This window comes from Bradyrhizobium sp. SZCCHNR2028 (assembly GCF_032380995.1).
Lineage (GTDB): Bacteria > Pseudomonadota > Alphaproteobacteria > Rhizobiales > Xanthobacteraceae > Bradyrhizobium.
In genome coordinates this window covers 1-56033 of record NZ_JAUHJF010000008.1, presented here as the reverse complement: position 1 = coordinate 56033, position 56033 = coordinate 1, and the positions used below count along the sequence as shown (strand labels likewise).

Genomic DNA, 56033 nt, shown 5'->3' with positions numbered 1-56033 from the left:
AGTTGCTGCGGGCGCTGGCGTGATCCGGATTGAGCCGCAGCGCCGCGGCGAAATCGGCCAGCGCCTTCGGACGGTCGCCCTTCTTGCGATGCAGTTCGCCGCGCGCATTGAAGATGCTGGCGAGCGTCGGGTTGAGCTGCAAGGTAACGCCGTAATCGGCGATGGCGCGATCGATCTCACCCCTGGTGATGAAGATCGAGGCGCGCGCGATCAGCGCGTTGATGCGATCGGCCCTCGCGGCCTTGGGATTGTCGATCACGGCGCCGCATTCGGTGAGCACCTTGTCGCCATCGCGCGCCTCCGAGGCCGCCATACAGGCACCGGCATCCACCGCCGGCTCCTTGCCGGGCTCGGCCGCGCCGACCGCATGGGCCTGGGTCGAGACCAGCCATCCGAGCGTGACAAGCGCAGCGAGGCGCAGCATCCCATCCCGGCGATCGGCTGCAGCCCATGAGGAGACGGATGCGGTCAAGGCAGATGGCTCTCTCAGGTCGTGGGCGATCCGGCACGGCGCGCGGGGCGTAACCGCCGCCGCGGCGACTTCAACTATACAGCGGCAGCCGCGGTGCGACAGTCCTTTCCTGCAGAAGGCGCCCCTTGCGAACGGGCGCTCACGAGCTGATTGCGGCCCGACAAAAATGCGTGTGGTCGTGCCGCGCATTCCCCTCGCGATGTTGTGGATGCGCGCCCCCGGCGATGCCCTCGGTCGCCATTTGAACCTGTTGCGATCCCCGCAGACACAACCGCATGACTATTCTGACCGACAATTCGCGCGCACGCGGCGTCGTTGCGTCCCCTGCGCGCTATTTCTATTTCAACATGGCTCTGGCCTGCATGGCCATTGCGATCATCGGCTTCGCACCGACCTACTGGCTGCCACTGGCCCGCGGCTCATTCTCCGGCGCGCCCGTGATTCATTTCCACGGCTTCCTGTTCTTCACCTGGACTCTGTATTTCGCGCTGCAGAGCTGGCTTGCCGCATCCGGACGCACGGCGCGGCACCGCTCGCTCGGCATCTTCGGCGTATCGCTCGCCACGGCGATGACGATCTTTGGCTTCCTCGTTGCCATCGAGGCGATGAAGCGCTCCGCGGCAATGGGGCAGGTCAATGAGGGCATCGCCTTTGCCATCGTGCCGCTCAGCGGCATCGCCTTCTTTGCCGTGGTCTTTACGCTCGCGGTTGTCCATCTGCGCCGGCCGGAAACGCACAAGCGGCTGATGCTGCTCGCCGGCATCTCGCTGCTCGACGCCGCCGTGGCGCGCTGGTTCCTGACATTCCTGGCGCCGTCCGGCCCGCTCGGCCCGCCGCCGGTGTTCGTAACGATCCCGCCGGCCTTCGTCGCCTACCTGCTGCTCGTCGTCGCCATCATCCACGACCGCCGCACGTTCGGACGTGTCCACCCGGTCTACGTCTATGGCGGGCTGGCGCTGATCGCCGTGAAGCTCCTGAACTGGCCGATCAGCGTGACCTCGGCATGGCATGCATTCGCGGGCGGCATGCTGGCGATGGCGCAATAGCCCTCAACAAGACAAAGCCGTTCCACACCACCGTCATTGCGAGGAGCCGAAGGCGACGAAGCAATCCAGAGCTCCCGAGAGACTCCGGACTGCTTCCGCCCTCGCTCTTCGAGCTACGGCGGACACGTCGCTTCGCTCGCAATGACGAGAGCGGCGAGACCTAACTCCTGCAGGTCAACCCGCCATCGACCACGAGCATGGTGCCGGTGACATAGCGCGACTCGTCGGAGGCGAGGAACACCGCAGCATTGGCGACGTCGAAGGCATCGCCCATATGCCCCATCGGCACCTGCGCATCGCGCTTCTTCCACATCTCCTCGACATCGCCCTTGGCGTAGCTCGCAGCCAGCCCAGCGGAGTGCTCGACCATCGGCGTCTTCATCAGCCCGGGCAGGATCGCATTGACGCGGACGTGCTTCGGCGCGAACTCGACCGCGGTCGTGCGCGTCATCTGGTTCATCGCCGCCTTGCTGGCGCCGTAGCTGACATAGGAGATGCCGACCTGGCGGATGGAGGCTACCGAGGAGATGTTGATGATGGAGCCGCCGCCCTGCGCGATCATCACCGGAATGACGTGCTTCATGGCAAGATAGGCGCTCTTCAGGTTGACCGCGAACACGCGGTCCCATTCCGCTTCATCGACCTCGACCACGCTGCCCATCTCCGCAATGCCGACATTGTTGTCGAGCACGTCGATGCGGCCATAGGCGGCAACGCAAGCCTTCACCATCGCCTCGACCTCGACGGCCTTCGAGACGTCGGCGGTGAACGCCTCGGCCTGCCCGCCTTCGCCTGAAATGATCGAGGCGGTCTCCGCGGCGGCGTCCTTGTTGCGGTCGACGCAGAAAACCTTGGCGCCGTGCCGGGCAAAGGTCACGGCCGTGGCCTTGCCATTGCCCCAGCCCGGTCCGATCGAGCCGGCACCCACAACCAGCGCCACCTTGCCCTCGAGACGATCCATCGCGTGCTCCCGTCGTTCGTTATTCGCTACAGGCGCTCATCGTGATGGTCGCGGCGCCGATGTCATGGCCGAAAATGTCCGACAGCGTCCGGCATTGCCCGTCCGCACAGATGCGCCACTCCCCAGCCGCGCCGGAATTGGCGAGCACGATCCGCGACAGCGGCCCCCGCTGGGTCTGCCACTGGAACCAGCCGTCGACCAGCCGCGCCTCCGGCGGCGGCTCCATGCCCGCGCCCGAGCCCTTGACGCGCGCCTGCACCAGTTCGAGACCATCGGCCGTGACGCGCCAATCCTCCTGCCACGCGGTCTTCTCGACCGAGTGGGTCCAAGCCAAAGTGAAGCCGGCGAGCGTCAGCGCCTTCACCACACCCGATGACGCGAGGCAGAGGCTCAAGCGGAGGCCGCCACGGCAGCCGGCGGCCGCTGCCGCCACTGCCACGCCACGATCACCACCGCCAGGGCAAATCCCAGCACGTCACTGTAGGGAAATTCGCCGAGCAGGCAGACCGACGCGACAAACGCCAGCAGGCGCTCGACCAGGGTCATGCGCACGTACAGGAAGCCGATCGCCACCATGCCGAACAGGCCGATCGAGATCAGCGCCTTGACGGAGGCATACGCCACTGCGCCGATGAAGCCGAGCTGCGCCTCCATCGGGTCGCCGGCCTGCAGCATCAATGCCGGCGAGTAGACGAAGATGAAGGGAATGACGTAGCCGGCGAGCGCGATCCGCATCGCCTCCCAACCGATCTTGTCCGGATTCTCCTTGGCGATCGGCGCCGCCGCCAGCGCGGCCAGCGCGACCGGTGGCGAGAGGTCCGCCATGATGCCGTAGTAGAACGCGAACATGTGGCTCGCGATCAACGGCACGCCGAGCTTGGCGAGCGCAGGTGCCGCCAGCGCTGCGGTGATGATGTAGGTCGGGATGGTCGGAATGCCGGTGCCGAGCAGGATCGACAGCAGCATGGTCATGATCAGCGCCGCGAACAGGCTGGTCTTGCCGAGGCCGATCACCCAGCTGCCGAAGATCGAGCCGACGCCGGTCTGCGTCATCATGCCGATGATGACGCCGACGATGGCGCAGGCCATGCCGACGGTCAGCGCCGACTTCGCGCTCTCGGCGAGCGAGTCGCGGCAGGCGTGCAAGGTCCCCATGCCGCCGCGCACGAAGCCGGTGATGACGATGAGCGCGACGACGACGGAAGCGACGGGCACGATCTGCAGGCCGTTGCGCGACAGCGCGCCGACGACGAGCGCCAGCCCGATCCAGAACACGTAACGCAGCACCTGGTTGGAGAAGCCCATGGTGATCGAGGTGCCCAGGATCAGCGCCACCGTCAGCGCGAGTCCCATCGAGCCCGCATACAGCGGCGTGAAGCCCTCGAACAACATGTAGACCAGCGCGGCGAGCGGCAGCACGAGATACCAGCGCGCCACCAGCGCCTTCCAGGCGCTCGGGATCTCCGACGGCTTCATGCCGGTCAGGCCGTGCTTGCCGGCCTCCAGATGCACCATCCAGAACGCCGAGGCGAAATAGAGGATGGCCGGGATCACGGCCGCCTTGACGATGACCGAGTAGTCGACTCCCAGCGTCTCGGCCATGATGAAGGCGACCGCGCCCATGACAGGCGGCATGATCTGGCCGCCCATCGACGCGGTGGCCTCGACGCCGGCCGCAAAGGCGCGGCGGTAGCCGAACCGGATCATCAGCGGAATCGTGAACTGGCCGACGGTCACCACGTTGGCAACGCCCGAGCCCGAGATCGTGCCCATCATGCCGGAGGCGAACACCGCGACCTTGGCCGGACCGCCGCGGGTGCGACCGAACAGGCCGAGCGAGACGTCGGTGAACAGCTGGATCATGCCGGCATGCTCGAGGAACGAGCCGAACAGGATGAACAGGAAGATGTAGGTCGCCGAGACGTAGATCGGCACGCCGTAGAAGCCCTCGGTGCCGAAGGAGAGGTGTGTAATCACCTGATCGAAATCATAGCCGCGATGGTTGAGCGGCGCCGGCAGATACTGGCCGAAGAACCAGTACAGCAGGCAGGCGCCGCACATCAGCGGCAGCGCGAGCCCCATCAGCCGGCGCGTGCCCTCGAAGATCAGTACCGCCAGCAGGGTTCCGACCACGAGATCGGTGCGCGTCGGATCGCCGTCGCGCGCGATCAGATCCGCATAGAAGATCCACTGATAGAGGCCGCAGAGGAAGCCGATGGCGCCGATGGTCCAGCCGGCGATGCGCCCGGCGTCGGTCTTGGCGGTGAAGTTGCCGATCAGGCCGAAGGTCAGCAGCAGCAGGAAGCCGACATGGACGCCGCGCACGACCTGGCTCGGCAGATAGTTGAAGGCGGCGACGTAGAGCTGGAATATCGCAAAGGCGAGCCCGATGCCGTAGGCGAGATAGCCCCAGCGGCCGGGGCCGAAGCCTTCCGGAAAGCCGTGCTCGAAATTGTCGAACTCGACCTTGACCGGCGTTTCCATGTTCACGGCTTCAATCGTCATGATCCCCCCAACGCGCCCATCAGGCGCTGCTGACCATGGCCGCAATCACCTGAACGACAAGACTGCGCGGAGGGCTTCCCGCGCAGCCGGTTGCGAATGATCCGGCCTGCAAGGAAGGCCGGGCGAGCAGCTCCTTATTTCAGGATGCCCTTTTCCTTGTAGTAGCGGATCGCGCCCGGATGCAGCGGCACCGGGCTGTCCTGCGCCGCTGTCTCCAGCTTGATCTCCTTGCCGGCGGCATGCGCATTGGCGAGCTCCGGCAGCGAATCGAAGATCAGCTTGGTCATCTGATAGGCGAGATCGTCTGATACCGCCGAGCTGGTGACGAGATAATTGATCACAGCCGCGGTCGGCACGTCCTTGTCCTGACCGGTATAGGTGTTGGCCGGGATGATCGCCGCCACGAACGGCGCACCGATCTTGTCGACGACCTCCTTCGGCACCGACACCACCGTGATCGGCGACGAGGTCGACAGATCCTTCAACGAAGCGACGCCGAGGCCAGCCGACTGCAAGGTGGCGCCGAGCTGCCGGTTCTTCATCAGGTCGACGGATTCGGCGAAGGGCAGATACTCCACCTTGCCGAGATCCTTGTAGCTCATGCCGGCGGCGGCGAGGATCGCGCGCGAGTTGAGCTCGGTGCCGGACTTCGGCGCGCCGACCGACAGGCTCTTGCCCTTGAGATCCGCCAGCGTCTTGATGCCGGACTCGGCCGTCGCGACGATCTGGATGTAGTTCGGATAGATCGCGCCGATCGTGCGCAGCTTGTCCAGCTTGGACTTGAAGCCGGCCTCCTCCTCGCCGTTCCAGGCGGCTTTCAGGGAGTCGCCGAGCGCGAAGGCGAGCTCGCCGCGTCCTTGCTGCAGCAGGATCAGGTTCTCGACGGAGGCCTTGGTCGCCTGCACCTGGGTTTTCACATTGGGGATCTTGTCGCCGTAGATCTTCCCGATCGCGACACCGAGCGGATAATAGACGCCCGACGTGCCGCCGGTGAGCACGTTGATGAAGCTCTGCGCCTGCGCCGCTGGCGCCGCGAGCAGGCAGGCGGCTGCCAGAATGAAACCGGTTGCAGTGCCAGAGATTCTCGAAAAACGCATGGATCCTCCCATTGATTTTGCCGCAAATTGGACGGCTGTGGGCGCGGGGTCAACCCATCCGAAAGACTGGCGCACCAGCCTCTCCCGCTCCCACGGCGCGAGGCCGGAACCGATGCGCCCCGCGTTCAATCTTACATTGACAGTAGCACCAGCTTGAACCGCAGGTGCAGCCCAGAGCGGCGGGCCGCCTCGCTCGCAAGGCCGCCGGTCATTGGAACGTCATGTCGAGGCACTTGGAGATGTCCGAGCCGAGCCCGGACGAGATCGTCATGCAGCCGCGCACCTTCTGCTGGGTCGTATCCGCCACCCAGATCGAATAGCCGCCATTGCCGAAGAAGGAGTTGGTGTTCGCCGGCTCGGTCTCGGTGGCGTCGAACTCGTATTTGGAATCGGTGTCGAACACGCGCGGCTTCCTGGTGCAGCCGCCGTCGGTCTGGACGTTGATGACCTCCTTGTTGTCCCGGGTCAGCGACAGTGAGACCTGGCAGCGGAAATATTCCGAGGTCTTCACGTTGAAGAGGTAGGCGTAGGACTTGCAGACGGCCGTATTGAGCTTGCCGGCGGAGAGACCGCGGCTGCAGGCGATGCGTTGGTTGTTGGACAGCTTGAAGTCGTCGGCCCGGGCGGACGCCAACGTCACCAGCGACAACGCCGCAACCCAACCGATCTTCGTGACGAGGCTCATCCGAATCATCCCCAAAGTGTTTTCTTGGCCTATGTTTCTAAACCACGCTGCAGGATAATCGCGAGATCGGCGAATTTAAAAATCCGCCAACGATCACCGCGCTGCGACGGGGCGACGTTGACGCTGCCTCGGCGTTCGTGATTTGTTCGAGACGACATCGATTGGAGGAGGACATGAAGAGCCCGGTTCTGAAAGCCCTTATCGCCCTCGGTGCGCTGGGCGCACTGACCAGCGCGGCGCCCGCGGCACCGCCGGAGCCGTGGGAGCTGAAGCCCGACATGGGCTACGCCTATGGCAAGGATGGCAAGACGCTCGCCTACAAGATGGGCACCAAGAACGCCGACATGCTGCTCAAAGGCGCCAAGAAGGTGCCGAAGGGCACGCTGTTCTTCGTCGGCCAGAACGGTCAGCTCTACATGCGGACGGCCCCCTATCTCGACGGCGACGGCAGCTTCTCGTTCGGCGCGGATGAGTGAAGGCGAGCGAGCACAGCCTCAGAACGCCGCCGCCAGCTCCTTGGCGCCGGGCAGGCCGCTGAGCGAGTCCATCCTGGCATCCGTCACCGCCAGCAGCTTTGCCACGGTGTTGTGGCGAACGGCGACCGGATTGCGCTCATAGCCGCCGCGCTGGAAGAAGTTGGCGGTCGGAACCTGATCGCGCATCTCGAGCGGCATCGTCACCATGTCGAAGCCGGTGCCGTCCCCGGTGAGATTCATCATCTCGAGCTCTGCGGCCGAAAGCGGCCGGGTGTAGCCCTTGGCGCGCGCGAACAGCACCGAGGTCAAGAGCTTGTGGGTCTGCAGCATCGGCCCGACGTCGATGTCGAGCACCATCGCATGCATGGCCCACCCCTGCGGCGTATTGCCGATCTTCTCATGCGCCGACCAGTCGTCCGGCACGGAGCGCGCAATCGCGACCATCTTCTTCAGGACCGCGAGCTTGTGCTCCATCGCGCCCCGCGCCGGGCCGGACGTCTGCGCCACGCGTTCGCCGAGCAGGCGGATGAACAGCGGGCCCTGCTCGGCCAGCAGCTCGACACTGTTGGTGGTCAAGAGCTGATTGTAGCCGATCGCCGTCGAGATCGCGCGGTTGCCCTTGAAGCCCGATTGCGAGTCATGCTTGCCGTTGCCGCCGGTCTCGAAGGCATAGACCCGCACCGCCTGCTCGCGCGTCAGCCCCGACGCCGCGGCGAAGCGCGCATAGGCGCGCTTGAAATCGATGTCGTCGGTGGGGCGCTGCGGCGACCATTGGAAATGCTCCTGTGCCGCCTTCACGAGGTCGGCGACCACGGGGATGTACTTGCGCTCGCGCGGCTCGCCCTCAGGTTCCGGCTCGGGGTTCACCGGCCGCTTCGGCCCCGTGTAGACCGGCGGCTGCTCCAACACATAGTCGTCGAGCCCGATCGGCTGGCGGTCGCGGCGCTTGGCATTGCGCGCACGGCGCTTGTCGGCGATCGCCTTCCAATAGGCGCCCGCCTCCTGGTCAAACTCCGCCCGCGCCTGCTGATATTCGGCGAGTTTGCGCCGATACTCCGCAATCGCAGCCGGCGATGCCATCTGTGCCAAAGCTTCGCGCGGCGCGACCGGTGAGCCGGGTTCCGCGGCCAGCAAAGGCGGCGCGCCGGAAACGGCGCAGGCGAGAATCAGGGCAAGGGTGCGAATCGGCTGATGCAGCATGCCGCCCTTGTAGCCGAAACGGCGGCTACTTCCAGGCGAACACCGGCTGCTCCAGCTCGTGCACCCGGGTGTCGCGGCCGGACAGGACCTCGCGGAACTGATGGATCAGCGCTGCGGTGGGCGCGTGAATGAGACCCTCGCGGGCGTGAAAACGGATGACGCGCCGCGCGCTCTCGGGGATCGCGGTGAAATCGAACGCGTCATCCGCCGTGATCGCGTCGAGGCCGATCCGGTGCACCGAGGCGACCTCGTCCGGATTCGGCCGCAGCGTGCGGCCATTGGCCGCCCATACGACGACGGGGGTAATCAGATAGCCCGACCGTGTCGGATAGTCGTCGAGCAGGCCCAGCACCGCATCCGGCGCCAGGATCAGCCCGAGCTCTTCCGCGAGCTCGCGCAGGGCGGCCTCGACCGTCGTTTCGCCGGCGTCGCAGCGTCCGCCCGGCAGCGCCCATTGCCCGCCATGGCTGCGCAGCCCGGCAGCGCGCAGAGTGAGCAGCAGCGCCGTGTCGCCGGTCTCGTGGTGCGGGGCCAGCGCGATCACCACCGCCGCGCGCTTCAGCGAGGCCGCCGCCACAGTCGCCTCCAGCCGCACGAAGCCCGCGCAGCAGCTTGCGATTTTCCGCCTCGTGGCATCGTCGAACGGCATCGGCATGCAGCTTGACTACACCAGGCCGGCGACAGATGAAACGACCTCCAGGCCGGCTCGGGCCACAACGGGAAGGGTCTTCAGCGATGACGAAATCGGCCGCGGCCAGGATGACGTCCGACGGCTGGGAGATCGTCGACACCTCCGGTTTCCTGCATCTGATCGGCCCGCTGTGGCAGCGGGTCGTCGGCGGTGTCCACGAGTACGCCATCGTCACCGAGGACAAGCACCACAACCGCCGCGGCCTGGTTCAGGGCGGCGTGATCATGACGCTCGCCGACCGCAGTTGCGGCATGACGGCCCGCTACGCCGCGGGCAAGGAGCACATGGCGACGATCCAGTTCGACACGCATTTCGTCGAGTCCGGCAAGATCGGCGAGACCCTGGTGTCGCGGCCGCATGTGGTGCGGATCACCCGCAGCCTGGTGTTCATCACCACGGAGGTCATGGCCGGACATCGCGTGATCGCGATGGCCTCGGGCGTGTTCAAGATTCTGAAGAGCGAGTGAGCCGTGCTCTCGCCTCTCCGTCATTGCGAGGAGCGTCGCGACGAAGCGATCCAGAGTCCCGACCCGGCCCTGGATTGCGTCGCTGCGCTCGCAATGACGCGCTGAGAGAGTTATCGTATCCCCTTCGCCCGCGGTGGTGACGGTTTGAAATGAGGCAAGAATGCAATATCGCCAGCTCGGCCGTTCCGGCCTGAAGGTGTCGCCGATCTGCCTGGGCACGATGATGTTCGGCGGTCCCACCGACGAGCCGACATCCGCCCGCATCATCGCCAAGGCGCGCGACGCTGGCATCAACTTCATCGACACCGCCGATGCCTACAACAAGGGCGTCTCGGAAGAGGTGGTCGGCCGCGCCATCGCGCGCGAGCGCGACCGCTGGATCGTCGCGACCAAGCTCGCCAATCCGATGGGCGACGATCCCAACCGCGCCGGCCTGTCGCGGCGCTGGGTGCTGCAGGCCGCGGACGAAAGCCTGCGGCGGCTCGGCACCGGTCACATCGACATCTACTACCTGCACAAGGAGGATCACGCGACGCCGCTGGAGGAAACCGTGCGCGCGATCGGCGATCTCATGCGTGCCGGCAAGATCCGCTATTTCGGCGTCTCCAACTACCGCGCCTGGCGGCTCGCCGAGATCTGCAATCTCTGCGACGCCATCGGCATCGACCGCCCCGTCGTCAGCCAGCCGTACTACAATGCGATGAACCGGATGCCCGAGGTCGAGCACCTGCCGGCCTGCGGCTATTACGGCCTCGGCGTCGTGCCCTACAGCCCGCTGGCGCGCGGCGTGCTCACCGGAAAATACAGCCCCGATGCGCCGCCGGACACGGACACCCGCGCCGGCCGCAACGATACGCGAATGATGCAGACCGAGTGGCGGCCCGAATCGTTGAAGCTGGCGCAGGAGATCAAGCGTCACGCCGAGACGAAGGGCTTCACGCCGGGACAGTTCGCCGTGTCCTGGGTGCTCAACTCCGCCTTCATCAGCTCCGTGATCGCGGGTCCGCGCACCGAAGCGCAATGGGACGACTACATCCGCGCGCTCGACTATCCCTTCGCCGCCGACGACGAGGCGCTGATCGACCGGCTGGTCGTGACCGGTCACGCCTCGACGCCCGGCTACAACGATCCGGCCTATCCGATCGAGGGCCGCAGGCCGCGGGTGGGCTGAGATGGAGGAGGATCGCTACGGCCTGCCACTGTCGACCGCCTCCACTGACGCGGCCGCAGCCTATCGCGAGGGCATGGATCTGCTGCTCGCATTCTGGCCCGGGGCCACTGACGCGTTCGAGCGGGCGATCATGCTCGATCCGGAGTTCGCGCTGGCGCACGCGGCGCGTGCTCGCATCCACGCGATCTACATGCAGCGCGAGGCGGCGCTGCAGACCATCGCACGGGCCCGCGACCTCGCTGCCAAGCGCGGCACCCCGCGCGAGCAGAGCCATGTCGCGACCCTGGTGCTCGCCATCGAGGGACGCGGCACTGACGCGCTGACATCGACCCTGGCGCATCTGGCGAACTGGCCGCGGGACGCCATGATCATGGCGCTCCCGCTCGGCGCTTTCGGCCTGCTCGCCTTCTCCGGCCGCGCCGATCACGATGCCGCCCGCCGCGACCTCTGCGACCGCTTCGCCGCTGATTATGGCGAGGACTGGTGGTTCATGTCCAACCATGGCTGGGCCCTGACCGAGGCCGGCGAGTTGGCGAAGGGCCGCGTCGTCACCGAGCGCAGCTTCGCGCTGCGCCGGCACAACGCCTATGCCGTGCATGCGCTGCTGCATGCGATGTTCGAGGACGGCGCGGTGGACGAGGCCGATGCGCTCGTCGCGGGGTGGATCGGCGACTATGACCGCACGGGAATGCTGCATGGCCATATCTGCTGGCACCAGGCGCTCGGCGCGCTGGACCGGGGCGATGCCGACAAGGCGCTGGCGGTCTATACCGACGTGCTGGTGCCGACGATGGACTCGGCGCCGCCGCTCAACACCCTGTCCGACTGCGCCTCGCTGCTGTGGCGGCTGATGGCTGACGAGCAACCGGTGCCGCCCAACGCATGGGCCGACACGGCGGCCTATGCGAGCACGCGCTTCACGGGTTCGACCCTCGCCTTCGCCGAGATGCATCTGGTGATGATCGCGGCAGCGACGCATGACAGCGCCGCGCTCAAGGGACGCCTTGCCGCGATCGAGCGGCGGCAGGCCGAGGGCAGACTGCCGGCCGGGCGCATCGTGCCGCACATGTTGCGGGCGCTGCGTGCGTTCGCCGATGACAATTGGCGCGGATGCGCGCGCGAGCTTGCGCCCGCCATCGGCGATCTCCCCCGCATCGGCGGCAGCCACGCGCAGCGCGAGGTGATCGAGGACACCTACATCCTGGCGCTGATCCGCAGCGGCGCGCTGGCCCAGGCACGCGACCTGCTCGATGCCCGCCTGCACCGCCGCCCCTCCGCGCGCGACACGCGCTGGCGGGCGCTGACGGTTTGACGGACGTTATCCCTCCGTCTCCAATCCCGTCGGCATCGGCACGTTCTCGGGCTGCAGCTTGAGACCCGCCGCGAGCGCGACGGTCTCCAGCAGCGCCGCAAAGTCCTTCTCCAGATAGCCAGCGGGATCCGGTTGCAGCGAGGCGGCGCCGACATGGGCCTGCAATGCCTCGCGCGTCGCGGCTGTCACCGGCATCGCGACGTCGAGCTGGCGCGCTGCCGACAGGCCGAGATCGAGATCCTTGCGCAGCAGCGGCGGCGTGAAGGTCGTGGTCCAGTCGAGATTGACCAGCGCGTTGCTCTTGTACCTGGTGAAGGTCGACCCCATGACGCTGGCGTTCATGAAGTTCAGGAAGGCATGGCGCGGCACGCCGGCCTTCTGCGCCAGGATGGTGATCTCGGCCAGGTTCTGGATCACGACGCCGAGGAACACGTTGTGCGCGATCTTGCAGATGCGCGCGAGCTCGCCCTCGCCGACATAGGACACGCCGGAGACGGCGATCTTCGCCAGATAGGGTGCGATGACCTCGAATGCGGCCTTGGGGCCGGAGACGACCGACGACAGCTTGCCGGCCTTGACGCATTTGCCGTTGCCGGACACCGGCGCCCGCACGAACTCACAGCCCAGTCGAACGAGCTTGGCGGCGATCGCCTCCGACTGCTCGATGCCGATCGAGGAGCAGTCCACCAGGATCCGGGGACGCGATCCAGAACCGGCGGCCACCAGGCCGTTGTCGCCGAAATAGACCTGCTCGAGATCCTTGCCCGTCGACACCATCGTGAACACGATGTCGCACGCGGCGAGATCGCGGGGACGATCGACGATGACGCCCCCTTTCGCCGCCAGCGGCTCGGCCTTGGCGCGGGTGCGATTGAAGATCGACACCTTGTGGCCGGCCTTGAGCAGGCGCTCAGCCATCGGATAGCCCATGCGCCCCATGCCGATCCAGCCGAGCGAATGCGTCGTGGTCATTGTCGTCTCCTCGTCCTACTTATCACGGATGCCGTCATTGCGAGGAGCGAAGCGACGAAGCAATCCAGAGTCACGGCTGCCGCCCTGGATTGCTTCGCTTCGCTCGCAATGACGAAAACACGAAGACCACTCTCCTGGTCGCACCGTCCGTTCGCTTAGTAGCGGTTGGCGATCGGCAATTCCTCGGCCGGGAACAGCGTGATCACCTGACAGCCCTTGTCGGTGACCACCACCTCCTCCTCGATACGCGCAGCCGAGAAGCCGTCGGTCGCCGGACAGTAGGTCTCAAGCGCGAACACCATGCCGGTCTTGATCTCCATCGGATTGTCCAGCGAGACCAGCCGCGAGATGATCGGGCGCTCATGCAGAGCGAGCCCGAGGCCGTGGCCGAACTGCAAGCCGAAGGCCGCCATCTCCGAGGGAAAGCCGAACTCCTCGGCCTTAGGCCAGACCTTGGCCACGGTGTCGGTCGAGACGCCCGGCTTGATCAGCGCGATCGCATTGTCGAGCCATTCGCGGCACTGCTTGTAGGCGTCGTGCTGCGCCGGCGTGGCGCGGCCGACGTTGAAAGTGCGGTAGTAGCAGGTCCGGTAGCCCTGATAAGACTGCAGGATGTCGAAGAACGCCTGGTCGCCCGGACGCAGGATGCGGTCGGTGAAATTGTGCGGATGCGGATTGCAGCGCTCACCGGAGATGGCATTGATCGCCTCGACGTCGTCGGAGCCCATCTCGTAGAGCATCTTGTTGGCGAGCGCGACGATGTCGTTCTCACGCACGCCCGGCTTCAGGTGCTCGTAGATCGAATGATAGACGCCGTCGACCATGGCCGCGGCCTGGTTGAGCAGCATGATCTCGTCGATGTTCTTGATCTCGCGCGCGTCCAGCATGACCTGCTGGCCATCGACCACCTTCATGCCGGCCTTCTGCAGCTCGAAGAACATCGCCGTTTCCGCAAGGTCGACGCCGACAGGCATGTCGGCAACGCCTGCGGCGCGCAAAAGACTCATGACCTCCTCGGCATGCGCCTTCATCAGCCCGACGGCCGGCGGCACGGTGCCGCGCATCCCGAGCATGCCGGCGCGGCAATTCTCCGGCGCCAGCCAATCACAGAACAGACGATGGTGGACGGCCGCCGAGCCGAAATCCCACACGATCGGCTCGCCGTCGCCGGCCAGCAGCGCGAAACGGCACAGCTTGTCGCGCTCCCATTCGCCGATCTTGGTGCCAGACACGTAGCGAATGTTGTTGACGTCGAACAGCAGCAGCGCACCATAGCCCGACGCCTTCAGCGCCGCGCGCGCCCGCGCCAGCCGGTAGCGCCGCAACCTGTCGAAATCGACGCGGCGCTCGAAATCCACCGAGACATGGCCATGCGACGGAATCGCCCGCCCCCAGCGCCAATGCGGATCGAGATGCTCCGGGCTGACCAGATGCGGCTTCAGCGCGCTCGCTGTCATGTGGACGTTTCCCATTGTTCTATTGCAATCGATTGCAAAGCCGAATTTATTGCATACACGCAAAGCGTGTCAAGGTATAGCATGATCAAAACGTCGTTGCGCGGCGACATCAGAGGCTGGGAATGAAACGGACATTGCGACCGGCAGCAGGCCTGCATGCGTCGTCCTCGCGCCCGACGATCAAGGACGTCGCCGCCCGTTGCGGTGTGCATCCCTCGACGGTCTCGCGCGCGCTCAGCCCGGCGATGAAGCACCTCGTCGCTGCCGATGTCGCGGACAAGATCCAGGCCGCAGCCAACGCGCTCGGCTACCGGCTGAACATGGCCGCCAAGGGCCTGCGCACCGGACGCAGCGGCCTGATCGGCGTGCTCGCGCCGGATATCGCCGACCCCGGCTTTCCGCCGATGCTGTCCGGCATCGCCGATCATCTCCACGCGCAGGGCTATGCGACGATCGTGGCCGACGCCGGCACAGAGGGGTCGGAGCGGGATCTCGTCGACCGGCTGATCGCGCGCGGCGTCGACGGTCTGGTACTGGCGACGGTGAGTTTGCGTGACGACGTCGTGAAGCACTGCCTGGATGCAGCGCTGCCGGTGGTGCTTGTCAATCGCGTCGACGCCGCCGGACTCCTGCCCTCGGCAGCAAGCGACGACGCCGCCGGCATGCGTCTCGCCGTCCAGCATCTCGTCGCGCTCGGCCACCGGCGCATCGGTCACGTCGCGGGCCCGCAGCACATCTCGACCGGCGCACGCCGCCGCGCCGGCTTCGAGGCCAGCATCAGGGCTGCGGGACTGTCGGCCCGCCATACGCCGGTCGAAGCCGTCGAAACTTATACGCGTGCGGCGGGTCGCGAGGCTGCGCTGCGCCTGCTCGCGCGGCGGACGCGCCCAACCGCAATCGTCGCCGCCAATGATCTGCTGGCGCTCGGCGTCTATGACGCGCTCGCCGCGCGCGGCCTGACCTGCCCCGGTGATATCTCCGTGGTCGGCCACAACGACATGCCGTTCGTCGACATGGTCGCGCCGCCGCTGACCACGGTGCGGATCGCCCAGCGCGACATGGGGGAAGCCGCGGCGCGGCTGCTGCTCGACCGCCTTGCCGGGCGCGAGGCAGCGACCGACCACATCGTCCTGGCGCCGGAGCTCATCATCCGCGGCTCGACGGTCGCATACGAGCACTGACAGGTCCGCGAGGCATCGCTACACTGCGCGGCAAAGCAACAACGGGAGGATACGCCGATGACGGAGATGGTCGGCCTGGAGGTGCTCGTCGCATCCATCGCACCGGGGCAATCGATCGCGATCCCGGTCGACCGTGCCGGCGTCTCGATGGCGGCGACGGCAGCGATGATCGAGGCCGGCCTCACCGGGCTGCATCTCGTCTGCGTGCCGATATCGGGCCTCCAGGCTGATCTGCTGATCGGCGCCGGCGTGGCCGCGGTGGTGGAAACCAGCGCCGTCTCGCTCGGCGAGGCCGGCGGCGCACCGCGCTTCGTCGCGGCCGTGCGCGACGGCAGCATCCGCCTGCGCGATGCCACCTGCCCTGCGATCCATGCCGGCCTGCTGGCCGGGCAGAAGGGCGTGCCGTTCATGCCGATCGCCGGCATCATCGGCAGCGATCTGCTGCAGGTCCGCCCCGATTGGAAGGTGATCGACAGTCCGGTCGGCGAGCCCGGCAAGGTGGTCGTGGTGCCGGCGATCACGCCCGACGTGGCGCTGTTTCATGCCCCCGAGGCCGACCGCTTCGGCAATGTCCGCATCGGCCGCTACCGTGAGCTGGCGACGATGGCCTATGCGGCGAAGCGCACGCTGGTCACCGTCGAGCGTATCGTCGATCGCGATTTGATGGCGACCGAGGACTCCGCCGCCGGCGTGCTGCCGACGCTCTATGTCGATGCGATCGCAGTCGCCGAGAACGGGGCCTGGCCGCTGCCGCTGTGGGACGAGTACGAGACCGATGGCGCCGAGCTGGCGCACTACGCCGCGATGGCGCGCACCGACGAGGGCTTTCGCAGCTATCTCTCCGCCTTCCTGACCCGCTGCAAGGAGGTGGCATGACCATGCACGACGAGCGCGCACGCAAAGAACTGCTGATCACCGTCATCGCCGACCTGCTCGATGGCATCCGCCATGTCGCCGTCGGCGCCTCGTCGCCGATCCCGGCGGCCGGCGCGATGCTGCTGCGCGCACGCAACGCGCAACAGGGCAAGCCGCCTGTCCGCATCTCGATCCTCGGCTCGAGCCGGCACAATTTCTTCACCAATGGCGGCGTCGAGCTGTTCGACTGCGCCGCGCAGGGCCGCGTCGACGCGTTCTTTCTCGGCGGCGGCCAGATCGACGGCGCCGGGAACATCAACCTGGTCGGCACCGGCGACTATCCGCGGATGGATGTGCGCTGGCCGGGCTCGTTCGGCTCGGCCTATCTCTACCATCTCATTCCGCGGGTGATCCTGTTTCGCGAGGAGCATTCGCCGCGCGTGCTGGTGCCGAAGGTGGATTTCGTCAGCGCCGCTGCGACCACGCCCGAGGTGAAGCGCCGCGGCGGACCGCATGCGCTGCTGACCAATCTGGCGCTGTTCGATTTCGACCGCGATCGCGGCGGCTTCCGGCTGCGCTCGGTGCACCCGGGCTACTCCGCCGACGACATGCGCGATCGTACCGGATTCGATTATGCGGTGCCGGAGATCGTGCCGCCGACGCCCGCGCCGGACCGGGCGACGGTCGAGCTGATCCGCGGCCGGATCCTCGACGAGCTCGCCGAATGCTATCCCGAATTCGCGCGCGCGATGGCTGCAGCGGCTTAGCTAGCGATCCAGGCCACGCCTGTCCAGGCTGGTGCCGACGCCAAAATTGGATCGCCAATTGGATGCATAGGCCACCGCACGCCGCGGGGCGGGCATTTTGAACTCGGCAAATCCGCCAAAGGCTTAAATGGACGAACGAAGTAAGAAAACTCAGAAGGGCCCATCGCCATTCCGCTGAGCTATGCTGCGACCGGAACGGTTTGCCGCCGCTGGTCGCGGCGGGTCTGGCGCACACACCGTCCACGATGCCCGGGGGGCCAAAGCCGCCAGTCGACTCGGTCGGCATCATGCGATGCCGCACCTGTGAAACCGGCGCACGGGCAAGCCGCGCGCCCGTCTTCAGCGTTGATCAGTTTCACTGTTGATCAGTGACGTGCCGCCGCAGCACCGGCATAGACACCGGCAATGAAGGCCGCCGCCGCTCCGGCAACGGGCACCAGCGCCGGAACGAACTTCGCGCCTGCCGCAGTATCGATGATCTGCTGCAGCGTATTGCCGTCCTTGGCCTGGGCGCACTCCTGGTAGATGCGCGTTGCGGCTGCTTCGATCTCGGCGAAGGTCGCCGTGCAGATCACCTTGTCGATGCCCTGATACGATACAGGTCCGGCTTTGCGGTCGTGAAGGTATTGATGCGTGAGTTGCAGGCCACCGCCGACGATCGCTCCTGCGGCTGCAGCGCCGAGCGCCAGCACGGCGGGCGCGATCTTCGGCCCGAATTCCTTCGCGCCCGCTGCTCCTGCTTCCGCGAACGCCAAAGCCGGCATGTGCAGCCAGGACACGGGAATGTTCGCCAACGCGGCTCTGACGTCTTCATTTGCATTCATGGGATACTCTCCTCGGTTGGGTTTGATTGGACCAGACGACTTTCGCCAGCGCCTTCCCGCGGCCGTAGGCACCGAAGAACGACTCCGCTCAACCTGCGGAGGCGCCCTTCGGTCCGGCGGGCGCCGCGATACGGCGCAGTATTTGTTCGATCTCGTTGTGGTGCTGCATGACGCGTTGCACGACCCGCACGTGATCATCGGCACTGTTCGTTGCGTCCGCGCCTGCGCGGCAATGCGGGCATTCCGGCTCTCCCTGATAGAAGAAGTGCTTGCAGGACTCGCAGAGCAGCAGCTGGTCCAGCCTCGCCGCAGCGTCAGGCGCGAGATCCTGGAACTCGTCGCTCGCGTACACTTCCTGGCCGTATCGGCCGCCGTGGGCGTCCTCGATCATGATGTCGAAGCAGCCATGGTCGAACGGCTGTCGTCCCGATGGCCTCGTCCGCTGCACGATCACCTCGCGCCAGCCGCGTTCGGCCAGCCGCAATACCCGGTAGTGGCAGAACGGATTGTTGCCAGGCCGTCCCGACAGCACGTGCGCGGTCCAACTGCACCCGGCGCGGCAAATCGGACCATAGTAGCACTTGGCGCAGAACCCCCAGCGGCGCCCGCGGCTCTCGTCGAGATCGCGCATGAAACGCAGTTCGGCGCTGTCGTTCCAGATGTCGGTAAATGATCGATCGCGGATATTGCCGCCGACATAGGCGGCCGTGGGGAGCGACGGGCAGCCCTTGATGGCGCCGTCAGCCTCGATTCCCAGGCCAGCCCGTCCGGCCTGGCAGCCGCCGTAGTATTCGAATCGTCCGGAGGTACTGCGCCAAGCCGCTTCGTATGGACCAAAATACCCGATGTTGTTACCGGGCATAAGCTGCAGGCCGCGATCGAGGCCCTCTTCGAACAGTGCAAACAGCTCCGGCATCAGCGCAGCGAGATCGAAGGGCTGCAGCAGCAAGGATGGAGCATCGGCCGCATTGCCCATGGGCACGGTGAGCTGAATCTGCCAGGCGGAGGCCCCGGCGTCGATGATCGTATCGAAAATGTCGCGCAGGCCCCCCAGGGTAAGACGATTGACCTGCGAGTTGGCGGTCGCCATCAGCCCATGCTTTCGCGCGTTCCGGAGCGCGGCCACCGCTTGGCCGTGGCTGCCCTTGATACCGCGGAGCCGATCATGTGTAGCGGCCGGGCCGTCGATGGAAACGCCGACGGTCTTGAGTCCGGCGCGCGCGGCTGCTTCGATCTTCGTTTCCGTGAGTGCCCGGGCGCCGGTCTGCAGGCCGCAGACAATGCCGTTACGAGTGATCTCCTCGACGAGGACTAGCCAATCGGGGCGGAGGTAAGCTTCGCCGCCGATCAGAACGATCTCCTTGGTGCCAGCGCGCGCAAGTTCGCCAATCAGAGCGATGCATTCCGCGGTGGTCAGCTCGTCATTGCGAGGTGCGCCGGCCCGGGACCCGCAATGGCTGCACTTCAGGTTGCAGAGAAGCGTGATCTCCCAGACCACATAGCGCGGTTGAGCGGTAGGCAAGCCGCCGGAAGGGATTGATCGGACCGGCATCTCGGTATCGGCGTGGGGTACACGAGAGAACATGAAATTTGCCGCGACATCGTTGACGATTGGTATCGTAAAATACTAACCTTAGATTGTATAGAGGACGAGGGAGGCGAATTTGGCGAAGGAAGGCGTTCCAGGCGGAGTGGTGCCTCTGTACGGCCTTGCGATCGGCAATGCGCTCGCAAGTGGCGGTATCACTCTGGATGAGTTGGTCACATTGCGCTCGCACGCGAAGGCAATCGTCGACGCTCAAGGCGATCTGGTTTCTGCGGTGAACGCGCTCGACGAGGAAATCGTCAAGCGCGGCGGACAGGCGGCCGCCAAGGGCGCGGCGCCTGCCGAGGTCGTGCCATCCGAACGCTTCACCGTGCAGATCACCGGCCTTCCGATCGAGCCACAGGCGAGACAGAGCATCGAGCAGGCCGTCAATAATGCGGTGAAGGCTGCCATTGCCGCTCACGATAGCGGCGGCGACCTGAAGATCACGGCGTTGTCTCAAATCCAATCGTTCGGGGGAACGCACGGCGGCGCCACTGCGGGTCTGATCGCCACGATCGATCTTCAGTCAGCGCCTTGAAGGTTTGGAGGGGGACATCATGACCGAGAAGAGTACAGCTGGCGGAATCGCATCCTTCGCCGGTGGAGCAATCATGGTCTATGGCGTTGCCATTGGCAACGCGTTGGCGGCGGCCGTCAAAGGGCCCGCATCCATCGACGATCTGGTGTCGTTGCGCGACCATGCGCGCCAGATCGTCGGCGTCCAGGGTGATCTTGTCGCTGCGCTGGCCGCTTTGGACGCTGAGATTGCGAAGCGTGGAGGCGCCAAGGCGGCGCCGGCGCCGGAGATGGAGCGCTTCGTCGCTCAGATCGATGGCGCTCCGCTCTCCGACCAGTTGAAGTCTGAGATCGAGCAAGCCATTCAGAAGGCGGTGACGGCCGAAATCGCAAAGCTCGATACGCGCGGCGACATGGTTGCGACGCCGCTGTCGCAGATCAAGGCGTTCGGAGCGGGACCTGGCTCCCAAATTTACGGAGCTGTCTATCGACCGAAGCTGGATAATCCCTGAGTGCGGTCGAATGCCCGGCACACGTTCGGATCACGGCGATGTCCAGACCAAGCAAGCCGGGCGAGGCGAGAGCGAATCGAGAGGCGTTCAGGCGATGTCCGATGCAGCATCCGTGAAGCCGAAGTCGGTGCCGATGTGCCCGAGTTCGCGCTGCGCCGACGGCAACACGCTGCTCGGCATCGTCAATGCCGAGGGCCGGATCGATTTCATTCCCGAGCGCTTCGAGGTCGACGCCGCCTTCGTCGCAATCGCCCGGCAGGGACGTCCGCCGGAACAGCGCTTTCGCTTCTCGTCGCCGTGCCTCGCGCGCGGCTGCGGGAAGTGGGATGGCAAGCGCTGTGGCGTCGCCAAGATCCTGAACGAGCACGGGCTGGAGCTCTTGCCGAATGAGCGCACCGTGGCGCTGCCGCGGTGTTCGATCCGCGCGAACTGCCGTTGGCACGGCGACTATGGCGATGCGATCTGCGCGATCTGCGCCTGGGTGGTTACGGAAAGCGGCAATCGGCTCGAACCGCCGGCTTGATGTTTGCGAGCCGAGACATCAGGGGGACAGAAATGGCCAAGGGCATTTCGCTGCATATCGGTCTCAATCGGCTGGACCCGAAGCACTATGCTGGGTGGGACGGCAAGCTGAACGCCTGTGAGAATGATGCGCGCGCGATGGAGGCGATTGCGAAGACGGCGGGCTATCGGACCGGCATTCTGCTCAGCGAGCAGGCCACGCGCGGCGCCGTGACTGACATGCTGACGATGGCCGCCCGCGACTTGAACAGCGGAGACATTCTGCTGCTCACCTATTCGGGCCACGGCAGTCAGGTTCAGGACCTCGACGGTGACGAGATCGACGCACTCGATGAGACCTGGTGCCTCTATGACGGACAGATGATCGATGATGAACTCTATCGCGTGTACGGCGCGATCGCCGATGGCGTTCGCGTTCTGATTCTCTCCGATTCCTGCCATAGCGGCACTGTGGCCAAGGTGAGCTACTACGAGATGGCGCAGGCCGCCGGCTTCGCCGGGAATTTGGATATCGCCGTGGCCGGCAGGGCCGCGACGAAAGGGATCAGCTATGCGCCCAAGTTCTTGCCGCAGGATATCGCCCTCCGTACTTATGAGCAGAACCGCGCATTTTATGAAGCCATCGGCCGGGCCGCGAAGGGCGGGCCGGGTGCGGAGTCGAGCGATGTCGCCAAGGCCAGCATCCGTCTGATCTCGGGCTGCCAGGACAATCAGGTGTCATTCGATGGCGCCATCAACAGCGTCTTCACCGCGGCGCTGCTGCTGGTCTGGGCGAACGGTCAATTCAAGGGCAATTACAACGATTTCCACCTTCAGATTCAGCGCAAGATGCTGCCGACGCAATCGCCGAACCATTACAGGATCGGCAAGGAAGATCGTGAGTACGACAGCCAGCGCCCGTTCACGATCTAGCTAGATCACTGCAATAATACGCGCGTGATCACCTGCCCCGCATGCGCCTTCTGGTGCGCCCCCTGCCACCAGGTCAGCGCGCCGTTGACGATGACGGCCTCGATGCCGGCGGCCGGCACGCAGGGGTCATCATAGGTCGCGCTGTCACGCACGCTGGCCGCATCGAAGATCGTGATGTCGGCGTGGTTGCCGATCGCGATCGTGCCGCGTCCCTTGATGCCGAAATTCTGCGCGGTCAGCCCGCTCATCTTCCAGACCGCGGTTTCCAGCGAGAACAGCTCGAGCTCGCGGCAGTAATAGCCGAGCACGCGCGGGAACGTGCCCCAGAGCCGCGGATGCGGACGCTCGCCGAACGGCAGGCCGTCGGAGCCGATCATGGTCGGCTCGAAGGCGAGGATGGTCTGCACGTCGGCCTCATCCATCGCGAAGTAGATCGCCGACGCCGGCTGCAGCCGCTTTGCCGCTTCGAGCCGGTCGACGCCCCAGCCCGCGGCGATGTCGGCGAGATCGCGACCCGCCACTTCGGGATGCGGCCCGGAGGCCGCGACGACGACCCTGACCTGCAGCTTGGCCGGATCGGTGTGCAGCATGGTCGACGAGGCGTTGTAGGGGTAGCAGTCCAGCGCGACGCATTGGCAGCTCATCGCCTTCGTGATCAGCGGCAGCGTCTCCTTGGTGCGGCCGAAATTGGCGGGGCCCACCACCTTGTGATGCGAGATCACCACCTGGACGTCGAGCGTCTTGCCGATGGCAAAGCTCTCCTCCAGCGACTTGATCACGTCGTTCGCCTCGTTGCGCATGTGCGTCGCGTAGACGCCGCCGCTGCCGGTGAGCGGCCGGCAGACCTCGATGATCTCCTCGGTCGGCGCCGCCTCCGCCGGCGGATAGAACGTCCCGGTCGAGACGCCGATGGCGCCGGCGTCGAGCGCCTCCTGCACATGAGCCCGCATCTCGGCGATCTCCGCGTCGGTCGCGGCCCGGCCGAGGTCGCTCACGACCGAGGCGCGCAGCGCGGTGTGGCCGACCATCGGCGCAACGTTGACGGCGGCCGGTGCCGCGCGCAGTGCAGCCACGTAGTCCGCAAACGAGGCGTACTCTGCGACCCGGCCGTCGCCGGGCGACAGCAGGCCGAGCGGCATCGGCCGCGGCGAGCCCGGCTTCAGCGGCGCGATGCTGACGCCGCAATTGCCGGTCACGACGGAGGTCACGCCCTGCGAGACTTTGCAGATCATGTCGGGATCGACCAGCACCGCGCTGTCGTCATGGGTGTGGGAGTCGATGAAGCCCGGCGCAACGATGCGGCCGGTGGCGTCGATGACGCGTGCAGCCTTGCGGCCACCAAGCTCGCCGATGGCGACGATGCGACCGTCCTTGATGCCGACATCGGCCTCGAAACGTGGCGCGCGCGTGCCGTCGATGACGGTGCCGCCGCGGATGATCAGGTCGAAGGAGTCGGAGGAAGGCTGGGTATCGGTCATGAGGTCTCGCGCAGGGATATTGATCGGAGCTGGCGGGACTATCCGCTGCACGCCTCTGGGCGTCCAGCGGGATCGGCATGAGGTGCGCGCTGGGCTGGGCTGCAAGCCTCGCGACCGCTGGCACTGCGTCAACAAGGAGCGCGATGTCACCGTCATTCCGGGGCAATCGTCAATGCGCAGCCGCGAAGCGGCAACACGTTGACGATTAAAACCGGAATCCCGAGATTTCAGGAACGGACGCAAGACAACATCGAGATTCCGGGTTCAAGGCCTGCGGCCTTGCCCCGGAATGACGGTGGTCGTAACGTCGTCAGTCCTTCAAGCCGCCGGCCGCCGCTGCGCGACGATCTGCCGGTAGAGTTCGGCATAACGGCCGGCGCGATGCCGCCACGACACGTCGGTCAGCATCGCATTGAGCTGCATGCGGGTCCAGTTCGCGGCGTTGCTGCGCGAGGCGTAGAAGGCCGCAGCGGCGCGGCGCAGGGTCTGATCGAGCGCCTCCGCCGTCACGGAGGCGCACTTGAACCCCGTTGCGGCGACGCCGGCCTCGGTCTCGTCGATGACGGTGTCGGCGAGGCCGCCCACGGCGGTGACGATCGGCAGCGCGCCATAGCGCAGGGCGCAGAGCTGCGTCAGGCCGCACGGCTCGAACCGCGACGGCACGACCAGCGCGTCGCAGCCGGCCTGAATGAGATGCGCCAGGCTCTCGTCATAGCCGATGACGACGCCGATCTGTCCTGGATGGTGCGCGGCGGCTGCGCGGAATGCGTCGCGCAGTTCGGCCTCGCCGTCGCCAAGCAGGGCCAGCTGAATCCCGCTACCGGTCAAGGTCGGCAGGCAGGATAGCAGCAGGTCCAATCCCTTCTGCGACGTCAGCCGGCTGACGACACCGAGCAGGAACGTCTCCGGCGCGACCTGCAGGCCCATGCGCGTCTGCAGCGCCGCCTTGTTCGGTGCCCGCGCCTCGATCCGCTCGATGCCGAAATGCGATGGGATGGCCGAATCGCTGCCGGGATCCCACACCGCCGTATCGATGCCGTTGAGGATGCCGACGAGGTCGGACGCGCGCTGGCGCAGCAGGCCGCCGAGGCCCATGCCCTGCTCGTCGCTCTGGATCTCCCGGGCGTAGGTCGGCGACACCGTCGTGATCTTGTCGGCGAATTGCAGTCCCGCCTTGAGGAAGCTGATGTCGCCGTAATATTCGAGGCCGTAGATCGAGAAGGATTCCGGCGGCAGGCCGAGCGGCGGCAGGAAGTGACGCGGAAAGCGGCCCTGGAAGGCGAGATTATGCACGGTCATGACCGTGCCCGGATGCGGCCGGTGGCTGTAGAGCAGATAGGCCGGCACGAGCCCGGCCTGCCAGTCGTGGCCGTGGACGATGTCGGGCACGAAGGCCGGCACCGCGCCGAGGCCGATATAGGACGCCGCTCGCGCCAGCGCCGCGAAGCGGAACGCATTGTCCGGCCAGTCCTTGCCGTCGGGTCCCAGATACGGGTTGCCCTCGCGGTCATAGAGATGCGGCGCATCGAGCACGAACAGATCGAGCGCACCATGACTGCCGCCGAGCAGCCGGGCATTGCCGCCGAAGAAGTTCGGCAGCGAGCTGATCTCGCTGGCCTGCTCCAGCGCGGTCATGACTGCGGGGTAACCCGGGATCAGCGTGCGGACCTCGACGTCCTCCGCCATCAGCGCCCACGGCAAGGCGCCGACGACATCGGCGAGCCCGCCCGTCTTGACGATGGGATAGACCTCGGAGGCAACCGACAGAACGCGCAGTGGCGTCATGAATTGAGCCCATCGATCATCGGCTGGGTAATCAAGGTCACGCCGTTCTCCGTTGTCCTGAACCGCTTGGCGTCGAACTCCGGATCCTCGCCGACCACGAGCCCCTCCGGAATCTGCACGCCGCGATCGACCACCACGTTGGTGAGGCGCGCATGGCGCGCGACGTTGACGTAGGGTAGCAGCACCGCGTTCTGCAGCTTGGCATAGGAATGCAGATGAGCGCCGGTAAACAGCAGCGAGCGCTGCACCTGGGCACCGGAGACGATGCAGCCCCCGGACACCAACGAGCACGTCGCCTCGCCGCGACGGCCATCCGTGTCATGGACGAACTTGGCCGGCGGCGTGATCTCCGAATAGGTCCAGAGCGGCCAGGAGCGATCGTAGAGATCGAGCTCGGGCACGACGTCCGTCAGATCCAGATTGGCCGCCCAATAGGCGTCCACCGTTCCAACGTCGCGCCAGTAGCTGCCCTGATCGTGGGCGGCGCGGACACAGGAGCGCGAGAACTGGTGCGCCACGGCGCGGCCGTTCCTGACGATGTAGGGAATGATGTCGCGGCCGAAATCATGGTTGGAATTCGGGTCCGCGGCGTCGCGCTTCAGCTCCTCGAACAGGAATTTGGCGTCGAACACGTAGATGCCCATGCTCGCGAGCGACCTGTCGGGCTTGCCCGGCATCGGCGGCGGATCGGCCGGCTTCTCGATGAAGTCGCGGATCGTGTCGTCCTCATTGATGTGCATGACGCCGAAGCCTGAGGATTCCTCGCGCGGCATCTCCAGGCAGCCGACGGTGACGTCGGCGCGCTGGTCGACATGCTGCTGCAGCATCAGCTCGTAGTCCATCTTGTAGATGTGATCGCCGGCCAGCACGACGATGTATTTCGTGTTGTAGGTCTCGAGGATGTCGATGTTCTGGTACACGGCGTCGGCCGTTCCGACGTACCACATCGTCTCCGAAACGCGCTGGCTGGCGGGCAGGATGTCGAAGCTCTCGTTGCGCTCGGGACGGAAGAAGTTCCAGCCCATCTGCAGATGCCGGATCAGGCTGTGCGCCTTGTACTGCGTCGCCACCGCGATGCGACGGATGCCGGAGTTCACGGCGTTCGACAGCGCGAAATCGATGATGCGCGACTTGCCGCCGAAATAGACGGCGGGCTTGGCGCGCCGGTCGGTCAGCTCAAGCAGCCGGCTGCCGCGTCCGCCGGCCAACACGAAGGCCAGCGCGTGACGAGACAGCGGCTCGGTCCGTGCGGCGGGTGCCATGGTTCTCCTCCCTGCAACTCGTTGTCGCGTCAAGAATTCCGCGGCCCGGACAGGGGCGTCTCGCGATCGCGCTCCGTCTCCCGGTACTCACATATGACGAGGGAACAGCCAACCAGTTCCCAATGACGAGTGCAATGGGGTGCTTCAGCCCAGGCGATCCCAGGTTGCAGCCATGTCGTCCCAGCGCGGCGGGTCAGCGCCCTCGCGGGTGCAGGTGACGGCCGCACACGCCCCGGCAAAGGCGAGCACCTTGCGCAATTCGGTCTGGCTCAATCCCCTCAGGGCCTCCCGGCCGATGCGGCCGAGCTTGCGCAGCGCGAACAAGAGCCCCGCCTGGAATGTGTCGCCGGCCCCGATCGTATCGACCACCTCGACCTGGGGGACCGCGACTTCGACCGCGCCGGCTTGCGCATGCCAGCCGAGCGCCCCCTTGGGACCCCGCGTGACGACGACCAGGCTGGTGCCGCGCGCCAGCAGCGCGTCGGCCCGCGCAGCGTAATCGTCGTGGCCATGCAGATAGTCGAAATCGACATCCGACATCTTGATCAGGTCGGCGCTTGCGGCAAACCCATCCATGTCAGCGCGATAGCCGGCCTTATCAGTCACCAGATTCGGACGGCAGTTCGGGTCGAAGGAGATCGTCACCGCGCCCTGCGTGGCGGCGATCAGCGCACGGGTCTGCGCGGCGCCGAGATCGTGGATCAGCGTGGTCGAGCCGACATGGATGGCATCAATGTCGGCAAAGGGGATGCTGCCCGGCCGGAACGTCCATTTCCGCGCGGCGGTCTCGGCGTCGTAGAAGGCATACTGCGCCTCGCTGCCGACATGGCGCACGAAAGCGAGCGTGGTCTGGTCAGGGCTGCGCGTCGCGTAGCCGAGGTCGACGTTCGAGCCTTGCGCATGCGCCGCGATCATGGTGCCGAACAGGTCGGTCGAGATGCCGCCGACGAAGCCCGTGGGCGCACCGAGCCGCGCCACGCCGACGGCGACGTTCAGGCACGAGCCGCCGACCACCGGCCGCAAGGCATCGCGGCCGTCGGCCGATCTGGCCGGAACGAAATCGATCAGCGCATCGCCGCAGCTCAGGATCATGGTCATGCCTCCCAGTCGACCCCATGCATCACGGAACGGCTCTCGCGATCAAGCGTCCGCAGCAGGCCGTGGATGCGGCGCTTGCGGCGATGGAAGGCCGCGATGTCCGGATCGGTCGGATCGCTGAGGCGGCCGAGCGAGGACATCGACGCCATCGTTTCGCCGATTGAGCGAAAGCCGCCGCTCGCCACCGCGCCGAGCATGGCCGCGCCGAGCAGCACGGGCTCCTGGGTGCCGGGCAAGGCCACCGTCAACCCCGTCGTGTCCGCCATGATCTGGCGCACCAGCGGACTGCGCGAGGCGCCGCCGGCCATGACCAGCGTCCGGCTGCTGACGCCGTTGGCGGCGAAGGCGTCGATCACGTCGGCCAAGCCATAGGCGAGCCCGCACAACCCGGCCACGAACAGCCGCTCCATCGCTGAGATATCGGTATCGAGATCGAGGCCGGCGATGACGGCGCGCGAGTCGGGATCGGCATAGGGCGAACGGTTGCCGAGAAACTCAGGGAGGATGTGGAGATCCCGCGCCAGCAGCGCAGCGGCGCCGGCATTCGGCACTCGCGCCATGATCCGCTTCTCCAGAAAGCTGATGACGTCGAGCCCTTCGGCACGCGCGGCGGCCGTGGCCTCGGCAAACGCCGGGTGCGAGCGCAGCAGGTGATCGATCGCAGCCCCCGCAGCGGACTGGCCACCCTCGTTGAGCCAGAACTCCGGCACCATGCCCTGATAGTACGGTCCCCATACGCCGGGCACGAAGGACGGAGCGCGCGTCGTCGCCATGATGCAGGCCGAGGTCCCCATGATATAGGCGAGGCGCTCGCAAACATCGACCTCGCCGCGCTCAGCCGCGCGGCCGCCGATCGCGCCGATGCCGCCGGCGTGGGCATCAATCAGCGCCGCGCCGACCGGTGTGCCTGCAACCAGTCCGAGTTCTTCGGCCGCGTCCTGCGACAGCCCACGGCCGAGCGGCGTGCCAGGCGCAACGATCTCGGTGCCGATCCGCGCGAAATCTTCTGCGACGAAATCCTCCAGCCCGATGCGGCGAAAGTAGGCCGCGCTCCAGCGCGTCTCATGCGCGAGATAATTCCATTTGCAGGTGACGGTGCACATCGAGCGCGCCAAAGAGCCTGACGCACGCCAGGTCAGGAAGTCGGCGAGATCGAAGAAATGGCCTGCCGCATCGAAACTCTTGCGCAGGTGCCGCTTCAGCCACAGCAGCTTCGGCATCTCCATTTCCGGGGAGATCGAGCCGCCGACATAGCGCAGCACCTCGTCTCTGGTCGCATTGATGTCGCGCGCCTCCATCAGCGCGCGATGATCCATCCAGACGATGACGTTGCGGGCGGACTCGCCGGAGCTGCTGACGGTGACGGGAGCACCCGATGGGTCCAGCGCCACCAGCGAGCAGGTAGCGTCGAAGCCGATGCCCTTGATCAGCTCCGGCGCGACAGCCGCTTCCGCCAGCGCGGCTTTGACCGAGGCGCAGCAGGCACGCCAGATGTCGTCAGACGACTGCTCGACGACGTCGCCGGCCTCATGCCAGGTCTGGATCGGATGCCGCGCCGCGGCAAGCAGGCGGCCGTTACAGTCGAAAATCCCGGCGCGCGTGCTGGTTGTGCCGACATCGACACCGATGAACGCCTGCCGCATGTTTCGCTCCCGTCAAATTTTGACGCGAGCTTACCAGCAAGTGTAGCCGCCATCGACAACGACGACGCTGCCGGTCATCAAACTTGCCGCTTCCGAGGCCAGGAACAGGACGACCGACGCGATCTCCTCGACCTGCCCCATGCGGCCCATCGGGGTTCCGCCGATCCAGGCGTCGTACATGCGCGGATTGCTCTTCACGAAGGCGTTCAGCGGCGTCTCGATATAGGTCGGCGCGACCGCGTTGACCCGGATGCCGCGCGCGCCCCATTCGGCCGCCAGCGACTTGGTCAGATGATGCACTGCGGCCTTGGAGGCGTTGTAGAAGCACTGCTCCTGCGGCTTGTTGACGATGAAGCCGGACATCGAGCCGATGTTGACGATCGTGCCGCTGTTGGCCGCCAGCATGTGCTTGCCGAAGGCGCGGCAGCACCAGAAGGTGCCGTTGAGGTTGACGTCGAGCACGTTGAGCCAGTGCTCGTCGGTGACGATCTCGGCCGGCGTCTCGCTGCGCGCGATGCCGGCGTTGTTGACGAGGATGTCGAGGCCGCCGTAGCGCGCGACCAGATCGTCGGCCACCTCGTTGACTTGAGCCGAGTTGGTGACGTCCATCAGCGCGGTCTCGGTGTCATAGCCCTTGGCCTTCATCGCCGCCTGCCCGTCCGCCGCCGCCTTGGCGTCGCGATCGGCGATCACGACATGCGCGCCCGCCTCCGCCAGCGCCTCGACGCAGGCGAGGCCGATGCCCTGCCCGCCGCCGGTGACCAACGCGGTCTTGCCGTTCAGCTTGAATTTTTCGAGATACATCGTCGTCGTCCGTTGTTGTCGTTGACGCCCGGAGGGGACGTCACCTCTCATGCGAAGATCGAATTGCCATTGGCATCGAAGCGATAGATGCGGTTCGGCTCCGGCCGCAGCGTCACCGCATCGCCGGCGCTGAGGCGCTTTTCGCCGACGACGCGCACCGTGAGCGTGCCGAGCGCGCCGGCATCGACATAGAGAAAGGTGTCGCTGCCGAGGTGCTCGGCGATCACGACCTTGCCCTGCCAACCGTGCCCGTCATCGACGACAGCGACATGCTCGGGCCGCACGCCGATCGTGGTCGCATGGTGTTTGTCCGCTTCCGCGCCGGTGATCAGGTTCATCTTCGGCGAGCCGATGAAGCCGGCGACGAACAGGTTGGCCGGTCGCTGGTACAGCTCGATCGGCGAGCCGTACTGCTCGATGCGGCCGGCATTGAGCACCACGATCTTGTCGGCCATGGTCATGGCCTCGACCTGGTCATGCGTGACGTAGATCGCCGTGGTGCCGAGCTGCTTCTGCAGCCGCGTCACCTCGAGCCGCATCTGCACCCGCAGCGCGGCATCGAGATTGGACAGCGGCTCGTCGAACAGGAACGCTTTGGGCTCGCGCACGATGGCGCGGCCGATCGCGACGCGCTGGCGCTGGCCGCCCGAGAGCTCGCGCGGCTTGCGGTCGAGATAGGGCGTGAGGTTCAGGGTCGCCGCGGCGGCCTCGACCTTCTGATTGATCTCGGCCTTGGGCAGCCCGGCCATCTTCAGGCCGAAGGCGATGTTGCCGCGCACGCTCATATGCGGATAGAGCGCGTAGGACTGGAACACCATCGACAGGCCGCGCTTGGCCGGCGGAACGAAGACGACGTTGTTGCCGTCGATCAGGATGCGGCCGCCGGAGACGTCCTCCAGCCCCGCGATCAGCCGCAGCAACGTGGTCTTGCCGCAGCCGGAGGGCCCGACGAACACGACGAACGCGCCGTCGGGAATATCGAGATCGGCACCCTTGATGATGTGGACCGGCCCGAACGATTTCTGCACACCTTCCAGCGTGATCCGTCCCATGTGATCCAGCCCTTTCGTTACTTCACTGCGCCGAAGGTCAGCCCGCGCACGAGCTGCTTCTGGCTGAACCAGCCGATGATCAGGATCGGCGCGATCGCGAGCGTGGACGCCGCCGACAGCCGCGCCCAGAACAGGCCTTCCGGGCTCGAATAGGAGGCGATGAAGGTGGTCAGCGGCGCCGCATTCAGGGTCGACAGGTTCAAGGTCCAGAACGCCTCGTTCCAGGCGAGGATGAGATTGAGCAGCAGCGTCGAGGCGAGGCCTGGGATCGCCATCGGCGTCAGCACGTAGATCAGCTCGCGCCCGATCGTGGCGCCGTCCATCCGCGCGGCTTCAAGGATGTCCTTCGGGATCTCCTTGAAATAGGTGAACAGCATCCAGATCACGATCGGCAGATTGCCGAGGCAGAGGATGAAGACCAGCCCGGTGCGGGTGTCGAGCAGACCGAAGTTCTTGTAGATCAGGTAGATCGGCACGAGCACTCCGACCGGCGGCATCATCTTGGTCGAGAGCATCCAGAGCAGGATGTCCTTGGTGCGCCTGGTCGGCGAGAACGCCATCGACCACGCGGCGGGAATGGCGATCAGCATCGCAATCAGGGTCGAGCCGCCGGCGATGATCAGCGAGTTCAGCGCGTGATGCAGATAGTCGCTGCGCTCCTGCACGGTGGCGTAGTTCTCGGTGGTCCAGTGGAAGAACAGGAACGACGGCGGCGTCGCGAACGCCTCCAGCTCGGTCTTGAAGCTCGCCAGCACCATCCACAGGATCGGGAAGAAGATCACGATCCCGGCGAGCCATGCGGCTACGGTCGAGATCACGACATGACGTCCGGTGACCTTGCGCGCCATGGTCAGACCTCCAGATTGCGGCCGACGATGCGGACCAGGAAGAAGGCGACGATGTTGGCGATGACGACCGCGACGAGGCCTCCCGCCGAGGCGGTGCCGACATCGAACTGGATCAGCGCCTGCGAATAGACCAGGAAGGCGATGTTGGTGGTCTGCAGCCCCGGCCCGCCGCCCGTCGTGACGAAGATCTCCGCGAACACGGTCAGCAGGAAGATGGTCTCGATCAGGATCACCACCGTGATCGGGCGCGCCAGATGCGGCACGGTCAGGTAGATGAAGCGCGACAGCGCGCTGGCGCCATCCATCTCGGCGGCCTCCTTCTGCTCCTCGTCGAGCGACTGCAGCGCGGTCAGGAGGATCAGGGTCGCGAACGGCAGCCATTGCCAGGCGACGATGAAGATGACCGCGAGCAGCGGCACATCGGTGAACCAGTCGATCGGCGTCATGCCGAGCGAGGTCGCGATCCAGGCGAACAGGCCGGACACCGGATGCATCAGCAGGTTCTTCCACACCAGCGCGCTCACCGTCGGCATTACGAAGAACGGCGCGATCACCATCAGCCGGATGATGTTGCGGCCGATCACGGGCTGGTCGAGCAGCAGCGCCAGCGGAATGCCGAGGCCGATCGTCAGCAGCAGCACCGAGCCGACCAGCACCAGCGTGTTCTGCAGCGAGGCGAGGAAGGCCGGGTCGGTGAGGAAGTACTCGAAATTCTCCAGGCCGACGAAGCGCTCGGAGCCGGGGTCGAGCAGGCTGTAATGCAGGGTCGAGAAGTAGACCGTCAGCGCCAGCGGCACGATCATCCAGATGAACAGCAGGATGACCGCGGGCGACAGCAGCGCGCGGGCCAGGATTTGCGTCTGTCTGGTGGCCATGACCGCCGTTCCTTGTTCGCTCGACAGATATTGCCGTCATTGCGAGCGAAGCGAAGCAATCCAGAACACGGGCGGGACTCTGGATTGCTTCGTCGCCTTCGGCTCCTCGCAATGACGAGCTGATGGCTAGCCGTAGGGTGGGCAAAGGCGCGGAGCGCCGTGCCCACCGTCTTCACGGTTCGCGGCCCGACGGTGGGCACGCTTCGCTTTGCCCACCCTACGGGTCTCGCATGTCGCGTTCGAGCAGAGAAAAAATGCGGCCATCCCTGTGGGGAGGGATGGCCGCCAGTGATCAGCTCGGGAGGAGTTTTGGCTTCGAGCTGATGGACGTGGCGCGCCTATTTGATGTAGCCGGCGCGCTTCATCTCGCGTTCGGTGGACGATTGCGCCGCCGCCAGCGCCGCATCGACGGTCATCGAGCCGGCGAGTGCCGCCGAGAACTGCTGTCCCACCGCGGTGCCGATGCCCTGGAATTCCGGAATGGCGGCGTATTGCACGCCGACATACGGCACCGGCTTCACCGTCGGCTTGTTCGGATCGGCGGCATCGATCGAGGCCAGGGTCAGCTTGGCGAACGGGGCGACCTTCAGATACTCCTCGTTCTTGTAGAGCGAGGTGCGCGTGCCCGGCGGCACGTTGGCCCAGCCGTCCTTGGAGGCGACGAGCTTGAGATAGTCCTTGCTGGTCGCCCAGGCGATGAACTTCTCGGCCGCCTCGACCTTCTGCGAGCCGGCGGGCACCGCGAGGCTCCACGCCCACAGCCAGTTGGCGTTCTTGCCGAGACCGGTGTTCGGCGCCAGCGCGAAGCCGACCTTGTCGGCGACCTTCGATTCCTTCGGGTTGGTCACGAACGAGGCCGCCACGGTGGCATCGATCCACATCGCGCATTTGCCGGAGTTGAACAGCGCCAGGTTCTCGTTGAAGCCGTTCGAGCTGGCGCCGGGAGGGCCGGCCTCCTTCATCAGCTCGACATAGGTCGACAGCGTCTTCTTCCATTCCGGCGTGTTGAACTGCGGCTGCCATTTCTCGTCGAACCAGCGCGCGCCGAACGAGTTCGACATCGCGGTCAGGAACGCCATGTTCTCGCCCCAGCCGGCCTTGCCGCGCAGGCAGATGCCGAACACGCCGCCCTGCTTGTCGGTGAGCTTCTTGGCGGCATCGATGACGAAGTCCCAGGTCGGGCTCTCCGGCATCTTCAGCCCGGCCTTGTCGAACAGGTCGGTGCGGTACATCACCATCGAGCTCTCGCCGTAGAACGGCGCGGCGTAGAGCTTGCCGTCGACGGAGACCGCATCCTTGATCTTGGGCAGGATGTCGTTCGCGTCGTACTCGGCGCCGAGCTTGTCGAGCGGCACCAGCCAGTTCTTCTTGGCCCAGATCGGCACCTCGTAGGTGCCGATGGTGAGGATGTCGAACTGGCCGCCCTTGGTAGCGATGTCGGTGGTGACGCGCTGGCGCAGCACGTTCTCCTCCAGCGTCACCCATTTCACGGAGATGTCGGGATTGGCCTTGGTGAATTCGCTGGTGAGGCCCTGCATCCGGATCATGTCACCGTTGTTGACGGTGGCGATGGTCAGGCTGGTCTCGGCCATGACGGGCGCGGTCAGGAGCGCAGCGCCTGCCAGCGCGCAAAGCATGCTCGTCCGAGTGAAGATGGTCTTCACGGTGTCCTCCCTTAATCCCGCGATGCGTGAACATATGCTCACGGGCTGAGCTGATGTTCACAACACCGGTCAGACTTTGTCAAGCATGCGTCGGCGCCCACAGGTTGTGCGGCGCGGCAAGAAAATGACCTTGGATTGAAAGAGCCGCGCCGTTGCCGCAGAGGTCAGCGGCGCAGGCCTAAGGCTGTCACGCCAGGACGGCGCGCGCCGTGGCCTCGTCGGTGATCAGGCCGTTGATCAGCCGCCCCTTGAGCGCAGCGCGGATCGCCGGGACCTTCGCCGGACCGAGCGCCGCCGCGATGGTCATGGCGCGCGCCGGCACCTCGGGTGGAATGCTGGTGAGCCTGCGGTTGGTGCCGCCGGCGATCACCTTGCCCTTGGCGTCATAGGCCCAGCCGGTGATCTCGCCGATGGCGCCGAGCCGCATCATCTCGGTGAGCTCGTCGCGGGTGACGAAGCCGTCGACATGCATCTGCGCCTTCTGGTCCATCTGGCCGATGCCGACCAGCTTGAGGTCGGCCTTGTCGGCGACCGCCTTGACCTTGGCGATGGCATCGAGCCGGACCATGCGGTCGCGCTCGTCCTCGGTGCCCATCAGGAACGGCAGCGGCATCGGGTAGTGCCGGGCGCCGGTGCGATCGGCGAGCCGGCCGACGGTGTCGAAGAAGCTCGCAGAGCCGTCGGCCAGGATGTTGCCGACCAGCGAGACGATCTGGTGCTCGGGGCGGTCGATCGGCGTGACGCGCTCGACCGCGGCCCGCACCGCCCGCCCCGTTCCGAGCGCGATGATGACCGGCGTCTCGGCCCGCAACGTCGTCTCCAGCAGGTTGGCGCAGCGTTCGGCGATTCCTGCAGACCCGGTGGGCGCAGCCGGGTCGGTCGGCACCACCTCGCAATGCACCAGCGCAAACCGCTCCTTGAGCTGGGCGGCGAGCGCCATGCAGGAGGCGATGGGGTGCTCGAGCCGGAAGGTGATCAGCCGCTCGGCGAGACACAGCGACACCAGCCGCTGCGCGGAGGCGCGCGACACCTGCAGCATCCGCGCGATCTCGTCCTGGGTATGGCCGGCGATGAAATACAGCCAGCCGGCGCGGGCGGCGTCGTCCAGCCGTGATTTGTCGCTGTCGCTGCCCGCCATGACGCCGCGCGGTCTCCTTCCAGTCGCTGCTACCCCGGCCAAGCAGAGGCTCGACGCGGATCGGCCAGCACTATGGCATGGCGGCCGCGGCGCCGGGAACCGAAGCCCGCCGCCATCCCCAGGCGGGCGCAGCAGCCTCGCCCAGACCAGATCATATGCTCGGACTATGGGCAATAGTCCAACCTCGGCAGGTTGCGGCGCAACGACCGGCGCGCTGGCCCCGGAACCTCGCCGGCCGCACGACGGCTCCCCATCCACGAGGGATGCGGCGTCTCGGGAGGCCGCTTAGCTGGGAGGCATGGCTGTCCCTCCCCTCGTCCGCCCCAACCGCGCCGCCCCGGTGCTCGTCTGCCGCAAATGCCTGAAGCGCAGCGATGACCCCAAGGCCACCAAGACGGCCATCAAGAAGGCGATCAAGCATGCGCTGACATCAGAGCGTGAGCGCGGCAGTGGCGCTCGCGAGAAGCCCGCGCGCGTCGTCATGACGAGCTGCTTCGGCCTGTGCCCGAAGCGGGCGGTCGTCGTCACCGGCGGCGTCCGCGCGGCGCGCGGCGAATATGTGCTCGTCTCCGCCGCGGACGACGCGGCGGGCGCCCTGGCGCTGCTGCGTGACGATCAGAACAGATCGTCCTGAGCGTGCTCGGCCGCCGCTAGCGACCGGCCGATGGTCAACGAAACCTTGCCGCGGACGATCGAATGTCGCGGCCGATGTTGACGCTTGCTTGGCACGCGCAGGGCTTAGCTGCGGGGATCATCGTCGTCGGCAAGCGTCCCATGAGCCCCACCGCAACCATCGCAGTTTCCGGCATGAACGCGGCTTCGCGCCGCCTCGAGGTGTCCGCCTCGAACGTCGCCAATGCACGGAGCACCGGCGCGCTGCCCAATGCCGACGGCACGCTGCCGGCGGGCGCCCCGAAAGCCTATGTGCCGCTCGATCTGGTGCAGAGCGACGTCGCCGGCGGCGGCACGCAGACGACCATCACCCGTGCAGGCTCCGGGACCACAGCGAGCTACGATCCCTCGGCGCCGTTCGCCAACAAGGACGGCCTGGTCGCGGCGCCCAATGTCGATCTCGCGCAGGAGATGATCAGCCAGCTCGTCGCCAAATACAGCTTTGCCGCGAATGCAAAAGTGCTGAAGGCGAGCGACGAGATGAGCCGGACCGTGATCGACATGAAGGTGTAGGCCGGCCTCGACAGCTCGGCGGCTCGCGCCGCGTCAGCGCGAGAGTGCGGCGACCAGCCAGTGGATCAGCGTGGCACCGCCGATAGGTGCGACCATAAGCAGCATCATGTTGAAGCCGATCAGCACGAGCAGCAGCCTTTCACGCCGCGGCGACAGCCGCCGCTTCGGCGGCTCCGGTTTCGGATCATGCGGCCAGCCACCGGGCAAGTCGACGAACATTGCGGCCTCATTTGTCGCAGCAGAACGCCGGAGCAGGCGCATCGGATGCCCGCTCCGGACGAGCATCGTAGCACGGCGGGATCATGGAGACGATCGGCGGCGCGTCCTGCGCCGTGCTCACGCGGTGTCCTTGCCCAGCTCGGCCAGCACCTGCGGCTCGACCAGCAGCCCCTGCCGCTCGTATCGCCCACGCGTCCGGCTGAAGCGCACCACGACCGCATGGCGCTTGCTCTTCGCCTTGGCCCGCCGCGACAGCAGCGCGTTGCCCGCGGGCAGAAAGACGAGATCGCCGAGACCAACGCATGAGAGGCATGCCGGACCACCGTCCTCCATCATCAGGAAATCGCCGGTCCCGCCGCAGCGATGACAGCTCCAACCGTCCCGCGTCGGCAGGATCGCCACCAGCTCCGGCACCCGGCTCGCCTTCGCTGCCACACGCTCGCGCTTCTTCTCGGAGAGCGCCGGCGAGACCCAGTGCGTCCGGAACAGCTCTTCAAGTTGCGGATCATTGCTGCGGCTGAACCGCAGCGGCTGCCGGCGTGGCGTCTGTGCGACATAGGCGGTCTCGCTCGGGCTCAGCCCCTTGGCGAGCGCCCAGGCACGAACATGCGTCATCGCCTCCTTGATGCGCGGGAGACCGGAGCGCGTGACCTCCTCCAGCGAGCCGACCTGCCCGCGCCGCCACTGCTCCAGCAAGCTCGCATCGAGCCAGCCGAGGCCACAGAACAGGTCGGCGATGCTGACGTAGTGCTGCTCGGCCAGCAGCGCCTCGGCCGCCCTAGCGACGCGATCGGACACCGGCTCCTTGTTCCCCCGGCTCATCACCGCACCTGCAAGATCGTGAACGCTGACAAGGCGCGCATTATCCAACAGAGCCGGCGGCGATCAAGAGCGGCGCGCCCGCGGCATCGGCCGTGACGCGGCCCGATCCAACCGCGTGAGGAGATCTTCCTAGGCGCTTTTCGCGACCGCGCCCTGCCCCGTCCGCTCACCGGTCACCTCGCCGGCCGGCTCCGGGCTCAGCCAGCGATAGATGAAGCCGCCGGCCGCGCCGCCGAGCAGCGGCGCCACCCAGAACAGCCAGAGCTGCGCCAGCGCCCAGCCGCCGACGAACAGCGCTGGCCCGGTGCTGCGCGCCGGGTTCACCGAGGTGTTGGTGACGTGGATGCTGATGAGGTGAATGAGCGTCAGCGCCAGCCCGATCGCCAGCGGCGCAAATCCCACCGGCGCCTTGCCATGGGTCGCGCCCATGATCACGAACAGGAACATCATCGTCAGCACGAACTCGCTGAGCAGGCAGGCCCCTAACCCATATTTGCCGGGCGAATGCTCCGCATAGCCATTGGCGGCAAAGCCGCTCGCCGTGCTGAAGTCCGGCGCGCCGCTCGCGATCGCGTACAGCACGGCAGCAGCAACGATGGCGCCGACCACCTGCGCGACGATGTAGGGCACAATCAGCCCGGTCGGGAACCGCCCGCCGCAGGCCAGCCCCACCGTGACAGCCGGATTGAGATGACAGCCCGAGATGTGCCCGATCGCATAGGCCATGGTCACCACGGTGAGCCCGAACGCCAGCGACACGCCGAGCATGCCGATCCCGACATTCGGCACGCCCGCCGCGATCACCGCACTGCCGCAACCGCCGAACGTGAGCCAGAACGTCCCGATCCCCTCCGCCACGAGCTTGTTGTTGTTGCCGTTCATCATCGCCTCCCTGGGTGCGTGTGATTGGCCTTCTTCGATCATCCCGCCACAGGCGCAGATCATCACTTCTACAACCCAGAGTCAAAGGCCATCGGGGCTGCGGTGAGGAGTTGCTTGCCTGGGATTGGGCATCCGGACGGTACGAACATGGCGGCGTCAGCACATTCCCCAGCGCGCGCTCCGAGAGCTGCCCCGACTTCAGGAAAGCGATTAAGTACACAGAAACGCACTCGTAGTTCCGTGCAATGTCACCGTAACCTATTCGGACTTGGCCGAGGCTGCGGAGCGTGTACCCCAGTCATCGAACCGCCCCTGGTCCAGGTCTCAAGGTGGCGGACTTGCCAATACCTGCATTTTTTGCGCGCGGCTTGACTTGTATAGCGAAAAAATAGAACCTGTGGTTGCATTCTCCATTTTGATTGGCGGGGGATATGCAGAACATGAAGAAATTTTCGCCGAATACATCTGGGATAACCTTGGTTGATACTCGGCATGAATTCGTAAGGCTCATGTGAGGGCGTTTAGGGCTCTTGGAATTCGCGTAGGCTCTCAAATGGCCACAACTAGATCAAGTTGTCGTCCGAGCCGACGGCCGTTCCGTGGGGTTCAATAATGGGGTGCGAGTCAGTAGCAGCACCACGAAGATATATTTCCACATATTGGGAGGTGAAAATGAGACGTGCTTATCTAGGCCTCTCGTTCCTTTCTATGCTCACTGCCGTTTGTTTTCCGGCGAGGGCAGACTCCTCATGCTCTGATTCGACCCCAGGATGCACGGCTTGCAGCGTGAGTTGTCCGACCGGACAAACCGCGAGCTGTTCTCCGGGTCGAGCCAATTTTAGCGGAGGTACTTTCGTTTGCGTGCAGCAACCTCGTTGCTCGTGTGCAACGCAGCACTCCGCAGTAAAACGCATATTTGGCGATTTATGAGAAGATGATAGGGGGAAGAGCAGATGCGAGTACTTCACCGTATAACGCTACTGATTTCTTTGTTTGCCCCGGTTTGCGCATTCGGTGATTGCCTTCACGATGGCAAAGCTGAAGGCGAAGGTGGCGTGATGAAATTTGAGGACGGCCTACTTCGCCAATGCCAAGACTCAAAATGGGTTAAGGTGATCGAGCCGCCGGCTATGATACACATCATTAGCTCAAATTATGGAGTGAACCCACCTCCACTCTCGTGCGATCCAACCGGCAAATTAAGGGGTGTTTGCGACGGCAAAGACGAGTGTCACTTTCCTATTACGAACGAATTTATGTGCGGTAAAGATATCTATCCTGGACCGGTGAAGACATTTTCTCTTGCGTGGCGGTGTGGCGATAAACCCACAACCTCAATTTCAACGCAAGAGCGACCAAGCGGCCCAGACTACACGCTGACCTGCAAGTAGAGACTGTCCATTTCCGCAGACTGCAGGCCTCAAGTTGCCGCGGCCGCTTCGCCTCCGAGCCATTTATTTATTCCGCCGAAATCCGGTCTCTAACTTCAAACGAATGGAATCGGCAGGAGCGGATCAGCAGTTGCAACCTCTGAATATTGGAAGATACTGGAGGTCGGCTCTTGTTCGAAGTCCATAATTGGAGGTCACTATGTTGAAGTCGCTCGTGCTTGCAGCGCTTATAAGTGCCGTGGCAACAATCAGTGCTACAGCTAGTGACAGTTACTCAAAAGTCGCGGGCTTTAATGTTCCGCCGCTCACCAGCTCTAGATCGAACATTCATAAGATTGATACACAATGCTCTAAGTCTTGCTCCAACACCTCGTGTTCGCGTACGTGCACAGGTACTCAGCAATGCACAACATATTGCAGTGGCGACGGCAAGGATGCCTATTGCGAATGTAAGTAGTGCCTTGAAGCATCCGCGGCCAGACCGTGCCACGACTCTTTCGAGGTGCGTGGCGCAGTGCGGCAACGGAAGGTCACGACTCACCATAGATAGAGTGCAAGTACATCAAGATCTTGTGGCGGGCTTGATTGTCGCAGTCATTCCAAAGCCTCGAGCGCTGACGATTGCCGGTGCTTTCTTTACCTGCAGCAGCGACTAGACGACACACGCTGCGGCCGATACATCATCAAAAATTACGGTGACGCTGTTGGACTGCACCCCTTAAGTGAGACACGATAATTTCTGTGACAGGCATTTCGAGGATGACCTGTGGCAGCAAGAGGGAAGAACCGTCAGGTTCCGACGGCTTACAAACTGAAGGCGATCAAGCGCGTCGAGCGAGGCGAAGGCGTTCTGCCTTTGGCTCGCGAGCTTGGGATATCTCGCAAGATCCTGCAACACTCGCTACGGCGATTGCACGGTCTAATGGTTGCTCCGACACGCCGGCGAGAGCATCGGCACATTCGCCCATGGCCAATTGTGCCAGCGCCCGTCTTCACCGACGCAAGCGGCGGATGTCGGAGGCGGGCTCGTTGTCGCATCCGAGGATGCGTCAAGCGCGGCAAATCGGTGGTCGACATGGGTCGTGGACAGGTAACCCGCGACAGCCACCACCAGGACGACCGCAAATCCCTTGGCTGAGTCACTCCAGCGCATGTCATCACATCCCTTGTTCGGCGTGCCAGGAACACATGGGAATATCTTGACGCGCAATCGCTCAGCGGGCTGTGAGAGAGGTCACATCGACATCAAGCCGTTGTTCCGACTCCTTATCGGCCGGCTTGTTCGCGGGGGTGGGCCTCGGCGTGCCGGATGCCTCGGCGTCGTTGGCAACGTTTAGTACAGCGTCACCGTAACCACGGATGCCTCGGCGCTCTTGGCGAAGTTTGGTGCAGTCCGGCACTGTCACCGTAGTCCGAGAGGGTTGGCGGGCGTGATAAATCGGCTGAGTTTGGCGCACTATCACGGCAATACTCAGCTACTGTTCCTCAAAATCGCCCGCGGAGCTTGCGCCGTCCAGCGGCGGAATGTGGAACACCATTACCGTCAAGACTATCTCGCGACTGGGGTCGTCCCGTTCGCCAAAAACAAAGCGCCGGCCGCCATCGGCCTTGCCCTCGACCCGCTTCATGCATTGGTGCGCTTCGACCGTCTTCATTATTTTCTTTAGGGGACCCGCGATGCCCTTACGTTTCACGAATACCACCAGCGCGGCCTTGGTGTCCCGCCAAGTGAGGTAACTCAGAAGCTGATCGATTGCTGCAGTGATTCCGTCTGCGCTCTTCCAAATCTTGCATTCAGCTATGAAAAGGTTCTTGTCCTGCTCGCGGACGAGGATGTCAGTCTTGCCTCTTCTGTTGAAGGTTTCTCCTAGTGCGCCCCCTTTGTAATGGCCGTTAAGCTGTAACAGGAAGTGGTCGCGTATCTCCTCTTCCTTCAGCTTGGTGAATGTTCTCGGACTGCGCTCCATCATCAGCGCCATACCGCTCATGACGTCTAGAATGTGCTTGTATTCATCTTCTTCGATTACGGGCTCAGGGACGAAGCTAACACCTTCACGCACCTCTGCGATTCGACGGGCCCTCACGACGCGCTGCAACTCTTGGCTGATGTACGTCGGCGGAGCATCAGGACGCCGCTGCATGTCATACCCTATGGAAGCAGCGATTTCGCGAGCTCTTAGTATCCGGTCCTTCCGACTATTAACCGCGTTCCTAGCGTAGTTTCGGATGCCTTCGTTGTAACGGGTCACTTCCGCGTTGATGCGCTCCATATATGCAACAATATCATCAATCTCGCGGCTCACCTCTCCTTTCACCGCCTCTGCGGTGAGATCTTCGCCGTGGACCGCGACGAGCAGTTCTCCGTTATCTCGCTTCGCTCTCAACTCCCGAGGAGGGGGTTTACCGATGTGGTGGTTGAACATCCCCAAAGCTCCAGTGAAAGGAAAAGCGACTTCGAACTTAAAACCGTTCTCAAGCACCCTATGTTGTCCGTCATCTTCTCGGTAACCGCCAATCTCTGTAGGCTTTCTCGATACGCCTGCCTTGTTGATTACGACGGGTTCGATCCTGAAATTTCGATAGGCGTGCTCGACGATATCTTCGGTCGGCATCGAAAGCAGAGCATCGTCCGAGGGCTCGTTTATTGCAAAACGGATTCTTCCAAGTTGCCCCTCAATCGTGTCGGCGAGCGCTCGCTCGTTGAAGAGGAGAGGATAGTCGGACGGCAATATCTTCATCGATGAAACGCTCTCATCGCATCGACCCCTTCTTGCGAATCGCACCGCACAGGATGGCACAATGCAGGGTAGCTAGACGAGGATGGAAACACCTATTTTGACCATTCACAAGGAGCCGGCAAGGCGTCGCATGGGCGGCCTGATGCGAACTGCACGGAGCGCGATTTGCCGCTTGTTGAGTCGCAGAATAGGATCGATGAGGAAAAGGCTGCAGCCTCTGTCGAGCATCTTCAGTCTGCGTATTCTTGATCGCTCTCGTCTTTAGGCCGAACAAATGTCAGGCTATCGTCCTCCCAACGGCGTCGAAAGACGCTGCGACGTCTGACACCAAGGTCGTCAGCATAGCTGATAGTTCCAGCGAAGTAGCGCTCTCCGTAAACTGGCGGCTTGCCCTCAATGCCAATTCTGTGATTACGGTGACGCTGCACTTTTCTTTCCGCGTGTTTCTGATGAGCGGCAAACAGCGATCATTCGTCGTGCTCGGAAGGCAGGTCGGCAACCATCCGTGAGTTTGATGGCGGCCAACACGGCAGTCGACGTGCACCATCACGGCAACGCTGCATGCCGCAGATTTCTGAATACCGGAAAAGTTATTGACACCACCCCCAAATCAGTGATTTTATTCCCGCCATCCTGCTTCGCCGAGAGGGGCGTATCGCGATCGTCACGGCACGTGAGGCGGGGATGCGGTGGCCGCGGCTTCGTCAGGCGCTTTTGCGCGACGACTGACGAGGTGCGGACGGCGAAGTCGCGTGGTCCTGGCGCCCCGATGCTGGCGTCAAGGTCGCGGCGTTCATGACGAGCGCAGCGGGCGACGGGGACAACACAGCCGGTCCCCGGGGAGATCGCGTATAAGCCGTAAAGCCATCGCGCGGGGAAGGCCGGATGTTCGGCCGTACCTGTGGTTCTGCCGCGTGCTTTCTTGCTGCACGCGGACCGCGGGTGCGACCAGCACCCGGCCTTCCCCGCGCCCTCTCATCTGACGAGGACGCCAACTGCAGCAGAGCTCGGGCCGATCAAGCCGCGGGATCGCGGCGGCATGGCCGTGAGCAAGGCTGAGACGAGCAGCAGGCTGTTTGACAGAGTTGATTGGGATTTGAGAGCGCGGCTCAGTCGAGACGCGCGACGCTCGCGGATACGAAGATGCCGAGATGCCCGACATGCGGGTTGATGAGATAGACGATGCGCTGGCCCGCCCGCTTCAGGTCGTCCGTGTCGGAGTAAACACTCGGAATCCAGCCGAGCGCCTGATGGGGCGGCGTGATGTTGTCGCCAGGCCACACGCCGATGGCGGCCGTCGGAGCGGCACCGGCGGCCGGTTCGGCAGAATCCGCCAATGGCCTGACCACTGGACCAGCCTGCGATCTGCGTTCGCGGTGGGCCTCAGGGAGGGAAGCGTGGGCCATGGCAGCCCTCCAATGGGCGAGTCGGAGCCTTACCGTCCCTGACCCTGCGTCATCATTCCCGGTTGCATCTGGCCGGACGGCATCATGCGCGCCATCGCGTTCATGCCCATATGTGGCGCCAGGAGTTCGTCGGCGGCTTTCTTCTGTTCGTCGGAAAGGGTGCCGACGAGGTTTGTCAGCGCCGACTTCATCGCGCGGGTGCCTTCCAGGCGCGCAGCCAGCCACTTCTCCTGCAGCGCAAGACGATCGACCAAGCCTTGCTGCCCAGCCCCCGTCTGCGGCATCATCGAGGCGCGCACCTCGCCAAGGCTCTTTGCGTTGGTGCGGAGTGCGTCGGCGAAGGCATTCCAGGCGGCGTCCTGCGCATCGGTGATCTTGAGCTCGGTCTTCAGGAAGGCAATCCGCCCCTCGACCCGGTCGATGGTGGCCAACCCGCTCATGCCAGCGCAGCCCCCTTCAGCACCTGACTGCCCCATCATCTGCATCATGTTCGCCATGGGCATGTTGCCGCCCATCATGCCCCTGCCACCCATCATGCCTTGTCCCATCATTCCGGGCTGGCCGGCAGGCGACTGAGGTTGTGCGGCGGCGGGCGCCCCCTTCTGGTCAGGATGGTGCGCTTCGTGATCGGCGGCCGATTGCGCCCAGGACGTTGTGCTCGCCGTTGCAAGCAGCAATGCGACAGGCAGTGTCAAACGTTTCATGGAACCCTCCCGCTGATCAGTTGATTGGTCGCAATGAGTGCCGATTTTTACCGGCTACCGATTGATGCAAGTCAATCTTAGAAGCGATCCCAACTCTAAATTGCTTCCTGCGCGGTTTCTTATCGTCAGCGATCCGTTCGCTGATGTGGATTTTTTCACAGCGCAAACGAGCTTCGTCTGGGATCTTCACGCAAGACCGCGACCCGACATCTGTCGTCCAAGTTTCACAATGGAGAAGCCAATATGACCCTTCCCAAAATTCTTGCCGCTGCCGCGGCCCTGTCGCTCATTGCGTTGCCAGCGATGGCGCAGACCGGATCATCCGACACCGAAAAGAACGGCCATCACTATCAGGGAGGGCCGAAGACCGAAGTCCCCCACCATATGGGCAAGAAGGAGACGGTCGGCGTCTCCACCAAGACCCAGGGCACCGGCGGTCACCACTACCGCGGCGGCCCCGCGACGTCGACGCCGCACCACATGGGCGACAAGGAGCGGTGAGCTTCGAGGTTGAGTAGGTGCGACGCCCCTGCGGGTCGCCGCACCCAATCAGCCGATATTGATTCCGACTGACACCAAGTCAGGCGCGAGCTATTTTTGAGCCTACGCCATCAGATGTCAGCAAATGTCGAAATCATCCAAAAGACGACCCGCACAACACGAAAGCGGAAAGATCTATCGCGCCGTGCTGCACGACCTACAGGTCGAGCTCATCAAGGTGCAGCGGCACGTCGCGCACCTCCCACTCGCCGCGCCTCACCTCCAGCAATGGATTATAGGCGGCTGACTTCGCGTTGGTCGGATCGAACAGCAAGACCCGGCCGTGTTGGGCTCGGAAGCCCGAGGTCAGGGTCCAGTTCTCGCCCTTGATGTCGTGAACGATGCAGCTGCCCGGCCAGGTCAGCAGCGTTGGCACCACCAGACCGACGCCTTTACCGGACCTGGTCGGCGCGAAGCACAGCACATGTTCCGGTCCATCATGACGCAGGTAATTTTGCTCGAAACGCCCGAGCACGACACCATCAGGGCCGGTAAGGCCGGCAGCCCGAATCTCCTGATGCGTCGCCCAGCGAGCTGAACCGTAGGTCGCGGCAGTCTTGGCTTCGCGCGCCCGCCATGCCGACATGCCAACGGCAACCGTGATCGAGATGAATCCGCCAGACGACGCGATGTAAGCCCCCTCTACGAAGACCTGCGGCGCATACGCGTCATAGGCGTACCACCACCAGAAGAATGCTGGCGGGAAGTAGATGGGTACTCCCGAGATCAGCTCGAACCATGGTTGTCCAAGCTGAGGTTGGTAACCGAGCCTCCAAGCCACCCACTGCGTGGCCGCCCACATCGTGGCCAGCACGATCGCAAAGACGATGGCGATTTGCCCCCAGAGAATCTTGGTCCCGGACATGACGGACCGAGCGTCAAGCGTCGGCTGCCCCAAGAGCAAGTGTCCTATCGCGTTCGGCGCACGAACGGCGTCTGCAGGCTACGATTCGGTCAGACGCATGCAGCTTGCCGTCGCATGGTCTGTTATCGGAGGACAACCGGGACCGGCGATGGTTATCCGGCGGCGACGTACACCCGTTCGATCTCGCCGTCGGTCGCGTAGGTCGGGAGACGCCGTCATCACGACAGCGCCGCAAGCTCCCTCACGCCAACAGGAGACTTGGTTCGCCAACCGATCATGAATGCCCGCTCTGCGAGGCCGTTCCGAACGCGAGCGATCTGAGTCCGCTCTCTGACGAGTCGCGATCGCAGCAGGGGATCGTGAGTTCCCGATGCAATCAGGCATTTGTTGATTACCCAGCCGAATGGCTCAATGCAGGCGCGCCGCAAGTCCTCCTGAAGAGCAGCGGCCTCTGAAACCGGAGTCGTCTCCGGCAGCGTCACCAGGATCACCCTTGTGTAGGTGGGGTCTTGCAGCCTCATTAGCGGGGTGACGATACGCCCGGCTCCGCTTGGCGCAAGTTGGCTTGTCATCTGGCGATGATAGGCCCCGGTCGCATCCAGCAGGAGTAGCGTGTGGCCCGTGGGCGCCGTATCGAGCACGACGAAGTCGCTACGGGCCTCCGCAACAATGTGCGAGAAGGCATGGAAGACGGCGACTTCCTCGGTACATGGCGAAGCGAGGTCTTCGAGCAGCAGAGCTTTGCCTTGCTCGTCCAGATCACGACCCCGACTTGCCAGGATTTTCGCGACATACCGCTCCGTCTCGACCCGAGGGTCGATCCGGTCAACGGTGAGGCCAGGCATGGCGCCATCGACCACGAAAGCGACATGAGCTGCGGGATCGGTGGTGCTGAGGTGGACGGCATGACCCCGCTTGGCCAATCCCACGGCAATGGCGGCAGCAATCGTCGTCTTTCCGACGCCGCCCTTGCCCATGACCATGATGAGGCCGTGCTTATCCCGCGCGATGTCATCGACCAACCGGTCCAGGCCCGGCAGGTCAACCGGTTCCAGGTTCGGCATGCTCGCAGCAACTGAAGGCTGGCTGGAGGACGACAGAAGCGCCCTCAGAGCCGTCAGACCCACGATGTCGAAACCAAGCAACGGGATTTCGTCTCGCGGAAGTTTCGTGAGCGACGCAGGCATTGCCGCTAGTGCCTCGTCCTGATCCCGCTCAAGGGCAGTCGCGACGACGTCAGTTCGATCCGCCGCGTGGAAGCGCCCGTTCACCATGAGGAGCTGGTTCGAGAGATTGAGCGCATCGAGTTCGCCCGATGTTCTGGCCGCCTCACGGATGGCCCCCTTGTCGGCGCGGGTGACGAGAACGATAGTGGTTCGCTCGGAATCGCCTAATGCCGCGAGCGCCTTGCGAAAGCGGTCCTCCTGCATCTTCAAGCCTGAATGCGGCCCGAGGCAGGACGCTCCTCGGTCATTGTCCTTGAGAAAGCCGGTCCATGCCTTTGGCAGGCTGAGCAGCCGTAGAGTGTGGCCGGTCGGGGCCGTATCGAATATGATGTGATCGAATCCTGCCATATCGCCGTCCAGCAGTCCCACGAACTCGTCGAAGGCGGCTATTTCGGTGGTGCAAGCTCCGGAGAGCTGCTCGCGCACAGTCGACCGCTCACCGGCGGTGACTTCCGGTCCGAGCTGTTCGAGGACCCGGGTGCGATAGCTCTCGGCAGCAGCTTCGGGATCGATATTCATCGCCGAAAGTCCGGCCACGTTTGCCACCGGCGCTGGGCGATCAGTCAAAGTGACTTCGAGCATCTCGTCCAGGTTCGACGCCGGGTCGGTACTGACGAGAAGAACGCGTAGTCCACGGTCGGCGAGGCCAACAGCGGTGGCACATGCAAGCGACGTCTTACCGACACCACCCTTCCCGGTGAAAAACAGATACGGCGTCGGGGCGTTCAGCGCGCGAAAGTGAGACATAATAAGCTGTCCTGCAGACGCTGCAGTCATGCAATTGCCGTCAGTCCGATGGGTGCGACGAGCATTGCGTTCAAAATGACCGCATCGTTGCATCGCTTTGCGATGGGATACCTGCGGAGATTCAATAGCAACGCCGCGAGCTCCTCTGTTGCGATGGATCAACGGATGGGAGTGACCAACGGGCTACGAGGCAACAACAAAATAGGTATCGATGGTGTGTTCCGGGCACGCCTGAGGCCGGCCCTCTGGCGCTTAAGCCGTCGGACACTGCGCCCCGCATCGCCTTCGACCGAGCGATCTAATGCGGTCGTTGTACCGGCTCATCTGGGCTCGATGACCTCGCCATCCTCCTTGACGAACCGCCCGAACGGGCCGTTAAGGAGATCGATGACCGCTTCCGACGGTCTGCACAACCGGACGCCCTTCGGCGTGACGACGATCGGGCGATTGATCAGGATCGGGTGCGCGATCATGAAATCCAGCAGTTCGTCGTCGGTCCACTTCGGATCGCCGAGGCCGAGTTCTTTGTAGGGCGTTCCCTTCTCGCGCAACAGGTCGCGAACCGGAATTCCCATGATGGTGATGAGCTCCTGGAGCTTATCGCGCGACGGCGGCGTCTTGAGGTACTCGATGATCTCAGGCTCGATGCCGCTCTGCCGGATCATCGCGAGCGTGTTGCGGGACGTACCGCAATCTGAATTGTGGTAGATCGTAATGGTCATCTGTGAACCTCCATCGCGGGCTTGGCCGCATTCGCTCCGGATTCATACCAGCCGCGAGTCGCCCTCACGATGCGGACCACCGACAGCATCACGGGCACTTCGACCAGCACGCCCACCACGGTCGCGAGCGCAGCTCCGGAGTCTAGTCCGAACAGGCTGATGGCAGCAGCAACCGCGAGCTCGAAAAAGTTGCTGGCGCCGATCAGCGCCGCAGGTGCAGCGACACACCAGGCGACGCCGAAGCGCCGGCTCAGCCAGTAGGCGAGACCGGCGTTGAGATAGACCTGGATCAGAATCGGCACGGCGAGGATCGCAATCACGACCGGCTGCTTGACGATCTGCTCACCCTGGAAACCGAACAGCAGAACTAGCGTCGCCAGCAGAGCAACAAGCGACAATGGCTGCAGCCTCCGCATGGTCCGCTCGAAGGCACCACCGCCAGCGGCGAGAAGGGACGTCCTCCAGGCCTGCGCTACGACGACCGGCACAACGATGTACAGGACGACCGAGAGCAGAAGCGTCGCCCAGGGAACGCTGATGGAGGCTACACCGAGCAGAAGCCCCACCAGCGGCGCGAACAGGAAGACCATGATCACGTCATTCAATGCGACCTGGCTGAGCGTGTAGTGAGGCTCTCCTTCGCACAGGTTCGACCAGACGAACACCATCGCGGTGCAAGGAGCGGCTGCGAGCAGGATCAGACCCGCGATGTAGGATGGGATCTGCGCGGACGGCAGCATCGGCGCGAACACGTTGCCGATGAAGAAGGAGCCGAGAAGCGCCATCGAGAACGGTTTGACGGCCCAATTGATGAACAGGGTAACCCCCACGCCGCGCCAGTGCTCTCGGACCTGGCTCAAAGCACCGAAGTCGATCTTCAGCAGCATCGGCACGATCATCAGCCAGATCAGGACTGCCACCGGCAAATTGACCTTGGCCACTTCCGCGGCTGCAACCACTCCGAAGAAGCTAGGCATGAAGTGGCCGAGCACGACGCCGGCGACGATGCAGAGGGCAACCCAAAGTGTGAGGTAACGTTCGAAGATGCTCATGTGTCAGGCCACATCGTTGCGGGATGAACTCGCGCCTTCCGACCGGCCGATCTCGCGCAACTTGGTGCCGAGCGACAGTTTGTCGATGCTGCGCAGAGGAAGATTGGTGAAGGTACCGATGCGATTCTTCAGGTACCGGAAGGCGGTCACGAATGCCGCCTCCTTCTGGAGATCAGTACCTTCGACTGCGGCGGGATCCTCGATGCCCCAGTGAGCGGTCATCGGCTGTCCAGGCCACACCGGACAGGTCTCACCGGCGGCGTTGTCGCAGACCGTGAAGACGAAATCCATGACGGGTGCATCGGGGGCGGCGAACTCGAGCCAGCTCTTCGAGCGCAAGCCGTCGGTCGGATAGTCCAGGCTTTGGAGAGTGCGTAGCGCCAGCGGGTTGACCGCGCCCTTCGGCGTGCTGCCTGCCGAGAACGCTCGGAAGCGGCCGCCGGCATCCTTTCGCAGGATCGATTCCGCCATGATTGAACGGGCAGAGTTGCCGGTGCAGAGGAAGATAACGTTGTAGAGGTGATCAGACACGGCTTCGCTCCCTTTTCTTTTTCGGAGGACAGCAAGGCGCAAGGCTTTCAATCAATGGTGCGCAGACTTCCGGCCGGCCGCCGCAGCAGTCCTGCAGCAGAAACAGCGCCACCTTCTGGAATTCGGCAAGATTCGCGCGATAGATGATCGACCGGCTGTGGCGCTCCGAGGTGACCAGGTCCGCCCGGGAAAGGATCGAAAGGTGCGCCGAGAGCGTGTTCTGGGGGACTTCCAGGGCGCGAGCAAGCTCTCCGGCCGACAGACCCTCCGGCTCATGACTTGCCAGAATACGAAATGCGTTCAGCCGAGTGGGCTGAGCGAGCGCGGCGAGCGCCAAGACCGCTTCTTCATTATCCATATTTCTAGACTTATGGATATTACAGTACTCTGTCAACCACAGAGTGGCGCTGAGCTCCCGCAGGTCCTTGAGACGCGCGCCGGTGAGCTGTTGCTTGAGCTATCTCAATACCTCACCGTCACATGCCTGTCATATTCGTTGCCGCGCCAGACGCCATTCGATACTCTCTAAGAAAAAAGGGGCGACGATGCTCTAGGAGGGATCGCCATGGGTTTGCGTCAAAGGCAGGCCCCTGCATCACATGCGAATAGAACGCGAGTCACGAGGCGCGCAGTCCTATCCGGACTAGCGGCGAGTACGATTGCTCTTAAGGGCAGACGCGCCGTAGCGGCTGATCCGCGGCCGGTGCAGATTGGGCTCACGCCCGTGCTTCTGACTTCCGACCTGGAGCTGTTGGCGACACTTCGCTCTTATCTTGAGCGCATTTGGAGCAGGGAAGTCCAGATCCTCACGCGCCGAACTTACCAGGAAATCACGCTTCTTCTGGTGAACGGACAAATCGATGCGGCCTGGATCTGCGGCTATCCCTACGTTCAGTTCCGCGAGCAGCTCGAACTTGTCGCGGTCCCGGTGTGGAATGGCCGGCCGCTGTACCAGTCCTACGTGATCGTCGATGCCCGCCGTAAGGCCGAGTCCTTTCCCGATCTGAAAGGCGACACGCACGCGTTCTCCGATCCCGACAGCAATTCCGGCTTCCTCGTCACTCGCGCCCTTCTGACCGATATGCACACCAAGCCGGAGGATTTCTTCAGGCATCACTTCTTCACCTATGGTCATCGCAACGTCGTCCGCGCAGTCGCCTCCGGGCTGGCGGATAGCGGATCCGTCGATGGCTACGTGTGGGAAGTCCTCAGCATCGTAGAGCCCGATTTGACGGCTCCAACTCGCGTGTTGCGACAATCGGAATGGCTAGGATTTCCGCCGGTGGCGTGCGGAAAGAACCGCCCGAGCGGGCTTTCGGTCGATGACCTGGCCGCCGCATTCGTCGGGATGTCCTCCGATCCGGAGGCCCGTCGAGTGCTGCAGATGCTGCATCTCGACGGATTCACGAGAAGCGATCCATCCCTGTTCGACACAATTGGGGCGAAGATGAACTATGTTCGGAGCCTCGGATGAGCGCTCGCTTCGACCTGAGATCGAATCTGCCGGTCGTGATCAAGGTCCCTGCGCTTGTGGCGCTGCTCATGGTCGCCATCGGGGTGGTGCTCACAGATCAGGTGCTCAAGAGGCTCGCCGAAACCCAGGATCGCCATTTCCGGGAATTGACCGCCGCCTACCTGGACGGGCTTTCGTCGTCGGTGATGCCTGGGGTGATCCGTGGGGACGCCTGGGAGACGTTCGACAATCTCGACCGCGCTCGTTCACTGTACCGCGGCTTGACAATTCTCGAGACGGTGGTGGCGGAACCCGACGGCATCGTCCTGGCTTCCTTCGATCCCCGTACCGTGCCGGCCTTTGCACCCGTGCCGAAGTCGATCGTCGATCGGTTTGCGGACGCAAACGATAGCTGGCTTGACGAGCAGGCCGAGCGTGCCGGCGTCCGCCGCGTGCTGCTCGATCAGGGGCGTCGCATCGGGGTGATCTACACCCAATTCGACGTCGGCGCTCGATTCAAGGAGCGGCGGGACGTGCTCTGGACGTTGGTCGCGACCAATATCGCCATCACTATGCTCGTCGCGGCGGTCGGCTTCATCGCGGTGCGCAGAATGCTGCGACCGGTGCAGCTCTTGACCACGCATTTCAGGCGGGGGCAGTCCGGCGAACTGCTGTGCATCGCAGATGAGGATGTCGGACCGCCCAGTTCGGAGTTCGGTCGCCTATTCAGACACTACAACATGATGGTGCGATCATGGAACGAGCGTGAGGCGCTGGCTGCTCGCGTCGCCGAAGAGCAACGCCTCACTAGCCTCGGCCGTCTTGCCTCCGGGATGGCCCACGAAATCAACAATCCCCTGGGAGGCATGTTCAACGCGATCGAGACGCTCCGGCGACATGGCCATCAGCTCGGGGTTCGGGAGCGTGCACTCTCTCTTCTCGAGCGGGGGCTCGCGGGCATCCGCGACGTCGTGAGGTCCGCATTGGTGACCCACCGTGTCGACACCGCGATGCGTCCGCTCAAGCCAAGCGACATCGAGGACCTGCGTCTTCTGATCGGTCCCGAGCTCGATCGCAGAAACCTTTCGCTGTCGTGGGCGAACGAGCTTCCCGGCGAGATTCCCGTCAGAGCGAATGCCGTCCGTCAGGCCGCGCTTAATCTGCTGCTCAACGCGTGCCAAGCAAGCGCGCCCGCCGGCCGTATCGCATTCGAAGCGGGACTGGTGGACGGCAGCCTAGTCCTGACAGTGAGCGACGAAGGCGCCGGACTCGACCAGGATAGGGTCAGCTACCTCGAAAGCCGTGAAGCGGATGCCGCGCCGCGGCCCGGAGAGCCCGGCCTTGGCCTTTGGATCATTCGGCGTCTCGTTCTGGAAGTCGGCGGCTCCATCCGAGTCGAGTATCCGGCCGGCGGCGGAACGGCGATCTCCGTAGCGATACCCGATGGCTCGGGGAAGGAGCAGCGCAATGTTGCCTGAGGCAGTGTCCATCGCTGTGATCGAAGACGATCCGATCATGGGAGAATCCCTCAACCAGTACCTGGAGCTGGAAGGCTGCAAGGTCGAGTGGTGGCGCAGCGGCCAGGAAGCTCTCGCGGGCCTGAGGCGAGGTGCCCCCGATCTTGTCATCTGTGACATCCGTTTGCCGGACATGTCGGGTGAGGACATCTTCCGGAAAGTGAGCGGCGAAAGTGCCGCCCCGCCGTTTCTGTTCATGACCGCATACGGCCAGATCGACCATGCGGTGGCTCTCATCAGGGCCGGCGCGGGCGACTACGTGACCAAGCCATTCGAACTCGACGATCTGATATCGCGCGCCCGCGCTCTGATCGGCCGTAGGCCGGCGGTTCCGGACGGCGTATTGGGACTGTCGCAGCAGATGCGCCGCATCGAGGAACTGCTCGCCCGCATGGCCGGCCGCAATACGCCTGTGCTGTTCACCGGCGAGACCGGCTCTGGCAAGGAGGTCTGCGCACGCCACCTCCACAACGTTTCGGATGCCGCTTCCCGGCCATTCGTGGCAGTCAACTGCGCCGCCATCCCGGACAATCTGCTCGAGAGCGAGGTCTTCGGACACGAGAAAGGCGCTTTCACGGGCGCCAACAGCAGGCACCTCGGGTATGCGGAGCGTGCCCAATCCGGGACCCTCTTTCTCGACGAGGTCGCCGAGCTGCCACTGCAACTTCAGGCAAAGCTGCTTCGGCTGCTCGACGAGCGCCGCTTCTACCGCCTGGGCGGCGAAGCCATCGTCCCGTTCCGGGCGCGCGTCGTTTGCGCCACCAACCGGGATCTCGCGGCGGAAGTCGCTGCGGGGCGATTTCGCGAAGACCTGTACTACCGCATCAACGTCGTCGCGGTCGCTATTCCGCCGCTTCGCGAGCGGCCGGAAGACGTTCAGCTTCTCATACATCGGTTCTTCACCGAACTTGCCAGCGCAAATCCGGACCTGCGCGGACTGAGTAGCGGCGCCGAAAGTGCCGCTCTGGCTCACCCCTGGCCCGGCAACGTGCGCGAGCTGCGGAATCGGCTCGACAGGGCGGTCGCGTTGGCGACGGGCCCATGGCTTATGCCGGTCGATCTGTTTCCCGAGACGATGCGCAGCGCGAGCCAGCCGTCCGGAAGATCGCTCGCCGAGGCGCGTGACGCCGCGGAACAACAGGAGATCGAGCGCGCGCTCAAGGATACGGGCGGGCAGATCGCCGAAGCGGCGAAGCTGCTCGGCGTCTCGCGAACCACGCTGTGGGATCGCATGCGCCGTTTCGGCATCAACGCGGTCTGAGACGTTCAGTATTCTGAACATCTCGCTTTGTGAACGTTCGGATAATTGGACGGCTTGCTGCAGCGCGTCCTAGAGACTTCAAGAACTTAGACCGTTCGCGCTTCTGGCCCGGGAATTGAAGTCCAGAGATGAACGGATCAGCCCAATGATCCGCGCATCACCCGGGAGAAGCCCTCATGAAAAAGTGCGATCTGATGGTCGACGCCGGCAGGCGCCGATTTCTAAGCGGCGCAACGGTGGCCGCCGCCGGCGCCGTGGCCGCGAGCGCGATGTCGACGCCCGCTCAGGCTGCCCCGTCCCAAGCCCGCGTCGCCTATCCATCGAGCCGCCTGGCCAACGTGTCTCAGCTCAAAACGAATGAGCCCATGGACGTGGCGTATCCGGATGCGGACGCGCCGGGCGTGCTGATCAAGCTCGGCACCCGCGTGGAGGGCGGAATTGGTCCCGACGGCGATATCGTTGGGTTCTCGACCGTGTGCCCGCACAAGGGCTTCCCTCTGAGCTACTCGAAGGAGGATAGGTCGCTGAGCTGCCCCGGTCACTATGGACGCTACGACGTCGAAAAGGGAGGACAGCAGATCTGGGGTCACGCCACCCAGAACCTCGCGCAATACCAGCTCCGGATCGACGGCAAGGGCGACATCTACGCCGACGGTGTGGACGAGCTCCTGTACGGCCGGCTTTCCAACGTTCTGTGAGGGAGGGACAACATGACCTATAAGCGCCAGACCGACCGCCTCCCGATCATCCCGGCGGATGCCAAGGAGCACAACGTCACCTGCCACTACTGTATCGTCGGATGCGGCTACAAAGCCTACACCTGGGCGATCAACAAGCAGGGTGGCTTCGATCCGAAGTCCAACAAATTTGGCGTCGACCTGTCCAAGCAGCAGGGCGCGGAGACCGCGGCCTGGTATTCGCCGTCCATGTACAACA

53 protein-coding genes and 2 pseudogenes (1 of these 55 running past the window's edge) are annotated in these 56033 nt (G+C 64.4%); 20 read left to right on the top strand and 35 right to left on the bottom strand.

The genetic code is table 11. The features are described from left to right. A protein-coding gene (locus QX121_RS15350; protein WP_315737017.1) for a tetratricopeptide repeat protein crosses the window boundary here: on the bottom strand, positions 1 to 424 show its 5' portion. Its footprint begins 326 nt before the window's first position; the window shows 424 of its 750 coding nt (coding positions 1–424); the start codon lies at positions 422 to 424; its stop codon lies off the left edge, out of view. A 323-nt stretch (positions 425 to 747) separates the two neighbouring features. Between QX121_RS15350 and QX121_RS15345 the strand changes: the two genes are divergently transcribed. Next, on the top strand, positions 748 to 1518 hold the full coding sequence (locus tag QX121_RS15345) for a hypothetical protein (protein ID WP_315812373.1): 771 nt from the start codon (positions 748 to 750) through the stop codon (positions 1516 to 1518). A 160-nt stretch (positions 1519 to 1678) separates the two neighbouring features. On the opposite strand, the gene QX121_RS15340 is transcribed toward QX121_RS15345, so the two are convergent. The 5 genes from QX121_RS15340 to QX121_RS15320 form a co-directional block, all read right to left on the bottom strand. Beyond that, positions 1679 to 2479: an SDR family oxidoreductase gene (locus tag QX121_RS15340; RefSeq protein WP_315812372.1), complete on the bottom strand. Its 801-nt coding sequence runs from the start codon at positions 2477 to 2479 to the stop codon at positions 1679 to 1681. 19 nt (positions 2480 to 2498) lie between these two features. Beyond that, complete coding sequence (locus tag QX121_RS15335) at positions 2499 to 2873, bottom strand: DUF1850 domain-containing protein (RefSeq protein WP_315758861.1); 375 nt, start codon at positions 2871 to 2873, stop codon at positions 2499 to 2501. Beyond that, positions 2870 to 4963, bottom strand: coding sequence for a TRAP transporter permease (locus tag QX121_RS15330; protein ID WP_315737016.1), 2094 nt, complete (start codon positions 4961 to 4963; stop codon positions 2870 to 2872). Before QX121_RS15330 ends, QX121_RS15335 begins: the two co-directional genes overlap by 4 nt. A 155-nt stretch (positions 4964 to 5118) precedes the next feature. Beyond that, positions 5119 to 6081 carry a TAXI family TRAP transporter solute-binding subunit gene (locus tag QX121_RS15325; RefSeq protein ID WP_315812371.1) on the bottom strand — a complete coding sequence of 321 codons (963 nt, stop codon included), beginning with the start codon at positions 6079 to 6081 and terminating at the stop codon, positions 5119 to 5121. A gap of 208 nt (positions 6082 to 6289) precedes the next feature. Continuing rightward, on the bottom strand, positions 6290 to 6766 hold the full coding sequence (locus QX121_RS15320; RefSeq protein WP_315716312.1) for a hypothetical protein: 477 nt from the start codon (positions 6764 to 6766) through the stop codon (positions 6290 to 6292). Positions 6767 to 6939: 173 nt separating this feature from the next. Between QX121_RS15320 and QX121_RS15315 the strand changes: the two genes are divergently transcribed. Next, on the top strand, positions 6940 to 7242 hold the full coding sequence (locus tag QX121_RS15315; RefSeq protein WP_315812370.1) for a hypothetical protein: 303 nt from the start codon (positions 6940 to 6942) through the stop codon (positions 7240 to 7242). Positions 7243 to 7260: 18 nt separating this feature from the next. Here QX121_RS15315 and QX121_RS15310 read toward each other — a convergent pair whose 3' ends face one another. Together QX121_RS15310 and QX121_RS15305 are read right to left on the bottom strand one after the other, a co-directional pair. After that, a complete protein-coding gene (locus QX121_RS15310; RefSeq protein WP_315812369.1) occupies positions 7261 to 8442 on the bottom strand; it encodes a hypothetical protein in 1182 nt (393 codons plus the stop codon). Between the two features lie 25 nt (positions 8443 to 8467). Further along, positions 8468 to 9097: a CoA pyrophosphatase gene (locus QX121_RS15305; RefSeq protein ID WP_315812368.1), complete on the bottom strand. Its 630-nt coding sequence runs from the start codon at positions 9095 to 9097 to the stop codon at positions 8468 to 8470. Between the two features lie 80 nt (positions 9098 to 9177). Between QX121_RS15305 and QX121_RS15300 the strand changes: the two genes are divergently transcribed. From QX121_RS15300 to QX121_RS15290, 3 genes are all read left to right on the top strand, one after another. Continuing rightward, complete coding sequence (locus tag QX121_RS15300) at positions 9178 to 9600, top strand: PaaI family thioesterase (protein ID WP_315736104.1); 423 nt, start codon at positions 9178 to 9180, stop codon at positions 9598 to 9600. 160 nt (positions 9601 to 9760) lie between these two features. After that, positions 9761 to 10771: an aldo/keto reductase gene (locus QX121_RS15295; protein WP_315812367.1), complete on the top strand. Its 1011-nt coding sequence runs from the start codon at positions 9761 to 9763 to the stop codon at positions 10769 to 10771. A gap of 1 nt (position 10772) precedes the next feature. Beyond that, positions 10773 to 12083, top strand: coding sequence for a tetratricopeptide repeat protein (locus QX121_RS15290; protein ID WP_315812366.1), 1311 nt, complete (start codon positions 10773 to 10775; stop codon positions 12081 to 12083). A gap of 6 nt (positions 12084 to 12089) precedes the next feature. Here the strand turns inward: QX121_RS15290 and QX121_RS15285 are convergent, their stop codons facing one another. Further along, positions 12090 to 13055 (bottom strand): NAD(P)-dependent oxidoreductase, encoded by a 966-nt coding sequence (locus QX121_RS15285; protein WP_315797719.1) that lies wholly within the window; start codon positions 13053 to 13055, stop codon positions 12090 to 12092. 155 nt (positions 13056 to 13210) lie between these two features. After that, positions 13211 to 14512, bottom strand: a complete 1302-nt coding sequence (locus QX121_RS15280) for a Xaa-Pro peptidase family protein (RefSeq protein WP_315758877.1) — start codon at positions 14510 to 14512, stop codon at positions 13211 to 13213. Between the two features lie 122 nt (positions 14513 to 14634). Between QX121_RS15280 and QX121_RS15275 the strand changes: the two genes are divergently transcribed. From QX121_RS15275 to QX121_RS15265, 3 genes are read left to right on the top strand one after another with little or no spacing between them, the layout of a single operon-like run. Beyond that, entirely contained in the window at positions 14635 to 15693 is a 1059-nt protein-coding gene (locus QX121_RS15275; RefSeq protein ID WP_315736094.1) for a LacI family DNA-binding transcriptional regulator, read from the top strand. Between the two features lie 57 nt (positions 15694 to 15750). Continuing rightward, on the top strand, positions 15751 to 16569 hold the full coding sequence (locus QX121_RS15270) for a CoA transferase subunit A (RefSeq protein WP_315812365.1): 819 nt from the start codon (positions 15751 to 15753) through the stop codon (positions 16567 to 16569). Next, positions 16566 to 17315, top strand: a complete 750-nt coding sequence (locus QX121_RS15265; protein ID WP_315812364.1) for a CoA-transferase — start codon at positions 16566 to 16568, stop codon at positions 17313 to 17315. Before QX121_RS15270 ends, QX121_RS15265 begins: the two co-directional genes overlap by 4 nt. 365 nt (positions 17316 to 17680) lie before the next feature. Here the strand turns inward: QX121_RS15265 and QX121_RS15260 are convergent, their stop codons facing one another. Together QX121_RS15260 and QX121_RS15255 are read right to left on the bottom strand one after the other, a co-directional pair. Further along, positions 17681 to 18139, bottom strand: a complete 459-nt coding sequence (locus QX121_RS15260) for a hypothetical protein (RefSeq protein ID WP_315736088.1) — start codon at positions 18137 to 18139, stop codon at positions 17681 to 17683. 88 nt (positions 18140 to 18227) lie between these two features. Further along, positions 18228 to 19691 (bottom strand): radical SAM/SPASM domain-containing protein, encoded by a 1464-nt coding sequence (locus QX121_RS15255; RefSeq protein WP_315812363.1) that lies wholly within the window; start codon positions 19689 to 19691, stop codon positions 18228 to 18230. A gap of 112 nt (positions 19692 to 19803) precedes the next feature. Between QX121_RS15255 and QX121_RS15250 the strand changes: the two genes are divergently transcribed. The 4 genes from QX121_RS15250 to QX121_RS15235 all read left to right on the top strand — a co-directional run bounded on the left by QX121_RS15250 (position 19804) and on the right by QX121_RS15235 (position 22189). Continuing rightward, positions 19804 to 20265, top strand: coding sequence for a DUF1843 domain-containing protein (locus tag QX121_RS15250; protein WP_315716327.1), 462 nt, complete (start codon positions 19804 to 19806; stop codon positions 20263 to 20265). Between the two features lie 19 nt (positions 20266 to 20284). Then, entirely contained in the window at positions 20285 to 20755 is a 471-nt protein-coding gene (locus QX121_RS15245) for a hypothetical protein (RefSeq protein WP_315777859.1), read from the top strand. A 94-nt stretch (positions 20756 to 20849) separates the two neighbouring features. Then, the gene (locus QX121_RS15240) at positions 20850 to 21278 is read left to right on the top strand and encodes a hypothetical protein (RefSeq protein WP_315812362.1); all 429 of its coding nucleotides are present in this window, start codon (positions 20850 to 20852) and stop codon (positions 21276 to 21278) included. Between the two features lie 32 nt (positions 21279 to 21310). Next, a complete protein-coding gene (locus QX121_RS15235) occupies positions 21311 to 22189 on the top strand; it encodes a caspase family protein (protein ID WP_315777861.1) in 879 nt (292 codons plus the stop codon). Between the two features lie 5 nt (positions 22190 to 22194). On the opposite strand, the gene QX121_RS15230 is transcribed toward QX121_RS15235, so the two are convergent. The 11 genes from QX121_RS15230 to QX121_RS15180 all read right to left on the bottom strand — a co-directional run bounded on the left by QX121_RS15230 (position 22195) and on the right by QX121_RS15180 (position 35836). Next, positions 22195 to 23667 carry a D-aminoacylase gene (locus tag QX121_RS15230; RefSeq protein ID WP_315812361.1) on the bottom strand — a complete coding sequence of 491 codons (1473 nt, stop codon included), beginning with the start codon at positions 23665 to 23667 and terminating at the stop codon, positions 22195 to 22197. Between the two features lie 318 nt (positions 23668 to 23985). Next, positions 23986 to 25452 (bottom strand): glycogen synthase GlgA, encoded by a 1467-nt coding sequence (gene glgA, locus QX121_RS15225; RefSeq protein WP_315782925.1) that lies wholly within the window; start codon positions 25450 to 25452, stop codon positions 23986 to 23988. Next, complete coding sequence (gene glgC, locus QX121_RS15220) at positions 25449 to 26714, bottom strand: glucose-1-phosphate adenylyltransferase (protein WP_315736073.1); 1266 nt, start codon at positions 26712 to 26714, stop codon at positions 25449 to 25451. The genes glgA and glgC overlap by 4 nt, the downstream gene beginning before the upstream one ends. Before the next feature lie 144 nt (positions 26715 to 26858). Continuing rightward, complete coding sequence (locus tag QX121_RS15215) at positions 26859 to 27806, bottom strand: carbohydrate kinase (protein ID WP_315736070.1); 948 nt, start codon at positions 27804 to 27806, stop codon at positions 26859 to 26861. Between the two features lie 2 nt (positions 27807 to 27808). Continuing rightward, entirely contained in the window at positions 27809 to 29455 is a 1647-nt protein-coding gene (locus tag QX121_RS15210) for an FGGY-family carbohydrate kinase (RefSeq protein WP_315812360.1), read from the bottom strand. A gap of 30 nt (positions 29456 to 29485) precedes the next feature. Further along, positions 29486 to 30259: an SDR family NAD(P)-dependent oxidoreductase gene (locus QX121_RS15205; protein ID WP_315812359.1), complete on the bottom strand. Its 774-nt coding sequence runs from the start codon at positions 30257 to 30259 to the stop codon at positions 29486 to 29488. Between the two features lie 47 nt (positions 30260 to 30306). Next, the gene (locus QX121_RS15200; RefSeq protein WP_315812358.1) at positions 30307 to 31311 is read right to left on the bottom strand and encodes an ABC transporter ATP-binding protein; all 1005 of its coding nucleotides are present in this window, start codon (positions 31309 to 31311) and stop codon (positions 30307 to 30309) included. Positions 31312 to 31328: 17 nt separating this feature from the next. Next, complete coding sequence (locus QX121_RS15195) at positions 31329 to 32159, bottom strand: carbohydrate ABC transporter permease (RefSeq protein WP_315812357.1); 831 nt, start codon at positions 32157 to 32159, stop codon at positions 31329 to 31331. 2 nt (positions 32160 to 32161) lie between these two features. Next, positions 32162 to 33034, bottom strand: coding sequence for a sugar ABC transporter permease (locus QX121_RS15190; RefSeq protein WP_315812356.1), 873 nt, complete (start codon positions 33032 to 33034; stop codon positions 32162 to 32164). 338 nt (positions 33035 to 33372) lie between these two features. Then, positions 33373 to 34671 carry a sugar ABC transporter substrate-binding protein gene (locus tag QX121_RS15185; protein WP_315812469.1) on the bottom strand — a complete coding sequence of 433 codons (1299 nt, stop codon included), beginning with the start codon at positions 34669 to 34671 and terminating at the stop codon, positions 33373 to 33375. A 214-nt stretch (positions 34672 to 34885) separates the two neighbouring features. Beyond that, on the bottom strand, positions 34886 to 35836 hold the full coding sequence (locus QX121_RS15180) for a sugar-binding transcriptional regulator (RefSeq protein WP_315773572.1): 951 nt from the start codon (positions 35834 to 35836) through the stop codon (positions 34886 to 34888). Positions 35837 to 36134: 298 nt separating this feature from the next. Here QX121_RS15180 and QX121_RS15175 point away from each other — a divergent pair, with 298 nt between their 5' ends. Continuing rightward, positions 36135 to 36470, top strand: a complete 336-nt coding sequence (locus QX121_RS15175; RefSeq protein ID WP_315812355.1) for a hypothetical protein — start codon at positions 36135 to 36137, stop codon at positions 36468 to 36470. A 140-nt stretch (positions 36471 to 36610) separates the two neighbouring features. Continuing rightward, the gene (locus QX121_RS15170; RefSeq protein ID WP_315736057.1) at positions 36611 to 37021 is read left to right on the top strand and encodes a flagellar basal body rod protein FlgC; all 411 of its coding nucleotides are present in this window, start codon (positions 36611 to 36613) and stop codon (positions 37019 to 37021) included. 33 nt (positions 37022 to 37054) lie between these two features. Here the strand turns inward: QX121_RS15170 and QX121_RS15165 are convergent, their stop codons facing one another. From QX121_RS15165 to QX121_RS15140, 6 genes and pseudogenes are all read right to left on the bottom strand, one after another. Next, on the bottom strand, positions 37055 to 37240 hold the full coding sequence (locus QX121_RS15165) for a hypothetical protein (protein WP_315736055.1): 186 nt from the start codon (positions 37238 to 37240) through the stop codon (positions 37055 to 37057). A 117-nt stretch (positions 37241 to 37357) separates the two neighbouring features. Next, a complete protein-coding gene (locus QX121_RS15160) occupies positions 37358 to 38062 on the bottom strand; it encodes a hypothetical protein (protein WP_315736053.1) in 705 nt (234 codons plus the stop codon). Positions 38063 to 38191: 129 nt separating this feature from the next. After that, positions 38192 to 38944, bottom strand: coding sequence for an aquaporin Z (aqpZ, locus tag QX121_RS15155; protein ID WP_315812354.1), 753 nt, complete (start codon positions 38942 to 38944; stop codon positions 38192 to 38194). Between the two features lie 2866 nt (positions 38945 to 41810). Further along, positions 41811 to 43073 carry a hypothetical protein gene (locus QX121_RS15150; protein ID WP_315812353.1) on the bottom strand — a complete coding sequence of 421 codons (1263 nt, stop codon included), beginning with the start codon at positions 43071 to 43073 and terminating at the stop codon, positions 41811 to 41813. Between the two features lie 1112 nt (positions 43074 to 44185). After that, a pseudogene (locus tag QX121_RS15145) lies at positions 44186 to 44347 on the bottom strand (DUF3141 domain-containing protein); the annotation flags it as partial. A gap of 161 nt (positions 44348 to 44508) precedes the next feature. Continuing rightward, positions 44509 to 45183, bottom strand: a complete 675-nt coding sequence (locus tag QX121_RS15140; protein ID WP_315812352.1) for a Spy/CpxP family protein refolding chaperone — start codon at positions 45181 to 45183, stop codon at positions 44509 to 44511. A gap of 243 nt (positions 45184 to 45426) precedes the next feature. Here QX121_RS15140 and QX121_RS15135 point away from each other — a divergent pair, with 243 nt between their 5' ends. Further along, entirely contained in the window at positions 45427 to 45684 is a 258-nt protein-coding gene (locus tag QX121_RS15135) for a hypothetical protein (RefSeq protein WP_315736036.1), read from the top strand. Between the two features lie 226 nt (positions 45685 to 45910). On the opposite strand, the pseudogene QX121_RS15130 reads toward QX121_RS15135, so the two are convergent. The 6 genes and pseudogenes from QX121_RS15130 to QX121_RS15105 form a co-directional block, all read right to left on the bottom strand. Continuing rightward, positions 45911 to 46588: pseudogene (locus QX121_RS15130) on the bottom strand (type IV secretory system conjugative DNA transfer family protein); the annotation flags it as partial. 218 nt (positions 46589 to 46806) lie between these two features. Continuing rightward, positions 46807 to 48561, bottom strand: a complete 1755-nt coding sequence (gene arsA / locus QX121_RS15125) for an arsenical pump-driving ATPase (protein WP_315812351.1) — start codon at positions 48559 to 48561, stop codon at positions 46807 to 46809. A gap of 320 nt (positions 48562 to 48881) precedes the next feature. Further along, the gene (gene arsC, locus QX121_RS15120; RefSeq protein ID WP_315812350.1) at positions 48882 to 49283 is read right to left on the bottom strand and encodes an arsenate reductase (glutaredoxin); all 402 of its coding nucleotides are present in this window, start codon (positions 49281 to 49283) and stop codon (positions 48882 to 48884) included. Further along, the gene (gene arsB / locus QX121_RS15115; protein WP_315812349.1) at positions 49280 to 50335 is read right to left on the bottom strand and encodes an ACR3 family arsenite efflux transporter; all 1056 of its coding nucleotides are present in this window, start codon (positions 50333 to 50335) and stop codon (positions 49280 to 49282) included. The genes arsC and arsB overlap by 4 nt, the downstream gene beginning before the upstream one ends. A gap of 3 nt (positions 50336 to 50338) precedes the next feature. Further along, the gene (locus tag QX121_RS15110) at positions 50339 to 50866 is read right to left on the bottom strand and encodes an arsenate reductase ArsC (protein WP_315812468.1); all 528 of its coding nucleotides are present in this window, start codon (positions 50864 to 50866) and stop codon (positions 50339 to 50341) included. Continuing rightward, a complete protein-coding gene (locus QX121_RS15105) occupies positions 50859 to 51224 on the bottom strand; it encodes a metalloregulator ArsR/SmtB family transcription factor (protein ID WP_315736027.1) in 366 nt (121 codons plus the stop codon). The genes QX121_RS15110 and QX121_RS15105 overlap by 8 nt, the downstream gene beginning before the upstream one ends. Before the next feature lie 366 nt (positions 51225 to 51590). On the opposite strand from QX121_RS15105, the gene QX121_RS15100 reads away from it, so the two are divergent. The 5 genes from QX121_RS15100 to QX121_RS15080 form a co-directional block, all read left to right on the top strand. Further along, the gene (locus QX121_RS15100; RefSeq protein WP_315812348.1) at positions 51591 to 52340 is read left to right on the top strand and encodes a PhnD/SsuA/transferrin family substrate-binding protein; all 750 of its coding nucleotides are present in this window, start codon (positions 51591 to 51593) and stop codon (positions 52338 to 52340) included. Further along, positions 52337 to 53797 (top strand): HAMP domain-containing sensor histidine kinase, encoded by a 1461-nt coding sequence (locus QX121_RS15095; protein ID WP_315812347.1) that lies wholly within the window; start codon positions 52337 to 52339, stop codon positions 53795 to 53797. The genes QX121_RS15100 and QX121_RS15095 overlap by 4 nt, the downstream gene beginning before the upstream one ends. Beyond that, a complete protein-coding gene (locus QX121_RS15090; RefSeq protein ID WP_315812346.1) occupies positions 53787 to 55097 on the top strand; it encodes a sigma-54 dependent transcriptional regulator in 1311 nt (436 codons plus the stop codon). Before QX121_RS15095 ends, QX121_RS15090 begins: the two co-directional genes overlap by 11 nt. A 176-nt stretch (positions 55098 to 55273) precedes the next feature. Next, positions 55274 to 55795 carry an arsenate reductase (azurin) small subunit gene (locus QX121_RS15085; protein WP_315736019.1) on the top strand — a complete coding sequence of 174 codons (522 nt, stop codon included), beginning with the start codon at positions 55274 to 55276 and terminating at the stop codon, positions 55793 to 55795. Positions 55796 to 55807: 12 nt separating this feature from the next. Continuing rightward, on the top strand, positions 55808 to 56033 hold a 226-nt coding region (locus QX121_RS15080), incomplete at its 3' end, for a hypothetical protein (RefSeq protein ID WP_315812345.1).

Excerpts from the sequence above, each read along its gene's own strand:
- QX121_RS15280 (WP_315758877.1), bottom strand. The coding sequence starts at position 14,512 with ATGACAGCGAGCGCGCTGAAGCCGCATCTGGTCAGCCCGGAGCATCTC.
- QX121_RS15300 (WP_315736104.1), top strand. The coding sequence starts at position 9,178 with ATGACGAAATCGGCCGCGGCCAGGATGACGTCCGACGGCTGGGAGATC.
- QX121_RS15330 (WP_315737016.1), bottom strand. The coding sequence starts at position 4,963 with ATGGAAACGCCGGTCAAGGTCGAGTTCGACAATTTCGAGCACGGCTTT.
- QX121_RS15235 (WP_315777861.1), top strand. The coding sequence starts at position 21,311 with ATGGCCAAGGGCATTTCGCTGCATATCGGTCTCAATCGGCTGGACCCG.
- QX121_RS15320 (WP_315716312.1), bottom strand. The coding sequence starts at position 6,766 with ATGAGCCTCGTCACGAAGATCGGTTGGGTTGCGGCGTTGTCGCTGGTG.
- QX121_RS15230 (WP_315812361.1), bottom strand. The coding sequence starts at position 23,667 with ATGACCGATACCCAGCCTTCCTCCGACTCCTTCGACCTGATCATCCGC.
- QX121_RS15085 (WP_315736019.1), top strand. The coding sequence starts at position 55,274 with ATGAAAAAGTGCGATCTGATGGTCGACGCCGGCAGGCGCCGATTTCTA.
- glgC (WP_315736073.1), bottom strand. The coding sequence starts at position 26,714 with ATGGCACCCGCCGCACGGACCGAGCCGCTGTCTCGTCACGCGCTGGCC.
- QX121_RS15200 (WP_315812358.1), bottom strand. The coding sequence starts at position 31,311 with ATGGGACGGATCACGCTGGAAGGTGTGCAGAAATCGTTCGGGCCGGTC.
- QX121_RS15270 (WP_315812365.1), top strand. The coding sequence starts at position 15,751 with ATGACGGAGATGGTCGGCCTGGAGGTGCTCGTCGCATCCATCGCACCG.
- QX121_RS15180 (WP_315773572.1), bottom strand. The coding sequence starts at position 35,836 with ATGGCGGGCAGCGACAGCGACAAATCACGGCTGGACGACGCCGCCCGC.
- QX121_RS15305 (WP_315812368.1), bottom strand. The coding sequence starts at position 9,097 with ATGCCGATGCCGTTCGACGATGCCACGAGGCGGAAAATCGCAAGCTGC.
- QX121_RS15170 (WP_315736057.1), top strand. The coding sequence starts at position 36,611 with ATGAGCCCCACCGCAACCATCGCAGTTTCCGGCATGAACGCGGCTTCG.
- QX121_RS15255 (WP_315812363.1), bottom strand. The coding sequence starts at position 19,691 with ATGCCGGTCCGATCAATCCCTTCCGGCGGCTTGCCTACCGCTCAACCG.
- QX121_RS15210 (WP_315812360.1), bottom strand. The coding sequence starts at position 29,455 with ATGCGGCAGGCGTTCATCGGTGTCGATGTCGGCACAACCAGCACGCGC.
- QX121_RS15260 (WP_315736088.1), bottom strand. The coding sequence starts at position 18,139 with ATGAATGCAAATGAAGACGTCAGAGCCGCGTTGGCGAACATTCCCGTG.
- QX121_RS15215 (WP_315736070.1), bottom strand. The coding sequence starts at position 27,806 with ATGATCCTGAGCTGCGGCGATGCGCTGATCGATTTCGTTCCGGCCAGA.
- arsB (WP_315812349.1), bottom strand. The coding sequence starts at position 50,335 with ATGAGCATCTTCGAACGTTACCTCACACTTTGGGTTGCCCTCTGCATC.
- arsA (WP_315812351.1), bottom strand. The coding sequence starts at position 48,561 with ATGTCTCACTTTCGCGCGCTGAACGCCCCGACGCCGTATCTGTTTTTC.
- QX121_RS15095 (WP_315812347.1), top strand. The coding sequence starts at position 52,337 with ATGAGCGCTCGCTTCGACCTGAGATCGAATCTGCCGGTCGTGATCAAG.
- QX121_RS15340 (WP_315812372.1), bottom strand. The coding sequence starts at position 2,479 with ATGGATCGTCTCGAGGGCAAGGTGGCGCTGGTTGTGGGTGCCGGCTCG.
- QX121_RS15190 (WP_315812356.1), bottom strand. The coding sequence starts at position 33,034 with ATGGCCACCAGACAGACGCAAATCCTGGCCCGCGCGCTGCTGTCGCCC.
- aqpZ (WP_315812354.1), bottom strand. The coding sequence starts at position 38,944 with ATGAACGGCAACAACAACAAGCTCGTGGCGGAGGGGATCGGGACGTTC.
- QX121_RS15175 (WP_315812355.1), top strand. The coding sequence starts at position 36,135 with ATGGCTGTCCCTCCCCTCGTCCGCCCCAACCGCGCCGCCCCGGTGCTC.
- arsC (WP_315812350.1), bottom strand. The coding sequence starts at position 49,283 with ATGACCATTACGATCTACCACAATTCAGATTGCGGTACGTCCCGCAAC.
- QX121_RS15310 (WP_315812369.1), bottom strand. The coding sequence starts at position 8,442 with ATGCTGCATCAGCCGATTCGCACCCTTGCCCTGATTCTCGCCTGCGCC.
- QX121_RS15290 (WP_315812366.1), top strand. The coding sequence starts at position 10,773 with ATGGAGGAGGATCGCTACGGCCTGCCACTGTCGACCGCCTCCACTGAC.
- QX121_RS15285 (WP_315797719.1), bottom strand. The coding sequence starts at position 13,055 with ATGACCACGACGCATTCGCTCGGCTGGATCGGCATGGGGCGCATGGGC.
- glgA (WP_315782925.1), bottom strand. The coding sequence starts at position 25,452 with ATGACGCCACTGCGCGTTCTGTCGGTTGCCTCCGAGGTCTATCCCATC.
- QX121_RS15090 (WP_315812346.1), top strand. The coding sequence starts at position 53,787 with ATGTTGCCTGAGGCAGTGTCCATCGCTGTGATCGAAGACGATCCGATC.
- QX121_RS15140 (WP_315812352.1), bottom strand. The coding sequence starts at position 45,183 with ATGAAACGTTTGACACTGCCTGTCGCATTGCTGCTTGCAACGGCGAGC.
- QX121_RS15295 (WP_315812367.1), top strand. The coding sequence starts at position 9,761 with ATGCAATATCGCCAGCTCGGCCGTTCCGGCCTGAAGGTGTCGCCGATC.
- QX121_RS15165 (WP_315736055.1), bottom strand. The coding sequence starts at position 37,240 with ATGTTCGTCGACTTGCCCGGTGGCTGGCCGCATGATCCGAAACCGGAG.
- QX121_RS15185 (WP_315812469.1), bottom strand. The coding sequence starts at position 34,671 with ATGCTTTGCGCGCTGGCAGGCGCTGCGCTCCTGACCGCGCCCGTCATG.
- QX121_RS15345 (WP_315812373.1), top strand. The coding sequence starts at position 748 with ATGACTATTCTGACCGACAATTCGCGCGCACGCGGCGTCGTTGCGTCC.
- QX121_RS15205 (WP_315812359.1), bottom strand. The coding sequence starts at position 30,259 with ATGTATCTCGAAAAATTCAAGCTGAACGGCAAGACCGCGTTGGTCACC.
- QX121_RS15105 (WP_315736027.1), bottom strand. The coding sequence starts at position 51,224 with ATGGATAATGAAGAAGCGGTCTTGGCGCTCGCCGCGCTCGCTCAGCCC.
- QX121_RS15245 (WP_315777859.1), top strand. The coding sequence starts at position 20,285 with ATGACCGAGAAGAGTACAGCTGGCGGAATCGCATCCTTCGCCGGTGGA.
- QX121_RS15240 (WP_315812362.1), top strand. The coding sequence starts at position 20,850 with ATGTCCGATGCAGCATCCGTGAAGCCGAAGTCGGTGCCGATGTGCCCG.
- QX121_RS15150 (WP_315812353.1), bottom strand. The coding sequence starts at position 43,073 with ATGAAGATATTGCCGTCCGACTATCCTCTCCTCTTCAACGAGCGAGCG.
- QX121_RS15195 (WP_315812357.1), bottom strand. The coding sequence starts at position 32,159 with ATGGCGCGCAAGGTCACCGGACGTCATGTCGTGATCTCGACCGTAGCC.
- QX121_RS15160 (WP_315736053.1), bottom strand. The coding sequence starts at position 38,062 with ATGAGCCGGGGGAACAAGGAGCCGGTGTCCGATCGCGTCGCTAGGGCG.
- QX121_RS15315 (WP_315812370.1), top strand. The coding sequence starts at position 6,940 with ATGAAGAGCCCGGTTCTGAAAGCCCTTATCGCCCTCGGTGCGCTGGGC.
- QX121_RS15265 (WP_315812364.1), top strand. The coding sequence starts at position 16,566 with ATGACCATGCACGACGAGCGCGCACGCAAAGAACTGCTGATCACCGTC.
- QX121_RS15325 (WP_315812371.1), bottom strand. The coding sequence starts at position 6,081 with ATGCGTTTTTCGAGAATCTCTGGCACTGCAACCGGTTTCATTCTGGCA.
- QX121_RS15275 (WP_315736094.1), top strand. The coding sequence starts at position 14,635 with ATGAAACGGACATTGCGACCGGCAGCAGGCCTGCATGCGTCGTCCTCG.
- QX121_RS15135 (WP_315736036.1), top strand. The coding sequence starts at position 45,427 with ATGACCCTTCCCAAAATTCTTGCCGCTGCCGCGGCCCTGTCGCTCATT.